At 74.1% G+C, this 57,138-nt stretch carries 49 protein-coding genes (2 of these 49 running past the window's edge); 23 read left to right on the forward strand and 26 right to left on the reverse strand.

Annotated features, from left to right (window positions below; translation table 11 throughout):
• From ACFVU3_RS19755 to ACFVU3_RS19775, 5 genes are all read right to left on the reverse strand, one after another.
• Positions 1 to 80, reverse strand: the 5' end (the start) of a protein-coding gene (locus ACFVU3_RS19755) for a calcium-binding protein (protein WP_390067739.1). It extends 1,915 nt beyond the left edge of the window; only the first 80 of its 1,995 coding nucleotides appear in the window; its start codon is at positions 78 to 80; its stop codon lies beyond the left edge, outside the window.
• A 185-nt stretch (positions 81 to 265) separates the two neighbouring features.
• Positions 266 to 2,404: a hypothetical protein gene (locus ACFVU3_RS19760; RefSeq protein WP_390067740.1), complete on the reverse strand. Its 2,139-nt coding sequence runs from the start codon at positions 2,402 to 2,404 to the stop codon at positions 266 to 268.
• Between the two features lie 144 nt (positions 2,405 to 2,548).
• Positions 2,549 to 3,367 (reverse strand): alpha/beta fold hydrolase, encoded by an 819-nt coding sequence (locus tag ACFVU3_RS19765; protein WP_390067741.1) that lies wholly within the window; start codon positions 3,365 to 3,367, stop codon positions 2,549 to 2,551.
• Positions 3,368 to 3,451: 84 nt separating this feature from the next.
• Positions 3,452 to 3,847, reverse strand: coding sequence for a hypothetical protein (locus ACFVU3_RS19770; RefSeq protein ID WP_390067742.1), 396 nt, complete (start codon positions 3,845 to 3,847; stop codon positions 3,452 to 3,454).
• Positions 3,848 to 3,903: 56 nt separating this feature from the next.
• Positions 3,904 to 4,935: a hypothetical protein gene (locus ACFVU3_RS19775; RefSeq protein WP_390067743.1), complete on the reverse strand. Its 1,032-nt coding sequence runs from the start codon at positions 4,933 to 4,935 to the stop codon at positions 3,904 to 3,906.
• A 134-nt stretch (positions 4,936 to 5,069) separates the two neighbouring features.
• Here ACFVU3_RS19775 and ACFVU3_RS19780 point away from each other — a divergent pair, with 134 nt between their 5' ends.
• From ACFVU3_RS19780 to ACFVU3_RS19790, 3 genes are all read left to right on the forward strand, one after another.
• Positions 5,070 to 5,402, forward strand: coding sequence for a glyoxalase superfamily protein (locus ACFVU3_RS19780; protein WP_390067744.1), 333 nt, complete (start codon positions 5,070 to 5,072; stop codon positions 5,400 to 5,402).
• A gap of 193 nt (positions 5,403 to 5,595) precedes the next feature.
• Positions 5,596 to 6,330: a translation initiation factor IF-2 gene (locus ACFVU3_RS19785; RefSeq protein ID WP_390067745.1), complete on the forward strand. Its 735-nt coding sequence runs from the start codon at positions 5,596 to 5,598 to the stop codon at positions 6,328 to 6,330.
• Positions 6,331 to 6,719: 389 nt separating this feature from the next.
• Positions 6,720 to 7,769 (forward strand): iron-siderophore ABC transporter substrate-binding protein, encoded by a 1,050-nt coding sequence (locus ACFVU3_RS19790; protein WP_390067746.1) that lies wholly within the window; start codon positions 6,720 to 6,722, stop codon positions 7,767 to 7,769.
• 234 nt (positions 7,770 to 8,003) lie between these two features.
• Here ACFVU3_RS19790 and ACFVU3_RS19795 read toward each other — a convergent pair whose 3' ends face one another.
• Together ACFVU3_RS19795 and ACFVU3_RS19800 are read right to left on the reverse strand one after the other, a co-directional pair.
• Positions 8,004 to 10,022 carry an ABC transporter ATP-binding protein gene (locus ACFVU3_RS19795; RefSeq protein ID WP_390067747.1) on the reverse strand — a complete coding sequence of 673 codons (2,019 nt, stop codon included), beginning with the start codon at positions 10,020 to 10,022 and terminating at the stop codon, positions 8,004 to 8,006.
• The gene (locus ACFVU3_RS19800; protein WP_390067748.1) at positions 10,019 to 11,845 is read right to left on the reverse strand and encodes an ABC transporter transmembrane domain-containing protein; all 1,827 of its coding nucleotides are present in this window, start codon (positions 11,843 to 11,845) and stop codon (positions 10,019 to 10,021) included. The genes ACFVU3_RS19795 and ACFVU3_RS19800 overlap by 4 nt, the downstream gene beginning before the upstream one ends.
• A 389-nt stretch (positions 11,846 to 12,234) precedes the next feature.
• Here ACFVU3_RS19800 and ACFVU3_RS19805 point away from each other — a divergent pair, with 389 nt between their 5' ends.
• From ACFVU3_RS19805 to ACFVU3_RS19850, 10 genes are all read left to right on the forward strand, one after another.
• Positions 12,235 to 13,302, forward strand: coding sequence for a FecCD family ABC transporter permease (locus ACFVU3_RS19805; RefSeq protein WP_390067749.1), 1,068 nt, complete (start codon positions 12,235 to 12,237; stop codon positions 13,300 to 13,302).
• Positions 13,299 to 14,420, forward strand: a complete 1,122-nt coding sequence (locus ACFVU3_RS19810) for a FecCD family ABC transporter permease (RefSeq protein ID WP_390067750.1) — start codon at positions 13,299 to 13,301, stop codon at positions 14,418 to 14,420. Before ACFVU3_RS19805 ends, ACFVU3_RS19810 begins: the two co-directional genes overlap by 4 nt.
• Positions 14,417 to 15,343: an ABC transporter ATP-binding protein gene (locus ACFVU3_RS19815; protein WP_390067751.1), complete on the forward strand. Its 927-nt coding sequence runs from the start codon at positions 14,417 to 14,419 to the stop codon at positions 15,341 to 15,343. Before ACFVU3_RS19810 ends, ACFVU3_RS19815 begins: the two co-directional genes overlap by 4 nt.
• 125 nt (positions 15,344 to 15,468) lie before the next feature.
• Complete coding sequence (locus tag ACFVU3_RS19820) at positions 15,469 to 16,416, forward strand: nitrilase-related carbon-nitrogen hydrolase (RefSeq protein WP_390067753.1); 948 nt, start codon at positions 15,469 to 15,471, stop codon at positions 16,414 to 16,416.
• A gap of 142 nt (positions 16,417 to 16,558) precedes the next feature.
• Positions 16,559 to 17,644 carry a hypothetical protein gene (locus tag ACFVU3_RS19825; protein ID WP_390067755.1) on the forward strand — a complete coding sequence of 362 codons (1,086 nt, stop codon included), beginning with the start codon at positions 16,559 to 16,561 and terminating at the stop codon, positions 17,642 to 17,644.
• A gap of 206 nt (positions 17,645 to 17,850) precedes the next feature.
• Complete coding sequence (locus tag ACFVU3_RS19830) at positions 17,851 to 19,248, forward strand: condensation domain-containing protein (RefSeq protein ID WP_390067757.1); 1,398 nt, start codon at positions 17,851 to 17,853, stop codon at positions 19,246 to 19,248.
• A gap of 240 nt (positions 19,249 to 19,488) precedes the next feature.
• Positions 19,489 to 19,614, forward strand: a complete 126-nt coding sequence (locus ACFVU3_RS19835) for a hypothetical protein (protein WP_390067759.1) — start codon at positions 19,489 to 19,491, stop codon at positions 19,612 to 19,614.
• The gene (locus ACFVU3_RS19840) at positions 19,611 to 20,030 is read left to right on the forward strand and encodes a VOC family protein (protein WP_390067761.1); all 420 of its coding nucleotides are present in this window, start codon (positions 19,611 to 19,613) and stop codon (positions 20,028 to 20,030) included. Before ACFVU3_RS19835 ends, ACFVU3_RS19840 begins: the two co-directional genes overlap by 4 nt.
• 109 nt (positions 20,031 to 20,139) lie before the next feature.
• The gene (locus ACFVU3_RS19845) at positions 20,140 to 21,669 is read left to right on the forward strand and encodes an alpha/beta fold hydrolase (protein ID WP_390067762.1); all 1,530 of its coding nucleotides are present in this window, start codon (positions 20,140 to 20,142) and stop codon (positions 21,667 to 21,669) included.
• A gap of 103 nt (positions 21,670 to 21,772) precedes the next feature.
• Complete coding sequence (locus ACFVU3_RS19850) at positions 21,773 to 22,315, forward strand: DUF6368 family protein (protein WP_390067764.1); 543 nt, start codon at positions 21,773 to 21,775, stop codon at positions 22,313 to 22,315.
• Between the two features lie 178 nt (positions 22,316 to 22,493).
• Here ACFVU3_RS19850 and ACFVU3_RS19855 read toward each other — a convergent pair whose 3' ends face one another.
• From ACFVU3_RS19855 to ACFVU3_RS19875, 5 genes are all read right to left on the reverse strand, one after another.
• Positions 22,494 to 23,408: an AAA family ATPase gene (locus ACFVU3_RS19855; RefSeq protein WP_390067766.1), complete on the reverse strand. Its 915-nt coding sequence runs from the start codon at positions 23,406 to 23,408 to the stop codon at positions 22,494 to 22,496.
• A 2-nt stretch (positions 23,409 to 23,410) separates the two neighbouring features.
• The gene (locus ACFVU3_RS19860) at positions 23,411 to 24,628 is read right to left on the reverse strand and encodes a T4 RnlA family RNA ligase (RefSeq protein ID WP_390067767.1); all 1,218 of its coding nucleotides are present in this window, start codon (positions 24,626 to 24,628) and stop codon (positions 23,411 to 23,413) included.
• A 249-nt stretch (positions 24,629 to 24,877) separates the two neighbouring features.
• A complete protein-coding gene (locus ACFVU3_RS19865) occupies positions 24,878 to 25,384 on the reverse strand; it encodes a hypothetical protein (RefSeq protein ID WP_390067769.1) in 507 nt (168 codons plus the stop codon).
• 14 nt (positions 25,385 to 25,398) lie between these two features.
• Positions 25,399 to 26,226: a hypothetical protein gene (locus ACFVU3_RS19870; protein ID WP_390067771.1), complete on the reverse strand. Its 828-nt coding sequence runs from the start codon at positions 26,224 to 26,226 to the stop codon at positions 25,399 to 25,401.
• Positions 26,227 to 26,296: 70 nt separating this feature from the next.
• A complete protein-coding gene (locus ACFVU3_RS19875) occupies positions 26,297 to 26,869 on the reverse strand; it encodes a TetR/AcrR family transcriptional regulator (RefSeq protein ID WP_390067773.1) in 573 nt (190 codons plus the stop codon).
• A gap of 134 nt (positions 26,870 to 27,003) precedes the next feature.
• On the opposite strand from ACFVU3_RS19875, the gene ACFVU3_RS19880 reads away from it, so the two are divergent.
• Positions 27,004 to 27,879 (forward strand): NAD(P)-dependent oxidoreductase, encoded by an 876-nt coding sequence (locus ACFVU3_RS19880; protein WP_390067775.1) that lies wholly within the window; start codon positions 27,004 to 27,006, stop codon positions 27,877 to 27,879.
• 57 nt (positions 27,880 to 27,936) lie between these two features.
• Here ACFVU3_RS19880 and ACFVU3_RS19885 read toward each other — a convergent pair whose 3' ends face one another.
• The 5 genes from ACFVU3_RS19885 to ACFVU3_RS19905 form a co-directional block, all read right to left on the reverse strand.
• Positions 27,937 to 28,596, reverse strand: a complete 660-nt coding sequence (locus ACFVU3_RS19885) for a hypothetical protein (RefSeq protein WP_390067777.1) — start codon at positions 28,594 to 28,596, stop codon at positions 27,937 to 27,939.
• A gap of 217 nt (positions 28,597 to 28,813) precedes the next feature.
• The gene (locus ACFVU3_RS19890) at positions 28,814 to 29,284 is read right to left on the reverse strand and encodes a peptidase inhibitor family I36 protein (protein ID WP_390067779.1); all 471 of its coding nucleotides are present in this window, start codon (positions 29,282 to 29,284) and stop codon (positions 28,814 to 28,816) included.
• A gap of 118 nt (positions 29,285 to 29,402) precedes the next feature.
• The gene (locus ACFVU3_RS19895) at positions 29,403 to 30,344 is read right to left on the reverse strand and encodes a hypothetical protein (protein WP_390067780.1); all 942 of its coding nucleotides are present in this window, start codon (positions 30,342 to 30,344) and stop codon (positions 29,403 to 29,405) included.
• Positions 30,345 to 30,974: 630 nt separating this feature from the next.
• On the reverse strand, positions 30,975 to 31,922 hold the full coding sequence (locus tag ACFVU3_RS19900) for a helix-turn-helix domain-containing protein (protein ID WP_390067782.1): 948 nt from the start codon (positions 31,920 to 31,922) through the stop codon (positions 30,975 to 30,977).
• 207 nt (positions 31,923 to 32,129) lie between these two features.
• Positions 32,130 to 33,053 carry an NADP-dependent oxidoreductase gene (locus tag ACFVU3_RS19905; RefSeq protein ID WP_390067783.1) on the reverse strand — a complete coding sequence of 308 codons (924 nt, stop codon included), beginning with the start codon at positions 33,051 to 33,053 and terminating at the stop codon, positions 32,130 to 32,132.
• Positions 33,054 to 33,179: 126 nt separating this feature from the next.
• Between ACFVU3_RS19905 and ACFVU3_RS19910 the strand changes: the two genes are divergently transcribed.
• Together ACFVU3_RS19910 and ACFVU3_RS19915 are read left to right on the forward strand one after the other, a co-directional pair.
• The gene (locus ACFVU3_RS19910) at positions 33,180 to 34,271 is read left to right on the forward strand and encodes a GlxA family transcriptional regulator (RefSeq protein ID WP_390067785.1); all 1,092 of its coding nucleotides are present in this window, start codon (positions 33,180 to 33,182) and stop codon (positions 34,269 to 34,271) included.
• A gap of 216 nt (positions 34,272 to 34,487) precedes the next feature.
• Positions 34,488 to 35,204: a flavodoxin family protein gene (locus ACFVU3_RS19915; RefSeq protein WP_390067787.1), complete on the forward strand. Its 717-nt coding sequence runs from the start codon at positions 34,488 to 34,490 to the stop codon at positions 35,202 to 35,204.
• Between the two features lie 79 nt (positions 35,205 to 35,283).
• On the opposite strand, the gene ACFVU3_RS19920 is transcribed toward ACFVU3_RS19915, so the two are convergent.
• From ACFVU3_RS19920 to ACFVU3_RS19935, 4 genes are all read right to left on the reverse strand, one after another.
• On the reverse strand, positions 35,284 to 37,569 hold the full coding sequence (locus ACFVU3_RS19920) for a beta-glucosidase (protein ID WP_390067848.1): 2,286 nt from the start codon (positions 37,567 to 37,569) through the stop codon (positions 35,284 to 35,286).
• Between the two features lie 95 nt (positions 37,570 to 37,664).
• On the reverse strand, positions 37,665 to 38,486 hold the full coding sequence (locus tag ACFVU3_RS19925) for a carbohydrate ABC transporter permease (protein WP_390067789.1): 822 nt from the start codon (positions 38,484 to 38,486) through the stop codon (positions 37,665 to 37,667).
• Complete coding sequence (locus ACFVU3_RS19930) at positions 38,483 to 39,430, reverse strand: carbohydrate ABC transporter permease (RefSeq protein ID WP_390067791.1); 948 nt, start codon at positions 39,428 to 39,430, stop codon at positions 38,483 to 38,485. Before ACFVU3_RS19930 ends, ACFVU3_RS19925 begins: the two co-directional genes overlap by 4 nt.
• Before the next feature lie 29 nt (positions 39,431 to 39,459).
• On the reverse strand, positions 39,460 to 40,767 hold the full coding sequence (locus ACFVU3_RS19935; protein ID WP_390067793.1) for an ABC transporter substrate-binding protein: 1,308 nt from the start codon (positions 40,765 to 40,767) through the stop codon (positions 39,460 to 39,462).
• A 151-nt stretch (positions 40,768 to 40,918) separates the two neighbouring features.
• Between ACFVU3_RS19935 and ACFVU3_RS19940 the strand changes: the two genes are divergently transcribed.
• The gene (locus tag ACFVU3_RS19940; protein ID WP_390067795.1) at positions 40,919 to 41,968 is read left to right on the forward strand and encodes a LacI family DNA-binding transcriptional regulator; all 1,050 of its coding nucleotides are present in this window, start codon (positions 40,919 to 40,921) and stop codon (positions 41,966 to 41,968) included.
• A 553-nt stretch (positions 41,969 to 42,521) separates the two neighbouring features.
• Here the strand turns inward: ACFVU3_RS19940 and ACFVU3_RS19945 are convergent.
• Positions 42,522 to 42,884 (reverse strand): ArsR/SmtB family transcription factor, encoded by a 363-nt coding sequence (locus ACFVU3_RS19945; RefSeq protein WP_390067797.1) that lies wholly within the window; start codon positions 42,882 to 42,884, stop codon positions 42,522 to 42,524.
• Positions 42,885 to 43,040: 156 nt separating this feature from the next.
• On the opposite strand from ACFVU3_RS19945, the gene ACFVU3_RS19950 reads away from it, so the two are divergent.
• A complete protein-coding gene (locus ACFVU3_RS19950) occupies positions 43,041 to 44,423 on the forward strand; it encodes an NAD(P)-binding domain-containing protein (protein ID WP_390067798.1) in 1,383 nt (460 codons plus the stop codon).
• Positions 44,411 to 45,598: an MFS transporter gene (locus tag ACFVU3_RS19955; protein ID WP_390067849.1), complete on the forward strand. Its 1,188-nt coding sequence runs from the start codon at positions 44,411 to 44,413 to the stop codon at positions 45,596 to 45,598. Before ACFVU3_RS19950 ends, ACFVU3_RS19955 begins: the two co-directional genes overlap by 13 nt.
• A 48-nt stretch (positions 45,599 to 45,646) precedes the next feature.
• Here ACFVU3_RS19955 and ACFVU3_RS19960 read toward each other — a convergent pair whose 3' ends face one another.
• A complete protein-coding gene (locus ACFVU3_RS19960; protein WP_390067800.1) occupies positions 45,647 to 46,366 on the reverse strand; it encodes a hypothetical protein in 720 nt (239 codons plus the stop codon).
• A gap of 219 nt (positions 46,367 to 46,585) precedes the next feature.
• Between ACFVU3_RS19960 and ACFVU3_RS19965 the strand changes: the two genes are divergently transcribed.
• From ACFVU3_RS19965 to ACFVU3_RS19980, 4 genes are all read left to right on the forward strand, one after another.
• On the forward strand, positions 46,586 to 47,248 hold the full coding sequence (locus ACFVU3_RS19965; protein ID WP_390067802.1) for an ATP-binding cassette domain-containing protein: 663 nt from the start codon (positions 46,586 to 46,588) through the stop codon (positions 47,246 to 47,248).
• Entirely contained in the window at positions 47,241 to 48,893 is a 1,653-nt protein-coding gene (locus ACFVU3_RS19970) for a hypothetical protein (protein ID WP_390067804.1), read from the forward strand. Before ACFVU3_RS19965 ends, ACFVU3_RS19970 begins: the two co-directional genes overlap by 8 nt.
• Positions 48,894 to 49,077: 184 nt before the next feature.
• On the forward strand, positions 49,078 to 50,235 hold the full coding sequence (locus tag ACFVU3_RS19975) for a BTAD domain-containing putative transcriptional regulator (RefSeq protein ID WP_390067806.1): 1,158 nt from the start codon (positions 49,078 to 49,080) through the stop codon (positions 50,233 to 50,235).
• Between the two features lie 199 nt (positions 50,236 to 50,434).
• Complete coding sequence (locus ACFVU3_RS19980) at positions 50,435 to 51,991, forward strand: hypothetical protein (RefSeq protein ID WP_390067808.1); 1,557 nt, start codon at positions 50,435 to 50,437, stop codon at positions 51,989 to 51,991.
• A gap of 166 nt (positions 51,992 to 52,157) precedes the next feature.
• Here ACFVU3_RS19980 and ACFVU3_RS19985 read toward each other — a convergent pair whose 3' ends face one another.
• The 3 genes from ACFVU3_RS19985 to ACFVU3_RS19995 all read right to left on the reverse strand — a co-directional run.
• A complete protein-coding gene (locus tag ACFVU3_RS19985) occupies positions 52,158 to 53,237 on the reverse strand; it encodes an alpha/beta hydrolase (RefSeq protein WP_390067810.1) in 1,080 nt (359 codons plus the stop codon).
• Between the two features lie 67 nt (positions 53,238 to 53,304).
• Entirely contained in the window at positions 53,305 to 55,776 is a 2,472-nt protein-coding gene (locus ACFVU3_RS19990) for a penicillin acylase family protein (RefSeq protein WP_390067812.1), read from the reverse strand.
• A 91-nt stretch (positions 55,777 to 55,867) separates the two neighbouring features.
• A protein-coding gene (locus tag ACFVU3_RS19995; protein WP_390067814.1) for a serine/threonine-protein kinase crosses the window boundary here: on the reverse strand, positions 55,868 to 57,138 show its 3' portion. It continues 154 nt past the right edge of the window; the window shows 1,271 of its 1,425 coding nt (coding positions 155-1,425); its start codon lies off the right edge, out of view — the gene reads right to left on this strand; its stop codon occupies positions 55,868 to 55,870.

A 57,138-nucleotide genomic window follows, 5' to 3' on the forward strand; every position in this document is an offset into this window, starting at 1 on the left:
AGACCGAGCACGAGCGCCAGCGCGGTGGCGCCCACCGCACCCGCGCGTCCGGCCCGGGGCCATGGGGTTCTCAAGGACATGCGTGACCACTCCGTCCGTCGGATCCTGGGGGGCCACAGCTTTCTGCGACGGCGGTGGGCCTCCGGCCACCGACGGGCCGCACTGCGCCTACTGGACGGCGGCGCTCCACCCCCAGGAGTGAGCGGGCGGAGGCCCCTCACGGGCGCCCGGAGCAGGGCCACCGCCCCTCGGAGCCGACGGCGCGTCAGCCCTCGGCGTGACGTCCGATCCACTCCAGGGCGGCGGAGTGCTCGGCCTCGGTCGGAACGGGGCTCAACTGGTCCGGGTGGCGGACGAGATGGTGCTCGCGGGCCGTGCGGACGCCGAGCGCGCGGGCCTCGGGGGACAGGCCGGGGTGCTCGGCGACCTCCAGGGCGCGCTGCCACCAGCCCCGGCTGCGCAGGTCGACGGCGTAGTGCCACAGCGGCTGCGCGGGGTCGGCGACCCCGAGGAGCACCTGCCGCACGTGGTCCTGGCGGACGCCGGGGGCCCCGAGCAGCCGGTCGGCCACCAGCAGCGGATGCTCTCCGTCGAGACGGGCCCGCAGCAGCACCCACGTCATCAGCCGGCCCACGTCGTGGGCGCGCGAGGTCACGCACTCCCACAGGGCGGCGGCCTTGGCCTCGTCGGGGGCGCCCAGGTGGGTGAGGAGCCGCAGCTCGTTCTTCCAGACGGGTCTCGGCCCGTCCCACCACGAGACCAGTTTCTCCGCGGCCGGGTGTCCGAGGTCGAGGGCGAGGCAGGTCAGGGTGACGAGCGGGTGGCGCCATTCGGTGTACGTGGTCCGGTACTTCTTGGCCAGGTCCTTCATCCGGCGCGGCAGCAGCGCGTCGACCTCGGCCGGCCCGGCCAGCCCGTGGGAGTGGAGCAGTTCGAGGCAGAAGCCGAGCCCCTGGAGGCCGGTGCGCGGATCCGCGATCCGCTCCCGCAGCCAGCGCACGTCGCCTTCGGTGAGGGTGCGGTACCGGTGCCACACGCGGCACAGCGAGCCCTCGTAGGCGGTCAGGTCGGGACCGGTCCCGGAGAGGAGCCCGTCGCGGGCGGCCTCGTAGCGGCCCAGGGCGGCCAGCGCCTCGGCGGCGTCGATGACGGGGGCGGTCGTGGAGGCCGTGGAGGTGCCGGCGAGCGCGGGGGGAGTGGACGTCGTGGCGGCCGGCCCGGCGGGTGGGGTGGCCCCGGCCCGGAGGGCCGCCTCGCGTACGTGGTCCACGTGGTCCCGCGCGGTGTCCGCGGCGAGGACGCGCAGGGGGCGCGGCAGCCGTTCGTCGGTGGCGAAGCGGACCGCCAGCAGGCCGGTGTACGACCGGGCGGCCAGGGCGCCCACCCCCGTCTCCCGGCGCCAGTCGGCCGTGACGGCGCCGGCCAGCGCACCGTACAGCCCGCGCAGGGCGCTCTCCGGGGCGTCGTGCGCGTCGAGTTCCGCCGCGAGGGCGACCGCGGCGCGCACCGCGTCGGGCTCGTGGAGCGACCGGTGCAGCGACAGCCAGGCGGACACCGCGCCCCTGTCGCCCGCGAGCGCGAACGCCCGCACGGTCCGCAGGCCACGCTCGGACGGCACCAGGGCCGGTACGCCCGCCGCCGGGGGACCGAGGGCGGCGACGACCTCCCACGCCTCCTCGCGCTCGTGGCGCAGCAGGGCATGGAGCAGCTCCCGCCAACCGGTCCACTTCTGGAGCTGCCCGCCGTACTCCTCCCGCCAGGCCCGCAGGAGCCGATCCGTCTCCTCGGGCGTGAGTCCGTCGCGCCGCTCCAGCGAGACCGCGAACGGCGTGGCGGCCGCGAGGTCCGGAGGCCCGTCGAGCCGCTCGTGGAGCCACGCGGCCTCCACGGGGGACAGCGGCCGGTAGCGGCAGGGGCTCACGCCGCGGTCCACCGGCTCGTCGAGAGCGGCGAGGAACTGCCGTACGCCCGCGCGGTCGGAGGGGTCGGGCAGCCCCGTGTCGTCCCGGCGGGTGATCCGGTCCAGCTGGAAGGCGCCCTGCGGTCCCCCGTCGGCGACGCGGAACCCGGCGGGCCCCTCCCCGAGCCCGGCGGCGACCACGGCGTGGTCCCCGCCCCAGTGCAGCAGCAGCTCGCCCCTCAGCGCGCCGGAGCGGTCGAAGGCCCGCCCGTGGGACTGCCAGTGCCAGTACGCGAAGGAGACGGGGGCGGCGAGACCCCGCTGCGCGACCCACTCGGCGGCGTCCTCGTGACCGTCGGACTGTGTGTACCGCCCGCGCCCCGGGGGCGGAAGCGCGACGAACCCGTCACCGCCGAGCTCCCGCCACCAGGCCGAGATCACGGCGAGGTCCGAGCGCCCCCGCCGCGTACGGCTGCCGGCCGAGGTGCTGCCGGGGTCGTTCACGTGTCGCTCCCTGGGGCGTCCGGATTCCGTGGCGGACGGCGATCGCGTCCACGGATCACCCTGTCACAGCGCACGGACAGCCCCGTCCGGAGGAGACCTGTGATCCGGGGGTGCCGTGCCGCGGGACGGTGGGCGGGGCGGAGGTCAGGGCAGGTGGGACAGGAGGAGTTCGGTGAGGCGTTCCGGCGTGCGGAGCGGCAGGTAGTGGTCGGCGTCGGGGACGGTCTCGCCACGGGCTGCGGGGATGTCGGCGACGAGCCGCTCGGCGATCACCGCGATCTCCGGATGGTCGTGGACGCCGTGGACGACCAGCGTCGGCACCCTGATCTCGCCCAGGTGGGGTTCGGCGTCACGGCCCGTGGAGAGGACGCAGTGCTGTTCGCTCACCACGCGTCGCTCGGCGTTCGCCGCGACCATCGTCCCGATGAGTTCCCCTCCGGGGGCCCGGCGGCCCAGGGCCGCCCAGACCGACAGCTCCAGGTCGGCCAGGGCGGCCGTGTCACGCGCGCGCCGGGCCGCGGCGTACGCCGACAGCTCGGGGCTCTCCGGCCAGTCGTGACCGCTGACCGAGGCGCCGACCAGGGCGAGCGCGGTGACGCGTCCGGGGTGGGCGAGGGTGAAGTCCAGCGCGGTCTCCCCGCCCATGCTGAGGCCGACGAGCGCGGCCCGGTGGAGGCCGAAGTGGTCGAGGACGGCGCGGAGGTCATCGACGTCGCTGAACGGCTCGCGGGGCGCGGTGGAGCGTCCCAGCCCGCGGGCGTCGTACCGGATCACGTCATGGTGGCGGACCAGCTCGGGAAGGACGGCGTCCCACAGCCGGGAGTCCATCCCGGCGCCGTGCAGCAGCACGACCGGGCTGCCCGCGCCGGCGCGCTCGGCCCACAGCAGCCCGCCGCCGGGAGCGATGACGCCGTCTGCGCGAGTCGGGTTCGTGTCGGATCGTTCGCGGGAATCGGTGGTCACACCGTGATCATTTCAGACCGCTTCCCTCGGGGAGCTCGTCGGCCGCGCACCCTGGCGGAACACTCCGCGCGCGCGCGTGCGCGGTCAGGTCCGGCAGGGATGGAGGGACACGGATCCCGCTCCGACAGCGACCTCGACCCAGGTTCCATGGGCCTCGGCAGGGAGCGGTGACGCGAGGTCGAACAGGATCGGCGCGTCGCCCACGTGGAGGTACGCGGCGCCGTCCTCGGTGGGACTCAGGCGCCCGCGCAGCACCACCCGGTCGCCCTCGTCCCGCAACCCCGGCTCGGCGAGCGCGGCCGGTCGCGCGTTGCACCCCCAGCGGAGGTCCTCGTCGACCGTCCATTCGACGACGTGGGTGCCCTCCGCTTCCTCCCGGCCGCCGCCCCACAGCACCGTGGCGACTCCGGCCGGCGTATGCGCCCGGACCACCGTCGCCGGGTGGGGATTCCGCTCGACCATCTCCGTGCGTACCAGCATGGACCCATCATCCACGGTCGCCGGGGCGCGAGGGGTCCCGCGAGAGAGCGGCGGCGCTACTGGAAGCACCACCGGTGCGGGTGCGTGGGCTCGCCGGCACAGACGAAGACATGGAGCTCGCGGGAGCTGCCCGCGATGACGTGTGTGGGAGCGGCGTACCGGTGCGTGGGAAGGTCCCGGTCCTCCACCGGCTTCCAGCTCCCGCTGCCGCCGTCCCACTCCGAGCTGTCGACGGTCAGCAGGAGGCGCATCGGCGTCCCGCAGACGAGGCAGTCCATGGGGTACGGGTCGGTCCTGTGCCAGGAGGCGAAGCCGCCCACGCGCCAGCCGGGCGGGATGGACAGGTCGTACTGGTAGCCGGGCGGAGGCGTCGTCGCCCTACCGTCCGCCGGCCGGCCTGCCTCCTCTTCGAGGGCCTCCTCCCAGGCGTCGATCCGGGCGCGGAGCTCAGCGGGAAGAACGCCGGCGTCCGGGTAGGTGACCACCTGTTCCGGGTGCAGCGCGCAGGGTTCGGGGACGAGGTCGTCGGATCCGACGACCGCAGGCCGGGGCGGCGCGGCCAGCACGTCACCCACCTGCCCCGACCGTCGCCAGCGCAGGTGTATCTCCAGTTCGTTCCGGCCCGGGCCGTGCGCGGGGAAGGGGCACCAGAACACCTGGAGCAGATCGCAGCCGGCCGGCCCCGCGAGGTCGGGCACGTCCCGCCGGTACAGCTGCGCGAGTCCGACCATCGGCAGCGGGTCGGTCTCGGACGCACCGGGGATCACATGGTCCCGGCTCAGCTCCCGCAGCAGGTCCCTTTCCTCGTCCGTCGGCCCGGGACTCCGCTCGCGGGCCCACGAGGCGGCCAGGATCCGGCGCGAGCGGTGGATGTCGGCCGTCCGCCGGCCGCGCCCCCGGCCGTGGGCCTCATCGCACAGCGGCCACGGCTCCTCCGCGGGCCAGAGCATGGGACCGCCCACGGAACTGTCCCCGGGGCCCGGGTCCCCGGGCCGCGGATGGAGCCGGGTCGTCGTCCCCCGGAAGGCGGCCAGCTCCGGGAAGAGCGCCTCGACGTCGAGCGGGCGCGGGGGCGTGGTCCTCGTCATGGGGACGACCTCCGCCCCCGGGCACCGCGTCGGTCCCGCACGGCCGCGGTGTTCGCGGCGAACTTCGTCTGGATCACGCGGAGATTCTGCCAGTGCCGAGGGGTGCCCCCGGCGCGGTCTGCGACGATGGCGTCATGGACGAGGAAGCCATTCCGATTCTCCGCGTCGAGGACGCCGCGGCGGCCGTCGCCTGGTACGGCCGGCTCGGCTTCGCCGAGCAGTGGGTGCACCGTTTCGAGCCGGGGTTTCCGGCGTTCGTCGAAGTCGCCCGGGGCGGGGTCCGGTTGTTCCTGTCCGAGCACACGGGGGACGCCCGGCCGGACACGCTGGTCTACCTGCGGGTACGTGACGTCGGGGCGATCGCCTCCGAGTTCGGTGCGCAGGTGCAGGACATGCCGTGGGCGAGCGAGATCGAACTGCGCGACCCCGACGGCAACCGGCTGCGGATCGGCACGCCGAGGGAGTGACGGCCGGCTGTCGCCCTCGGGCGGCGTGACTGCCTGAAGGGTCCCCAGGCGCGTCAGGACGGCGTGGCTGCCGCAGGAACCCGACGGGCCGCCGGGCCCAAGTGGGCGTCGTACCGTCTGAGTACGATCGCCTACGCCGATCTGAGTACGTGAGCGGTGACCCGCTCCCGCGCGGCGCCGGAAGGGTGGACGCATGCGCCGACTCCTGCTGCTCGCCCCCCTGTTGCTGTGCACCGTCGGCTGCGGGGTGCTGCAGAACTCCGAGGGCGAGGCGACCGACGCCGCGCGCGAGGTGGCGAGGAAGGCGGGCGAGCGGCTCCACAGCCAGCGCCCCCGCACGGCGGAGCAGGTCGGGCGTTCGGCCTCCACCCTCGACGGCGTGGAAGTCCTCGGACTGGCCGGCACCGAGACCCACGAGGGCGATGGCGTCGAGGTCGTCGTCCGTACCTCCGGCACCGCCTACAACGGCTTCTTCGACGTGAAGGAAGTCGTCGTGCGACGCTGTTTCTCGATACGCGTCTCGCCCGCGTCGGAATGGGGCGAGAAGCCCGGCGACGTGGACTGCCCCGACGGCCCCGCGATGACCTTCGCCCCGCCCCCCGCCCCGCCCCGGCTCCCGTACGAGGAACTCCGCTCCCAGCTCCCCCGGGTGCCGAAGGGCGGCCGCGTGGACGAGGCGGAGGTGCGCCGCGTGATCGCCGGCCTGGACATGGACCCGGCGATCCGTACCGAGGTGGAGGAGGCCGGCGGCCGGGTCGGCATCCTCCTGGCGGTGAAGGGCGACGGGTTCGACGCGCAGGACTGCGTGCTCGCCCGCGTGGCCCCGGGCGAGACGGAGGTCTGGGTACCGCCCAGGATCCAGCGGATGCCCGGCGAGGGAGGCTGCTCGGTCGGCTTCGCCCTGAACCCCTTGCCCGCACCGCACTGAACCGCCGCCGGGGAGAGGGCTGAACGCCGGGGGACGTACCGGCGCGGCCGGTTCGAGCGCGACCCCGCACGGAGATCCGCAACAGGGAGGCGGGACAGGGGTGTTCGCGCGCTGGGGATGTGCGTCATGCGCGGTCTGTGGAGTCGACGCGCCTCCGTCGCTCGCGGGGTGAGGGACCGTCGATCGCCTCGTGCACCCCGCTCGACAGCCCGTCATGATCAGGTTAGCCTTCCCTAAGTTGATGTCAGGAGGGGTGAGGCTCCTCTCCGCCGCCGTCCCACACGCCGTCCCACACGCCGTCCCACCCGCCCGTCCCCGTCGGTACCCCGCGTCTGCTCGGCTCGCCGGTTCCCGGGGCGCGCACGGTGAGAACCCTGAAAGGACCACCCGTGTTCACTGGTACGAGTCCCGCGCTGCCGCGGTTCGTCAGACAGCTGCCGCGCGTCGCGGTGGCCGCGGTCGCCGCGCTCGCCCTGTCGGCCTGCGGAGGCGGCTCGGAGAAGACGGAAGCGAAGCCCGGGGCCACGACGGCCGACGGCTCGGCGTCGTCCGCCTTCCCGGTGACGGTGGAGCACAAGTACGGCAGCACGACGATCGACAAGGAGCCGAAGCGGGTCGTCACGCTGGGCCTCTCGGACCAGGACGCGGTCCTGGCGCTCGGGGTCACTCCGGTCGGGGCGGTGGACTGGTTCAAGGAGAAGCCGTACGGCAAGTGGCCGTGGACCAAGGACAAGTGGGGGTCCGCGCAGCCGCAGATCGTGGGGGAGCGCGACGAGTACAACATCGAGAAGATCGCCGCGCTCAAGCCGGACCTCGTCATCGCGCAGTACTCCGGCATGAAGAAGGAGCAGTACGACACGCTCTCCAAGTTCACGAAGGTCGTGGCCCAGCCCAAGGGACTGCCCGACTACGGCGCTTCCTGGCAGGTGATGACCCGGCAGATCGGCGCGTCCCTCGGCAGGACGGCCGAGACCGACGAGCTGATCGCCGGCATCGACGCCCGCTTCAAGGCCGCCCGCGACAAGCACCCCGAGTGGGCGCGGAAGACCCTCGCCGTCGCCGACAGCTTCGAGGCCGGCAAGTACTCGGCGTTCACGAAGACCGACCCCAAGTCGATCTTCTTCCAGGAGCTCGGCTTCAAGCTGAAGCCCGAGATCGACACGCTCGCCAAGCCCGGCTGGAACGTCGCCGAACTCAGCGCCGAGAAGCTCGACGTCCTCGACGTCGACCGGCTCGTGTGGGTCACCTCCAGCACGGACGCCAACACCCGCATCCAGGCCGAGCCGCTCTACAAGAAGCTCAAGGTCCACGGGGAGAAGCGCGACCTGTTCGTGCCGTACCAGGACCCCGACATCGGCGCCGCGTTCTCCTTCAACACGGTTCTGTCGATCCCGTACGCCATCGACGAGATCGAGCCGCTGCTCACGGCCATCAAGTAGCTCCGCACGGACGGTTGGAGGGCCGGTCGCAGGACCGGCCCCCGGCCGCAGCAGGACGACGCCGCCCGCGCAGGACCTCCTCGCGCGGGCGGCGTCGTCGTACCCGGGACGACGGCGGGCCGGGCCGCCCGCCCACCGCACGGTGGCGTCGGTGGCCCGGCCCCGCCCACCTCATGGTGGCGCCGGAGGTCGGGGCCCGCCCACCGCGACGTGGCTTCGGCTTTCAGGCCCCGCTCACCGCACCGTGGCGTCGGACTCCGCGGCCGGACCCTGCGCGGGGCCCGGGACCGTGCTGGTCCCCGCCCGCCCGTCCACGTCCGGCCGGCTGTCCGACCACGCCGCCCACAGCTCCGCGTACCGGCCCCCCGCCGCGACGAGTTCGGCGTGGGTGCCGGTCTCGACGATCCGGCCCCCGTCGAGGACGACGACACGGTCCGCCGCGGCGGCCTGGGGCAGCCGGTGGGCGACCACGATGCCGGTACGGCCTTCCAGGGCGCGCTCGGCCGCGGCCTCCAGGACCCGCGCGCCGGCGCTGCCGGCGTCGGCGGTCGCCTCGTCCAGGATGGCGATCGGCGGATCGGCCAGGACGAGCCGGGCCAGCGCCAGGTGCTGGGCCTGGGCGACCGTCAGCCGGTGGCCGCCCTCGCCCACGACCGTCGCCAGACCGTCGGGGAGCGCCTCCGCCCAGTCCAGGGCTCCCACGGTGTCCAGGGCCGCGCGCAGGTCCTCGTCCGTGGCCTCCGGCCGGGCCAGGCGCAGGTCCGCCGCGAGCGGGCCCGCGAACACGTGCACCTCCTGGCTGATCAGGGTCACGGCGCGCTGGACGCCCTCCGGGCCCAGGTCGCGGACGTCGACCCCGCCGAGCGAGAGCGAACCGCCGCTCGGGGCGTGGATGCCTGCCACGACCTTGGCCAGGGTGGTCTTGCCCGCGCCGCTCGCGCCGACCAGGGCCACCCGCTCCCCGTCCCGTACGTCCAGGTCGATCCCGGTCAGGACGGGCCGCCCGTCGGCGTACGCGTGGTCGAGCCCCCGCACCCGGACGGCGCCGTCGGCCGGGCGCTCCCCTCCCCGCTGCCGCTGCTCGGCGGGCAGGTTCGCGACACCGATCAGCCGCGCGAAGCTCGCGCCCGCGGACTGGGCGTCGTCGATGAGGTAGAGCGCGGCGTTCACCGGGTTGAAGAGGCTGTGGAAGTACAGGGCGGCGGCGGTCGCGGTGCCGATGCTCACCGCGTCGTCCTGGACCAGCAGGAATCCGGTGCCGAGCATGGCGGCGAGGCCGATGAACTCGGCCAGGTTCAGCCGGGAGAAGAACCCGGTCACGAGGTGCTGGCCGCGCAGCGCCAGGTCGCGCGTCGCCGCCGACCGGCCGTCGAGCAGCGCGGCGTGCGGGCCGTTCAGACGGAAGGCCCGGACGGTACGGACCCCGCCGATGCTGTCCAGCAGCTGGTGCTGGAGCGCGCCCGTGGCGACGCGGTGCTCCGCGTACACCGGCGCGGCACGGCGCAGGTACCAGCGGACGGAGAACGCCTGGACGGGCAGCGCGAGGAGGGCAGCGAGCAGGAACCGCCAGTCGAGGACGGCGAGGCCGACGAGGGTGAGGACGATCGTGAGCGCCGAACGGGCGAACTCGGGAAGCGCCTGCCGCACCGACTTGGCGATCACGGAGACGTCGCTGGTGACGCGGGAGACCAGGTCCCCCGAGCCGGCTGCCTCGACGCGTTCGAGGGGCAGGCGGAGGGCCCGTTCGATGAATCGTTCCCGCGTGGTGGCGAGCACCGACTCGCCGACCCGGGCGACCAGGATGCTGCCGACCGCGGCGGCGGCGCCCCGCGCCAGCGCCACGACGACCAGCAGGACCAGCGGGACCGTCAGCGCCTCCGTCCCCCGGCGGGCCGTCACCAGGTCCACGATGTGGCCCAGCAGCGGAGCCGTCAGCAGACCGATGGCGGTGCCGGCGACCAGGACGAGGGCGGCGGCGACGGCCAGGAGCCGGTGGGCGCGCAGGATGGGGCGCAGGGCGGCCAGACACTCGGCACCGTCGGCCGTCGGGAGGAGCGCGCGGTCGGCGGCAAGGGCGCGGTCGGTGGGAGGCGCGCCGTCCGCGGCGGGCGCGAGGTCCGAGGGAAGTGTGCGGTCCGCGGGGAGCGCGCGGTCCGTGGAGTCCGTGCCGGCGCCGCTCATGTCCGTCTCCGTGCCGCTCGTCGCTCGTGGCGCCGCGGCCACGGGTGTGGGGTCCTCGTGCACGGCGCTCATGCCAGCACCGCCGTGCGGTAGTTCTCGTCGGTGGCGAGGAGTTCGCCGTGCGAGCCGCGGGCCGTCACGGTCCCCCCGTCGAGGACGACCACCCGGTCCGTCGTCGCGAGGAGGGCCGGGCTGGTCGTGACCAGGACGGTGGTGCGCCCTCGCCGGATCTCCCGCAGACCGGCCGCGATCCGGGACTCGGTGACCGTGTCCACGGCCGTGGTCGGATCGTGCAGGACCAGGACCGGGCTTTCCGCGGCGAGCGCCCGGGCGAGGGCGACGCGCTGACGCTGGCCGCCGGAGAGGGTCCGGCCGCGTTCGGCGAGCACCGCGCCGGCTCCGCCGGGCAGCATCCGCGCGACCTCGTCCGCCCCGGAAGCGGCGAGGGCCGCGTCGACGGACGCGGTGCCCGCGTGGACGGTCTTCGTGCTCGTACCGGAATTCGTCGTGCCCGGGTGGACGGTGCTCGTGCCGGAGTTCGTGCCCGCGTGGACGGTCTTCGTGCTCGTCGCCGCGTCGCCGTCGGCCGGCAGGTCCGGGGCGTCGGCGCCCGCCCGCACGACCTCCAGGAGGCTTCCCTCGAAGAGGTCGGCGTCGTGGTGGGCGACGAGGACCGAGCGGCGCAGCAGGCCGGGGTCGAGGTCGGTCAGCGGCACGCCGTCGAGTTCGACGCTGCCGTCGGTGGGGTCGGCCTCGCGGGCGAGGGCGAGCAGCAGGTCGTGGGCGGCGGCAGGGTCCCGGGTGACGATCCCGGTGAGGCTGCCGGCCGGGAGGTCGAGGTCGACTCCGCGCAGGGTGCCGAGACGGACGGCGCGCAGCCGGACGTGGCCCGCCCCCGGCGTGGCGGGCGCCTCGTGCCCGCCGGCCACGGCGGCGGGGGAGGCGAGGACCTCCGCGATCCGCCGGGCGGAGGCCCGGGCCTGGGCGAACTCGGCGTTGGCGTAGGAGAGGAGCTGGAAGGGGCCGAGCAGGAACTGCGCGAGACCGACCGCGGCGACCAGGTCGCCGACGCTGATGCTTCCGTCCATCGCGAGGTAGGCGCCCGCGATGCCGATCAGCGCGATGAAGCCCCCGGTCAGACCGAGCAGCGCGCCCTCGTGGCCGGCGCGGCTGCGAGCCGCCCGCAGGGCCGCGGCGAGCGAGTCCTGACTGGTCGTGCGGTAGCGGGCCACCGCCGCCGACTCCGCTCCCATGCCCTTGAGGACCCGGAGTCCGGCGACCAGGTCGGCGGCGACGCCCGAGGCGTGTGCGGCGCTCTCCTGTTCGGCCTCGCTGCGCTGCTCCAGGGGCCGGCTGATGCGATGGCCGAGCCAGAGCAGCGGCGGAATGCCGAGCAGGACGAGGAGACCGAGGGGGACGGAGATCCTCAGCAGGGCGACGGCGCTGACCACGAGCGCGGCGATCGCCGCGCAGCCGTAGGGGAGGACCGTGGCGACCGAGCCGACGCGGCGGGCGTCATGGGTGGCGATGCTGGTCAGCGCGCCCGGCAGCCGGTTCGCGTCCGCCCCGCCCCGCGGGTCGAGGACGCGGGCGCCGAGTTCGAGCCGGAGCAGGTGCGCGGCGTGTTCACCGGCGCCCTCGGCGATCCTGGCGCTGGTCCGGTAGCAGGTGGACAGTGCGAGGAAGAGGACGCCGAGCAGCAGGAGCCAGCGCAGCAGCGACGGCGCGGACCCGGTGGCGACCGCCGAGTCGATGGCGGCGCCGATCACCACGGGGACCAGCGCCTCGCACGCCTGGTGCGTCATGCCGAGCGCGGACGCCGAGACGACCCTTCGGCGCTGACCCCTGATCACCCCGCGCAGGACGAGCTCTCCTGTCGGCCGTTCCTCTGGCATGGGACCCTCCCCTCTGGACGACTCTGAAGTTAGGCAAGGCTATCTTGGGTCGCGCGCGCCCCTGAGGCGGCGGGTCGCCCTGCGTGCCTGGTCGGGCGGCCCCTCGTCCTCGCGTCCACGTGCGTTGACCCGCCCCTCACGTTCGGTTAGCCTCCCCTAAGTTGCAAGCCTCGTGCGCGTCGAGCCGCCACTTCGTCCCGAAGCGCGCGATCCCTGCAGCGCACCGCACCGCATCACACCGCACTGCTCGGCGCCGCTCCGATCCGCCCAGCCCGGCCCGGCCCGGTTCAACTCGGCTCGGCACAGATCCACGCAGGACAGCTCCGCTCCGCACACCTCAGCTCACGAACGATCGCGGTACACGTGCACCGCCGTCAGGGGGACAGTCGTTGCCGGTCGAAACCAGGGCCGTGCCGGAGCAGCCCGCCCGCCCCCTCGCCGCGCCCACGCTCCGCCGCACCTCCACGGCTCTGCGCGGACTGGGACTGCTCGCCGTGCTGGCCGCGCTCGTCCTGGTGAGCCTGCTGAGCATCTGGACGGGCACCCGGGGCATCCCGTTCTCCGCCACGTGGAGCGCGCTCTGGAACCCCGACGGGTCCGAGACCTCGGTCATCATCCACGACTACCGCATCCCCAGGACCCTGCTCGGACTCCTCGTCGGCGCGGCCCTCGGTCTGTCGGGCGCGCTGATGCAGGCGCTCACCCGCAACCCGCTCGCCGAGCCGGGGCTGCTCGGCATCAGTCTGGGCTCCTCCGCGGGCGTCGTCGTCGCCATCGCCTTCCTGGGCGTGGGCTCCGTCCTCGGACACCTGTGGTTCGCCTTCGCCGGCGCCGCCGTCGCCTCGGTCGTCGTCTACCTCCTGGGCTCGGCGGGCCGCCAGGTCGCCACTCCCGACCGGCTCGTCGTCGCCGGAGCGGCGGTGACCGCCGTGCTGTACGCCTTCAACTCGGCGGTCCTGCTGCTGAATCCGCGCGCCTTCGACCAGTTCCGCTTCTGGACCGTGGGCTCCCTCGCCGGCCGCTACCTCGACGTCGTGTACGTGATCCTGCCGTTCGTCGCGGTGGGCCTGCTGATCGCGCTGCTGCTCGGCCCGTCGCTCAACGCCCTCGCGCTGGGCGACCAGATGGGCCGGGCACTCGGCGTCGACGTCCGCAGGACCCGGATCCTCGGTGCCGTCGGCGTCGTCCTGCTGTGCGGCGCCGCGACCGCCGCCGCGGGGCCGATCGCCTTCGTCGGCCTCGTCGTCCCGCACATCGCCCGGTTCGTCGTCGGCCCGGACCAGAGGTGGGTCCTCGCCCATTCGATGCTCCTGGCCCCCGTCCTGCTCGTCGGGGCCGACGTCCTGGGCCGCGTGATGGGTGCGCCGGGCGAGGTCCAGGTGGGCATCGTCACCGCGTTCATCGGCGCTCCCGTGTTCCTCGCGCTGTGCCGTCGCCGAAAGCTGGTCATGCTGTGAACACCGCACGCGCGGAGAAGACCGCTCCCGCCGAGAAGCCGCCGCGCGGGGCGGGCGGCTTCGTCCGCCGGCCGCGCGTCATCACGGGATCCGTGCTGCGGACCGGGGCGGGCGGTCTGTCGGTACGCGTCCGGGGCCGGGCCCTCGCCGTGACGGCGGTGATCCTCGTCGCCCTCTGCGCCGTCGCGCTGGTCAGCCTCGCCACCGGCGACTACGAGCTGACCCTGAGCGAGGTCCTCCGGGCGCTCGCCGGACAGGACACCGGCGGCGCCGACTTCATCGTCAACACGCTGCGCCTGCCCCGCCTGCTGACCGCGCTGGCCGTCGGCGCCGCCCTCGCCGTCAGCGGCGCCCTCCTCACGAGCCTCACCGGCAACGCCCTGGGCAGCCCCGACATCATCGGCTTCACCAACGGCTCGGCCGTCGGCGCGCTCGTCGTCATCATCCTGATGCACGGCAGCATGACCCAGATCGCGACCGGCGCCCTGATCGGCGGCCTCGCCACCGCCGCCGCCGTGCACCTCCTCATGCTCGGCCGGGGACTCCAGGGCTTCCGGCTGGTCGTCATCGGCATCGGCGTGAGCGCCCTGCTGCTCGCCGTCAACTCGTACCTCATCACCCGGGCCACCTTCCAGGAGGCCCTGGAAGCCCAGGCGTGGCTCATCGGAAGTCTGAGCAACCGGGGCTGGACGCACGCGAACGCCATCCTCCTGGCGTGCGCCGTCCTCCTCCCGCCCGCCTTCCTCCTCTCCCGCCGGCTCGCCATGGTGGAGATGGGCGACCTCACCGCGACCGCCCTCGGCGTCGACGTCACCCGCACCCGCGCCGTACTCCTCCTCGTCAGCGTCGCCCTGGCCGCCTTCGCCACGGCCGTGACCGGCCCCATCTGGTTCATCGCCCTGGCGGCCCCCCAGCTCGCCCGGCGCCTGACCCGCACCGCCGGCCCCGCCCTGCTGCCCGCCGCGCTCACCGGCGCGCTGCTCCTGGCCGGCAGCGACCTCGCCGCCCAGCGGCTGTTCGCCCCGGCGCTCCTCCCGGTCGGCACGGCGACCGGCACCATCGGCGGGCTGTACCTGATCTGGCTGTTGATCACCGAGTCGCGAAAGAGCCGCGCATGAACGGACCGCACCCCACGACGCCCCGCCCGCGCACCGAGGACCCGCCGCCGCACCCGCCCGCCGAGGGCCCGAAGTCCCGTCTGCGCGCCGAGGACCTGACGCTCTCCTACGACGGGCGGACGGTCGCCACCCACCTCGGCGTCGCCATCCCCGACGACTCGTTCACCGTGATCATCGGGCCGAACGCCTGCGGCAAGTCCACGCTCCTCAAGGCGCTCGCCCGGATGCTGAAGCCCCGTCACGGGCAGGTCTACCTGGACGGCGCGGCCATCGCCTCGTACCGCTCCCGCGAGGTCGCCCGCCGGGTCGGACTCCTGCCGCAGACGTCCACCGCCCCGGGCGGCATCACGGTCGGCGACCTCGTGGCCCGCGGCCGCTACCCGCACCAGGGGATGCTCAAGCAGTGGTCCGCCGAGGACGAGGCGGCCGTCGTGGAGGCCATGCGCAGGACCGGCGTCCTCGACCTCGCCGACCGGCCCGTCGACGACCTCTCGGGCGGCCAGCGGCAGCGCGTCTGGCTCTCCATGGTGCTCGCCCAGCAGACCGGCCTGCTGCTCCTCGACGAGCCCACCACCTTCCTCGACATCGCCCACCAGGTCGACGTGCTCGACCTCTGCGCCGAACTGCACGCGCGCGAGGGGCACACGGTCGTGGCCGTGCTGCACGACCTCAACCAGGCGTGCCGCTACGCCACCCACCTCGTCGTGATGCGCCCCGGCGGCACGATCGCGGCCGAGGGCGCCCCGGCCGACGTCATGACCGCCGAACTGGTCGAGGACGTGTTCGGTCTGCCCTGCCGCATCATCGACGACCCCGAGACCGGCACCCCCCTCATGGTGCCCGCCGCCCCCCGGCACCTCGCCCCCGGCGCCACCACCCCGCCCGAGCCCGCCGCCGAGCCGGCCGACGCCCGGCCCCGCTGAGGGCGGCGCGGCGGGCGGCTCCCCGCGCCTCCGGTGCACCGGACGAAGAACGCGCGGGCGGACGGCACCGGTGGCGTCCCGGCCTGGTATTGCCGAACGGCACGCGAGGTTCCTAGCGTCGGACCATGACCACGACTCCCGCCGCACCCCGCCGTACCGTCACCGTCGCCGTCGTCCAGGCGGCCGCCCCGCTCTTCGACACCCCGGCCGCGGTGGCCCGGGCCGAAGAACTCCTCCGCGAGGCCGCCGCACGGGGAGCGGCGATGGTCGTGCTTCCGGAGGCGTTCCTCGGCGGCTACCCCAAGGGGCTGGACTTCGGCATCACGGTCGGCAGCCGCACCCCCGAAGGCCGTGACCTCTTCCGCCGCTACCACGCCGCCGCCATCGAGGTCCCCGGCCCGGAGACCGAGACCCTGGCCGCCGTCACCCGGGAACTCGGCTGCCACGCCGTGATCGGCGCGGTCGAACGCCACGGCGGCACCCTGTACTGCGTCGCGCTCTTCTTCGGCCCCGACGGCTACCTGGGCCTGCACCGCAAGCTCATGCCCACCGCCGCCGAGCGCTATCTGTGGGGCCAGGGCGACGGCTCCACCCTGCCCGTCGTCGACACCGGCACCGCCCGGCTCGGCGCGGCCATCTGCTGGGAGAACTACATGCCGCTGCTGCGCACCGCGATGTACGCCAAGGGCGTGGACCTGTGGTGCGCGCCGACCGTCGACGACCGCGACGCCTGGCAGGCCACCATGCGGCACATCGCCCTGGAGGGCCGCTGCTTCGTCCTCAGCGCCTGCCAGTACCTGCGCCGCGACGCCCTCCCCGACGACCTCCACCCCGTCCAGGGCGACGAGCCCGGCACCGTACTCATCGGCGGCGGCTCCGTCATCGTCTCCCCGCTCGGCGAGGTCCTCGCCGGCCCGCTGCGCGACGGCGAGGGCGTCCTGACCGCCGAACTCGACCTCGACGACCTCGCCCGCGCCCGCTTCGACCTCGACACCATCGGCCACTACGCCCGCCCCGACATCTTCACCCTCCACGTCGACGAGACCCCCCGCACCACCGTCACCGGCGCCTGACCGCGGACGGCGGACGGCCGGGCGAGGGGGAGACCGGGCGGGACCGCGGGCCCGGGACCGCTTCACCGGCGCCGGCCGGCGCTGTGCGATCATGCGGAGGCCCTGGGGAGGGGCCGGAAACACGGGGCAAGGGGGTCCGGGCATGAGTGGTGAGCGGGACGGTTCGTCGGTACCCGACGAGATGTGGGAGGAGTTCCTGCGGACGTCGGCCGACGGAGCGGGGGACGCGCCGAAGGAGCCGTCCGCGCGCGCCCGTGAGGCCGCGGCCAGGCTGCGGACGGAACCCGCCGGGCCGGCACCCTGGCGCGCCCCCACGTCCCCCGCCGTGCGCCCCCGGAGCCGGAAGGGCTGGTACGTGGCGGGCTTCGCGGCCGCGGTGGCCCTGCTGTTCGTGGCCGTGGACCCGGGCGGCCTCGTCGGCTGGTCCGGCGACGGGGACCACCCCACGGCCCCGCTCGCGCAGGAGACCGCGCGGCCGGAGCAGGCCCCGCCCGCCGACGAGGACGGGCGCGCCACGCTCGCCGAGCCGTTCCGCGGATCCCCGGCGGCGCGCTGGGCGAGCGGCACGGCCGGCATCACCGTGCCCGCGGCCGAGGCCACCGGCTGGATGACGCGGCAGGAGGTCGGACGCGCCCTCGCGCGCACCCGTGACTTCCTCGCCGCGTCGAACCTGGACCCCGGGGTGCTGCGCGGCGGACGTCCGGCGAAGGCGACCGCCCTGATGAACCCGCACCAGAAGGACGTGACGGCCTTCGTCGCCACGGCGCTGAGCACCCCCGGCGAGGAGCACGACCCGCTGATGCTCTTCAGCCGCTTCGACCCGGCCCAGGCCCGGCTGGTCGGCGACGAGGTCAGGACCAGGGGTCGCCTCTCCTACCGCGAGGGGAAGCGCGGAGCGGTCGAGGTGACCGCCGACGTCACCTACGTGTACCCGGTCGCCCCGGCCGGCGGCGGCGACGAGGTCGTGCGCGTCGTCGTGCGGCGCGAGACCGTCGTGAGCTGGGACGACCCGTCCGAGGTCACCACCGAGAAGGGCACCTTCACCCTCCTCTCGTACAAGCTCGACATGACCAACGGCGGCTGCGGCGCACCCACCGGCCACTTCCGCCCGGAGTTCGGCGGCGGAGCGCCGGCCGCCGCCGCGGACGGCCCCGCGGTCGATCCGTACGACCGCACGGCTCCCCTCGGCGAGGGCCGCGACGGCTGCGGCACCGCGACGCGTTCGTAGCCGGGGCGGGCTCCCGCGCTCCGGGAAGCCGCCCCGAGACCGGCCCTCGCCGGCCGGACAGCACCCCTCCACCGGCACGCTGACTCTCCGTTCGACCCGACACCCGTTTGGTTGCAATGAGTGAGAGGGGCGTGTCCCGGCCGTGCCCGCCGCCCTTGCTTGAAGGGGCTCCGCACCCGGAGCCCACCTCCAACAAGGGAGCACGTGTGCGCATCACCGACATCCAGCGAGCCGACCTCCGGCCGGGACGGCTCGTCGAGTGGACGCTGAGCCCGGCCACCGTAGCGGCCGCGGCGGCGCGGTCGGAGGACGCGCGGCCGCCGGCGTACATCCAGGAGACCCACCTCCGCAGGGCCCGCACCGTGCGGGGCGAGGGGCTGGTCGTGCCGACCTGGATCGGGGTCGGGTTCGACCTGGCCGGGCCGGTCGACGTCGACGTGCTCCAGGAGGCGCTGCTGACGTGGACTCGGCGGCACGAGACGCTGCGCAGCGGCTTCCGGTGGGCCGGGGCCTCGGGCGACGAGCTGCACCGGTTCACGCTCGACGCCGGGGACATGGCGCTGCACCGGGAGGAGATCGGCGACTTCCCCGACGCGGACCACCTCGCCCAGCGTCTCCAGGACCGCTTCGACGAGGTCGCGGACGCGCTCGTGTGGCCGAACCTGATCTACACGGCGGTCCTGCGGGACGACTCGGCGAGCGTGTACCTGGCCTTCGACCACAGCAACGTCGATGCCTACTCCCTCTTCCGCATCCCCGCCGACCTGCGGGAGCTGTACGAGGCCGGACCGGCCGCGGAGGAGATCGAGGAACCCGCCCCGGTGGCGAGCTACGTCGACTTCTGCGAGCGGGAACGGGCGGACGCCGACCTCGTCGACGGCGGTCACGACAGCGTGGCCCGCTGGCGGGAGTTCATCCGGCGCTGCGGCGGCCGGCTGCCGGGCTTCCCGGTGGAGCTGGGGCTCACGCCCGACAGCCCTCCCGCCCGGCAGCTCATGCTGTGCGAGCCGCTGGCGGACGCGGCCGAGGCCGCGGCGTTCGAGGCGTACTGCCGGCCGTACGGCGGCAGCATGGCCGGCGTACTGGCGGCGACCGCGCTGATCGTGCACGAGCTGAGCGGAGAGGACGTCTACCGGACGGTCGTGCCCTTCCACACCCGCGGGAACTCGCGGTGGGCGGATTCGGTGGGCTGGTACGTGGGCGGTGCCCCGATCGAGGTGCCGGTGGGCCGCAGCCCCGACTTCGCCGACGTGCTGCGGGAGGTGCGCGGTGAACTCCTCGCCCACCGGTCGCTGGCCCGGCTCCCGCTGAGCCGCGTGCTGGCCCTGCTCGACGACACGCAGCGCCCCAGCTCGCCGGACCTCTGCTCGCTCGTCTCCTTCGTCGACACCCGGTTCTTCCCGGGGGCCGAGAAGTGGCAGGAGCAGCGGGCGCGCGGACTGATGCGCGTGTCGTACAGCGATCACGTCTACGTCTGGGTCAACCGGCTGCACGAGGGGCTGTGGCTGGCGACCCGTCACCCCGACACGGAGGCGGCCGCCAAGGCGATGCGGATCTATGCCGAGCGGCTGCGGAGTTACATCACCGGCGTCACGGCGGGGTGAGCGCCTTCCGGAAGCGATCGGACGACATCCCGGCGAGCGTCCGCACGCTGATCGCTCTTCGGCGGCGGTGACCAGGGGAGTCGCGAAGGACCTGGCCGGCGACGGCCCTGGCCGACGTGCGATGCTCACGGCGTGGAGATCGACAGCGGGCGGGCGGGCGAAGGGCGCGCCTCCCGGGCGATCGATGGAAGGTCACCGAACAGGCCGATGTCCGTGGCATCCGGCCGGGAAGGCACACCCGTGCACAGCCGAGTCCCCGCCGACGGCACCACCCCGTCCGCCGCCCCGCCCGAAGGGAGCGTCCGTGCCGGAGCCCGCCCCGAGCGACGCACCGCCGGCGCGCACGACGAGGCGGTGTCCGCGTGAACCGGCCCGCGCACGGCACGCTGCACCACGTCGAACTCTGGGTGCCGGACCTCGGCCGCGCGGTCGCCTCGCTCGGCTGGCTGCTGGAGGAACTGGGGTACGCGCCCCACCAGCACTGGGACGCGGGCCGCAGCTGGCGGCTCGGGCCCACCTATCTGGTCGTCGAACGGTCCCCGGCCCTCACCGCCGGACGGCACGACCGCCACCGCCCGGGACTGAACCACCTGGCCTTCCACGTCGAGGACGCCGCCGCAGTCGACCGGCTGACCGCGGACGCGGCGGACCACGGCTGGCACCTGCTCTTCCCCGAACGGCACCCCCACGCCGGCGGAGAACAGCACTACGCCGCCTACCTGGAGAACGACGACGGCTTCGAGGTCGAACTGGTGGCGAACCCGTCCCCCGGACAGACGTGACCTCCGGGACGACCCCCGGAAAGCCGCGTCCGACATCGGGGTGCGACCCCACCCCGATTCGGGGAACTCCCTGAGGATTCCGGCCCGTCCGCCGTCCTACGGTGCGGTCATGTCACCTTCCCGGTACATCACCGCATGTGTCGCGGCGGCGGCTTTCGCCGTCACCGCCACCACCGCCACCGCGTCCGCCTCCGGCGTCCCGGTCCCGCCGGGCCGCTTCCAGAGCGGGCCCGTCGACTGGCACGCCTGCGCGCTCGGCGCCGACGACGAGCTCGGGCGGGCGCTCGACGCCCGCGGCATCGAGTGCGCCGACATCACCGTGCCGCTCGACCACGCCGACCCCGGCGGCCGCACCCTCACCGTCGCCATCTCCCGGCTGAAGGCCACCGACACGGAGCACCGCGTCGGCGCGCTCCTGCTGAACGACGGCGGACCGGCCGGGCCCAGCCTCCACATGCCGCTCACCAAGGCGGCGGCGATGGGAGACGTCGCCGGCCGCTTCGACCTGATCGGCATGGACCCGCGCTTCGTCGGCCGCAGCACCCCGCTGGACTGCGGCTGGGACCTGGGCTCGTCCCTCGTCCGTTCCGCGGGCTCCGACCGGGCGGCGTACCGCCAGGAGGTCGCCGTGGCGCGCGAACTCGCCGAGCGGTGCGACCGCGCGCACGGTGACGTGCTGCCGTACGTCACCACCCGCAACACCGCCCGCGACATGGACGTCGTCCGCGCCGCCCTCGGCGAGGAGACCCTCTCCTACCTCGGCTACTCCTACGGCAGCTACCTGGGCGAGGTCTACACCCAGCTCTTCCCCGGCCGTACCGACCGTATGGTGCTCGACGGCGTCAACTCCCCCGACCACTACAGCCAGAACCTGTTGCGCGGCGCCGAGGCCGCCAACGAGGAAGCCCTGCGCGCCTGGGCGTCCTGGGCGGCCGCACGGCACACCACCTACGGGCTGGGCGCCACCCGCGCCGCGGTCCTGGCGACGGTGGAGCACATCCTGGACGCCGCCGCGGAGCGGCCGCTGCGGATCGGGGAGGCGTACCTGCTGGACGAGCACGTGCTGCCCGCCGTCTTCGTCGGCGGACTCGGCAGCGACCTCGACGAGCGGCGCGCCGCGCTCGCCGGGACCGTACGGCTCCTGGCACGTGCCGCGGACCGGGAACGGGTCGAGCCGTCTCCGGCCCTCGCCGGACAGCTGGAGTTCCTGCTGACCGGGGCGGGCTCGGCCGCCTCCAGCCAGATGACCGCGATCGTCTGCGGCGACGTGGCCGAGCGGCGCGGCGTCGGCGGCTACTGGCGCGCCGTCGAGAAGTCCCGCGCGCGGTACCCCCTCATCGGGCCGCTCGCCGGCAACATCACCCCCTGCGAGTTCTGGGACCGCCCCGCCGAGGCGCCCACCGTGCTCGACAACGACGTCCCGGCCCTGCTCGTCAACGCCACCGGGGACCCCCGCACCCTCCACACCGGCGCCCAGGCCCTGCGCGAGCAGTGGCGCAGTGCGCGGCTGCTCACCGTCGAAGGCGCGCGCCAGCACGGCCTGTACGGCGAGTACGGCAACGCCTGCGTCGACGGCCACGTCAACGCCTACCTCCGTACGGGACGGCTCCCCGCGCACGACCCGGCCTGCCAGGCGTAGCCGCCGGCACCGGACCCCGGCGGGGCGGGAAGAAGCACCCGGACCGCCGGGACGCACGGAAAACGGGGGAGGAGGACGGCCCGGGCCGGTTAGGATCCGGCACATGGCCGGACCCGCACTGGTGATCGAACTGGCGGAGGCCGTGCCGCTCGCGGCGGTGCGGCGGCTCCGCGATGCCCTGGCGCGTTCCTCGGCGCGGTTCGAGGAGCTGAGGAGCGGCGGTTACGACCTGAACGTGCACGCGGCGAGCATCGGCATCCAGGACGCCGGGGACGTCGACGGCCGGCGGCCCTTCCTGGTCAGCCTCATGGGGCCCGGCTTCGGCGACGAGGCGATCTTCGACGCCGAGCACGCCGACGAGGGGGACCAGAAGGCCGTCCTCGGTTTCACCCCGACCCACGCGGTGGGCGTCGTCGCCGGCTGCGGCACTCCGCTCGACCACGTCGCCACGGCCCTGCTGACCGCCGCCGTCATGGACGTGATCGGCGGAGTCGTGAACGCCGAACTGAGCGAGGACCAGGTGCCGATCGTGGCCGGCCTTCCCGGCCTCGTCGCGACCGTGACCGATCCATGGCCCGCCGCCTACGGGACGGCCGAGTTCCTCAGGGCGTGGGCCCGGCAGCCCGGCTTCCGACTGGTCAAGTGACCGGCGACCGGGCCCGGATCCGCGCACGGGCGGCCGCGGGAGGGCGGCCCGCGGAGACGGCGGCCGACGGGCCGGCGGCTCGCTGCCCGGCTGCCGGCAGCGCCCTCCCCGCCACGGGTGCGGCGGCGATCGGCATCGTCACCGCCGCTCCCTCCCCGCCACCGCCGTCCGCGCGGGGTCAGAAGTTGCCGTAGTTGACCTGCCAGGTCGGCAGGCCCATCCGGCGCCACACCGCGACCACCCGGTCCCGGTCGTCGAGCGAGACACGGACCGCGTAGCGGGGCCGGACGTGGGCGTCGAACAGTTCGGCCTTGACGATGTCGTCGGAGCGGCCGTCGTCGGACGCCCGCATCCACAGCTCGTCGTACGGCACCTCGTACCGCTCCAGCCACGCCTCGGTCAGGGCGCGGTGGTCCTCGCTGCGGCCGGAGAGGAGCACGACGCGGTCCTGGTGGGAGCCGCGGAAGGCGCGCAGGGCGTCACGTACCGAGACGTTGAGGACGTCGAGGTCGCAGCGGGTGAAGTCGTACGGTCCGCGGTCGCCGCGCAGCGCGAGGGTGCCGTCGATGTCGCAGAGGACGGCCGACGGCAGCGCCGGGTCGGGGACGTACGGGGTGACGGCCGGCCGGTCGTTGAGCCAGTCGGCGGTGAGCCGCCAGCCGCCCCGGGTGGCCTTGGCGTGCTTCTCGGCGAGGACGCGGATGATCTCCTCGCCGACCGGCCGCTCGCGCGCCGCGTCGCGCCGGACGCACTCGTCGGTGGGCACGGCGGTGAAGTCGTGCACGACGAAGGTGGCCTCGCGGCCCGTGAGGGCCGCCTTCAGCCTGCGCGGGATGTGCGGGGTGAGGTGGGTGTTGTCGACGACGACGTCGAAGCCGTCGTCGACGGCGGCCCGCAGGGCGACGTCCTGGATGTCCAGCACGGTCTGCTCGTGGGCGCGCGAGCGGCGGTCGCCGCTCGGCAGGTCGAGCATGGTGCGCAGGTCGTCGAGGTTGACGCGGCGCATCCTGCCCTCGGAACGCTCCTGCAGCGCACGGGCGGCGGTCGTCTTGCCGGAGGCCGGCAGTCCGGTCATCACGTGGACCACGGGCACGGTCAGTTCTCCTCGTCGGTGGTGAAGGGGTCGGAGGTCTCCGGGCGCAGGCTACGCCACACGAAGAGGTCGACGGGACGCCCGTCGAGCCGCAGGAACATGGCCGAGCGCAGGCCCGGGTCGGACAGCTCCTTGACGGCGCGGGCGAACGCGCCCCGGTCGCCGGCGAGCGGCGCGAGCCGCCCGTACGCCTCGTCGACGGCGCGCAGCCTCGCGGCGAACGCCTCTTCGAGCCCCGCGACGACGGACCGGACCCAGGCGTCGAACTCGTCCGGCACCTGCTCCAGGAGCGCGTCCAGCGGACGCCCGCCCTGCGAGCGGACGCCGCCCAGCTCGGAGACGGACAGCCCGAGACCCTGGGCGAGGCGCTTGACGGAGGTGCCGGCGAAGCGCTGGATGCCGTGCCCGCGCCAGATGTCGCGCTCGGTGACCCCGGTGAGGACCTTGTGGAGACGTACGTACTCGGCGAGCTTGGCCTTGGCGCGCACCCCGGACGCGAAGCGCAGCACGAAGCCCTCGGCGTCGGTGCCGGTGGCGGCGGCGCCGTCGGGCAGCGTGTTCGTCTCGGCCAGCTTGACGAGCGCGTCGAGCGGCATCGGCGGGTGCACGGTGACGACCGATCCGATGCCGTCCCACGCCGGCGCGGCCTCCGCGAGGCCGACCTCCGTGCCGTCGGGGCGGAACGCGGCGAGCAGGACGAGGTCCCGCCGGTCGCCGTAGTCCACGACGATGCGGTTCCGCGGGTAGACGATCTCCATCAGGTACGTCACGCCCGGCACCAGCCGCGCGGTGTCGGCGGCGTCGAGCCGCCGCTGCGCCCAGGTCGCCTGGGCGCTGATGAAGGAGCCCTTGGAGGCGACCCGCCAGCGGCCCTCGTAGTGGAAGACCACGCCGAGGCTGCCGTCGACCTTCTCGTACACCTCGAACGGCTCGTCGGGCAGCGCGGGCGCGTAGGGCCGGCCGGACTCGTGCTCGGAGACGTTGAAGAACTTCGGCAGCGGCAGGGCGACGATCCGGCCGGTGCGGTCGTCGGCGACGAGGCCGCGGCAGCGGACGGTGACGCTGTTCCAGATGCCTTCGTACTGACAGCTGCGCGTGTACGTGTAGATGGACAGCGGCAGCTCGGGGTGCGACTTGCGGGTCACATGCCCGGCTTCGACCGCCGCCGCCAGCTCCTGGAGCGGCATCAGCGCGTCGAGAGTCAGGTACGCCTGGCTCATGGGTTCCCTCCCGGTTTCAAGGAGGCCCATTCTTCCGTGCGGACAACCCCTCCGACCAGCGAATTAGCGCGCCTGTGCGGGCGGGACGCCCCGTCAGGAGCGCGGACGCCCCGTCAGGGTCACGGGAGTCCCGCTCACCCAGGTCGGCGTGTCCACCCTCGACCCGGCCCGGCTCATCCACGGCTTCTGGGCCACGCTGTACGAGGCCGTCGACGGGACCCTGTGAGCGGCCTTCCTCGGGCGGCCCGTTCACAGGGCCGGGAACGGCGGGGTGTCGTCCATCGCCCGCAGCAAGGTCCGCGCGGGCGTCGCCTCCTCCGGCCGTACGGAGCAGGCGACGCCCTCGATGACGGACCGGCCCGCGTGCACGGCCGCCCTCGCCGAAGCCTCCCAGCCGGTCCGCCTCCGGAAGCGCGCGTCGTGTCCGGAGCCCCGTGCCGCGGCCACGGCGGCGGAGTGCCACTGTTCGGTCCGGCAGATGCGCTCCAGCAGACCCAGCAACTCGGCCTTGCACGCCACGTGCGGGGACCCGACCAGTTCGAGCAGGAACGGCACCGCGGGCGCGGTCGCCTCGCCGACGACGAACCCCAGGGCGCAGAGCGCGTCGCCCAGGTCGTCGACGGCGGCGCGCGCCGTCTCCTCGTCGCCGTAGGCGATCCGGGACAGCAGCGGAGGCACGCCCCCGGCCGCCGCCCCCGTCGCGTCGCGCAGTTCTCCCCACCGCACCGCGGAGACGCTCCTCAACGGACTTCCCACACCCTGCTCCCTCTTCAGCTCGTCGTGCGATCCCGACGGCGCTCCGCGCGACGGCCGCCCTCCGGAGCCTCGCGGCGGACAGCTGCCCGCCTCCGTCCCGGGAGACCGAGCGCCTCGGCCCAGACGTCGCCGCCGTCGGCCCAGGTCCACCACCACCGGCGCAGGGACGCGGTCGCGTGACGCAGGCCGTCATGCGGATCCTCGCCCCAGGCCGGTACCCAGCCGTCCGCGTCGTGGAGCAGGACGGGATGGCCGACCGCGAGCAGCGAGACGTACCACCGCATCGTGCAGCCGCCCGACGCCAGGTACAGCCAGGACCCCGGCAGCCCCGCCGTGCGGTCGTGCCCGTGCACGCGGACCGCACACGGCCAGTCGAACAGGTCGCCCGGCGCGCGCCGGCCGCCGGTGAGCGAGGCCAGGCCGCCGTCGGGTCCGAACCCGCCGTCGCCGACCTCGGTGTAGATCCTCCGGAGGAGTTCCGGCAGCGGTCGTCCGATGGCGTCCTCCGCGGCCTCGACCTCGGCCGGCGTGGCCGGCGGGAACAGCGGTCCGCGCGGCGCGCCGGCGAAGTAGGCCGCCACTTCCCCGGCGTGGGACGCCAGCGAGAGCGTTCCGTCGTCGCTGGAACCGACGGACCCGCTCCGCAGGCGCTCCCGTCGCTCCGGGCCGGCGTGCTCCTCGATCCACGAGCCGGGGACCCGTGCCGTGTCGAACCGCCGCCCCGGGTCCCACGCGCGCGTCCGCAGCTTGTCGATCAGCGCGTCGTCACTCCTGCCGGCACCGGTCCGATCGGGAGGTGCGGGGCGGAGAGGCTCGGAACCGCCGTGCGCGGGAGACGTCATGCGCCGGGATCCTACTGAAGGCGCGGGCAACCGTTCGAGCCGCGATCCGGCAGGATTCGAAAGGGACGGCCTAGACCTCGTACGAGCGGACGAGGCGGGCGAGCTGGCGCCCCGCGACGTGGAGCGGTTCCTCGCTGCGGTTGACCTGGGCGGTGACCTCGGCGCCCTCCAGGGTGGAGATGACGGTGAGCGCCAGCTCCCCGGCGTCGGCGGAGGAGAACCCGCAGCGGAGCAGCTTGTCGGAGACCAGCTGCTCCCAGCTGCGCAGCGCGTCCGCGCACGCCTGCTGGATCTCCGAGTCGGTGCCGAGCGTCTCCAGGGCCGCCGCCGTGACGGGGCAGCCGTCGGTCCAGCCCGACGCGCGGAGCTCCTCGGCGAGCTGCGTGGCGCAGGCCACCACCGCCTGCGCCGGGTCGTCCTCGCTGTCCAGCGCCTGCCGCAGCAGCGTCGCGAACTCCCCGGTGCTGTGCTTGATCGCGGCGACGGCGACGGCTTCCTTGCCGGCCGGGAAGAAGTGGTAGACGGAGCCGAGGGTGGCCTGGGCCTCCTGGGCGATCTGCTTGATTCCCGTACCGACGTAGCCCTGCCGCTGCAGGAGGCGTGAGGCGGCGACGACGATCCGGTCGCGTGTGCTGGTCTGCATGCGGTCACCGTACCGGTCCACTGTGTAGAGCGCTCGTTCTAGAGCTGTGGTACGTTCTCATCGCGCACTAAATAGAGCGCTCGTTTTAGTGGGGGTTCCCGGTGAATCCCTCAGCGGAGAATGGAGACCTCGTCATGAACGACACCCGGAAGTCGGTCACCGTCATCGGCCTCGGCCCCATGGGACAGGCCATGGCCGGCGCCTTCCTCGACAGCGGCTACGACGTCACCGTCTGGAACCGCACCCCGTCGCGCGCCGACGACCTGGTCGCACGTGGCGCGGTGCTCGCGCCGAGTACGGAGAAGGCCCTCGCCGCCAACGAACTCGTGATCCTCAGCCTCACCGACTACGACGCCGTCTACGCCACGCTCGGGCCGGCCGAGGCCGCGCTGCCCGGCCGGGTCCTGGTCAACCTCAGCTCGGACACGCCGGAGAAGGCCCGGGCCGCGGCCCGGTGGGCGGCCGAGCGGGGCGCCGTCCAGCTGACCGGCGGCGTCACCGTGCCGCCCTCCGGGATCGGGCAGGCCGAGTCCTCGACCTTCTACAGCGGCCCGCGCGAGGTCTTCGACCGGCACCGGCCCGCGCTGGAGGTCATCACGGGGCGGACCGACCACCGCGGCGAGGACCCCGGGCTCGCCGCGCTCATGTACCAGATCGGCATGGTCATGTTCTGGACCTCGATGCTGAGCTACTGGCACGCCGTCGCCCTCGCCGACGCCAACGGCCTGAAGGCGGCGGACGTCCTGCCGCACGCCGTGGAGACGGCGAACTCGCTGCCGGGGTTCTTCTCCTTCTACGCCGAGCGCGTCGACGAAGGGCGGCACATCGGCGACGTGGACCGTCTCGCCATGGGCATGGCCAGCGTCGAGCACGTCCTGCACACCCACGCGGACGCGGGGGTCGACACCACGCTCCCGGCCGCCGTCGTCGCACTCTTCCGCCGCGGCATGGACGCCGGCCACGCCGCCGACAGCTTCTCCTCCCTGGTGGAGCTGATGAAGAAGCGCTGATCGTGCCGGCGGGACGTCCCCCCGCGCGCGGACGCCCCGCCGGCACGCTCCGAGGAGCTACGCGACGCGGGAGACGGCCGAGGCCGCGGCGTCGTACTCCGCGACGGCCCACGGCAGCATCACGCAGGCCAGCAGGAACCCCGGGTCGTACCGGTGCGGCTCCCACGTCTCCACCGGGAACCGGAAGCCCTCGTACACGTCCGCGTGCCGCTCCTCGAACCGGCCGACGGCTTCGAGGAGACCCTTCTCCGTCGACAGATCCGTGCCCGCGCGGGCGCCGAAGAAGAACTCCTCCGCCTCCTCGGCCAGCCCTTCGTGCCGCTCGGCGCCGGCGGTGACGGCCGCGCGCACATACGCGGCCGCGCGCGCGGCGCAGTACCGCAGGGCGGCTCCGGGCCCGCCGGACACGAGCCGCTCCGCCCAGCGCGCCGGGTCGACGCGGCCGGCCTCTCCGCCGGGCAGGCGGAAGCCCTCGAGGCCGTCCCCGGGGCGGCCGAACGACCAGACGCCGAGGTCGCCGCGGAGGACGAGCACGTCCGGCCAGGTCACGACCTCGCACCACCGCCACGACGCCCGGGGGAAGTCGAACCTCACGTGCCGGTACGGGCCGTCGTTCCTCAGGACGGTCGTCGTCGCCCCGCCCCCCTCCTCGGCGAACCTCGCGCGTGCCGCGGCCACGTCCCGCCGCAGTTCCTCGCCCGGATCCATCGCGCTCACCTGTGTGCTCCTCTCGTCCGCCCCCAGCACCGCCAGGGCACCGACGGGACAACGAGACGACGCGCGGCAAGGGTGCGGCGGGGGCGGTACGTTGGCGCGATCCGGCCCCGGAACACGGCCGCCTCCGGGCCCGGGCCGGCCCGGGCCGCGCGGCACGCACGACGGGCGCCGGCCCGGCGGGGGAGTCCCGTCGGGCCGGCGGTCGGTGGGGCGGGTGTCAGCAGGCGGAGACCCAGAGGTGCGAGCCCACGCGGTCGTTCACGAGCTCGCCCTGGCCGTGGCCGGGGCTGAAGAACTTCAGGCCGGACGCGCCGAGGTCGGGAATGAAGTGCCCCTGGTGGAGGCAGACCCACGAGCCGTTCCAGTCGGTGTCACGGTAGAGCTTCACGTCCTCGGCGACGCCGGGGTAGCCGTTGTTCCAGACGTCCGAGACCTTGTCGCGGCAGCCGGCCCAGTTGGCGTTCGAGCGGTCCCACCGGCAGTGGAAGCCGCCCGCGTGGGGGTGCTCCCAGGCGTAGAGGAAGCCGTCCGGCCCGGGGGCCGCCGCCGGTGCGACGGCCGCCGGTGCCGACACGGCCGAGGGCACGACGGCCTCGGACGCGGTGCCGCGGGCGTCGGCCACCGGGGCGGTCAGCAGGGTGAGGGCTCCGACGGTGAAGGCCGTCGTGAGGGCACGGGTGATGCGCATGATGTGTCTCCTACTCGGTGGGTCGATCGGTGAGGGGTGATGACCGGGCCGCCCGTCGAGGAGCGGCCGGCGGACCGCCGCGTGCCGGAGCACGGGGCGGAGCTGTGGGGCCCGCGGGTCAGGTGTGCGGGCCGGCGCCGAGGATCCGGCGGGCGCGGGGCAGCGCGGCGGCCCTCAGCCGGTCCCGTGCCTCGACGTCCGTGCGGTACTCCTCCGCGAGGAGCCCGCCGTGGTGGGCGTCGAGCCGCCGGGCCGTGCGGGACAGCGCCGACTCCTCGGCGCACCGCACCTCCGTCAGGGCGAGCCGGACCGCGCGGTCCCTGGGGAGGGGCCGTGCGGGAGAGAGAGCGGCGGCACGGGCGGCCGCGGGCGCGGCGAACGCGTGCCCGGCACGCGCCATGCACCGCTGCCAGCCTCCGAGGCTCGCTCGAAAGGCGGTGTCGGCCACGACCCTGCCGCGGAGCACCTGTTCCAGGACATCCAGACGGGCCGAGGACCGGAACCACGCGCCGATGTCGCCGTACAGCCCCCGCTGGGCCTCCGCGACACAACCGCGGTCGCTCCGGCGCAGGGTTCCGCCGCCCGGGAGCCGCACGGTCAGCCCGTCCGGGGACGGGCCGTTCGCGGCGACCAGCGCCTCGGCCCGGCGGTCCGCGGGCAGCGCGGCGAAGTACGCCCGGTTCGGATCGCTCTTCGCGTGAGCCTCCCGCTGCCGGCGCAGATCGGCGCCGTAACCGTGCCGACGGGCCCAGGCCGCGTCGTCGACGACGTAGGGGAAGAGCTCGGACTCCGTGTCACCCGCGAACGGGACCACGCGGTACGTGAACCCGAGCCGGCCCATGCAGTCGCGCAGCAGCCGCTGCTCGGCGTCGTGCAGGAGCCGGTCGTCCGCGGGGGACGCCACCGCGCCGATGGGGCGCAGCGGGGGCGGAGGTTCACCCGCCGGCGGAACGTCAGGGCCCGAGAGGACGGAGGCGGAGAACACGAGCGTGGCGCACACGGCCACGACCACGACGCCGGCGGCGAGGAGCGAACGGCGGGCACGGCTGGATCGGGGCATGGGGGATCTCCTGCGGTGGGGGAGGGAGGAGCGGGCAGCGTCGGTGACGGTCCGGTGGAGCGGATGCGTCGCGGCGCGGGGCTTCCGTGGATGCGCACCGAGCCAGGGCACAGGGGCGCATCGGAGGAGGGGGTGACGCCCGGCCGGAACGCTGCCGTCGAGCGGTGCGGCGGCCGGACAACCGCAGTCTGTGCCGGGCGGCGAGCGGCCCGCAAGCGTGTCCCGGGGGTATCGGCGAAGTCGGGATCCCCACCCCTCTGACCTGCGGGGACGTCCCTGTCCCGGGACGCGGGAGGACGCGGGACGGGACGGCGGGAGAGGGGGAGGCGGATCTCGCCGCCGGGGAGGACGCAAGGCGCCGGGAGGACGACGGGCACGCTCCAGACGCCGAACTCAGGGCATGCGCAGCCTGCCCGGCCGGTGCCGGACGGGGGACGGATCCCAGGCAGGGCAGGGCAGGGCACGGCAGGGAGGGGAGGGGAGGAGAGGGGGCGGGCGGTCGAGTTCGCGCCGGTCCCGGCCGGGCGCCGGTGTCACCGGCCGCCCGGAGGGGAGCCTCGCTGGGCGGCGGCTCGCCCCACCCTCCCGTCAGGGCGAAGCACGCAACCGCTCACCCGGAACGGTCCGTCCTCAGGCCCACTTCTGCCGTACGGTCCGGTCGCACGACAGCATCCGCAGGCCCTCGGGGCTGTCGTCGAGGCACCTTCGGGTCGCGGTGCTGCGGACCTCGAAGGCCGCGTCGCTGTCGGCGCTGACGTTCCAGCGCTGCGAGGCGGCCTGGCCGCAGGGCACCGTGCGCAGGCCGTCGACGCCGTGGTCCAGGCACTCGCCCGTCGCGTGGTTCCGGATCTGCGCGTCGCCGCCCGGCGTGGTGCGGACGGTCCAGCGCTGGTACGGCATGCCGTTGCACGCGTAGGAACGGGTGCCCTTGTCGAGGCTGTCGTCGAGGCAGGCTCCCGTCGCACGGCTCACGAAGATCCTGTCGTCCTCCTTCGCGGCGGACGCGCCGTGCGCGGCGGGCGGTGCGTCGCCGGGCGGCGGGGCGTCAGGCCGCAGGACCAGCACGCTCCCGGCGCCGAGCGCCAGCCCGAGCACGGCCCCGGCCAGGGCCCAGGCGGTGCGCCCGCCCCGGAGGGCGAGCCGGCGCCCGGGGACCGATCCGGCCCCGGCGCCCGTCGCGGCCGGATCGGTCCCGGTACCGGCATCGGCCTCGGCCTCGGTGGCGCAGTCCACGTCGCCCGGCGTGCCGGCATCGGCAGCCGGGCGCGGCTCCTCCGTGTCCCGCTGACCGCTTCTGCCCGCCTGTCCCGCCTGCGCGGGCCTGCGCTGGGCCCGATCGGCCGCATCCCACAGGTGGCGGAAGTCGGCCGGGTCGCCGTCGAGCGCCCGGCAGAGCTCGTACACCGTGGACCACGGAGGAACGGTGCTGCCGCAGAAGTACCGGGACAGGGACGAGTCGCTGATGCGCACGCTCTCCTCGAGGGCGCGGAGTGTCCGTCCGGAACGCCGCTGGAGGTCGCGCAGCGCACTGCCCAGGGCCCGCGCCGGCTCCACTTCGTCAGGCCGGTCCGCAGCCATGATGGGGTCCTTCTGTCCAGGGCCGCGCACGAGGATGCGATCAACCGGCCGCACAGGCGGGGAACATGCTGTTTCAGCAGTTCAGACCGTAGGAGGCGGCTGATCTTGGTGGCAACCGGATCCACTCTCCTGGGGGATCCCGACGGTGCCGGCCGACGCGCGCCCGAATCCGGGCCGAGCCGCGCGGATCCCCTTCCCCGCCGGTCCTCAGTCCACCGTCAGGACGATCTTGCCGGTCGTCCGGCCCCGCTCCCCGAGTTCGTGCGCCTTCGCGGCCTCGGAGAGGGGCAGGACGGTGTCGACGACCGGACGGAGGGCGCCGGACTCCACCAGGGCGGCGATTTCACGGAGACCGAGGTGGTCGGGCTCCACCAGGACCCACGAGGCGTGGAGGCCGGCGGGGGCGACGGGGACGTCGTCGGGGCCAGGAAGGGTGATGAGCCGGCCTCCGGGGCGCAGCACCTTCAGGGAACGCTCGGCCGTCTCGCCGCCGAGGGCGTCGAGGACGACGTCGACGTCGGAGACGGCCTCCTCGAAGGGCGTCTCGCGGTAGTCCACGACCTCGTCCGCGCCGAGCTCCTTCAGGAGCGCGTGCTTGGCGGCGCCGGCCGTGCCGATCACGTGGGCGCCGCGCGCCTTGGCGATCTGGACGGCGAGGTGGCCCACGCCGCCGGCCGCCGCGTGCACCAGCACGCGCTCGCCCGGACGTACTCCCGCCGCGTCGACCAGGGCCTGCCAGGCGGTGAGCCCGGCCAGCGGCAGAGCCGCCGCCTCGACGTGGGTCAGGGACGCCGGCTTCGGCGCGAGGTGGCGGGCCGGCGCCACGACGTACTGGGCGTACCCGCCGGCCTGCCGGGGGAACAGCGGCATCCCGAAGACCTCGTCGCCCGGGCGCAGGACCCCGACGCCGGGACCCACGGCCTCGACGGTGCCGGAGACGTCCCACCCGACGGCAGGCAGCGCGCCCCACTCGATGAGGGCGCCGCTCGCGCGGGTCTTCCAGTCCACCGGGTTCACGCCGGCCGCGTGGACCCGCACCAGCACCTCGTTCAGGCCCGGCTCCGGGCGCTCCACCTCGCGCTCGACGAGCACCTCCGGCCCGCCCCACCGCTCCACGACCACCGCACGCATGTCGTCTCCCTCGTTCCTTCGTGATCCGGTCCCGCCGGAACCTCTCCGGCGGCGACCCGTCCACGATCCCGCCCGCCGCCCCCTTCCGGTGTTGGCCCTCTGGCCACTATGTGACAGGATTTGGCCATGGACGACGAGACGACCCCGGGGGCGGCGGATCAGACCCGGGGGACGACCGATCCGACTCCGGAGACCGGGGATCCCGCCCCGGGAGCGACGGATCCGCGTCCCCACCGCGTCGCGGTCCTCGCACTGCCCGGCGTGCCGCCCTTCGAGCTCGGCATCCCCTCGCGCGTCTTCGGCAGCGTCCAGGACGCCGAGGGCCGCCCCCTGTACGAGGTCACCGTCTGCACCGCCGACGGCGCGCCCGTGCTCAGCGACGCCGGGTTCGTCGTGCAGCCGGCGGCGGGCCCCGAGGCGCTCGCCGCCGCGGACACCGTCGTCCTCCCCCCGACCCACGCCATGCCGGAGCTCGGGCGCGGCGGCCCGCTGCCGTCCGACGTCGCCGCCGCCATCGCCGGGATCCGCTCCGGCACCCGCCTGGTGTCCATCTGCTCCGGGTCGTACGTCCTCGCCGCCGCGGGGCTGCTCGACGGGCGTCCCGCCACCACGCACTGGAACCTGGCCCTGGAGTTCCGGCGGGCGTACCCGGAGGTCAAGCTCGACGAGGAGGTGCTCTTCGTCGACGACGGAGACGTCCTCACCTCGGCCGGGGTGGCGGCGGGGGTCGACCTCTGTCTGCACATCATCCGCCGCGATCACGGCGCGGCGGCCGCCAACCGGGCGGCCCGGATGTGCGTCGTGCCGCCGTGGCGGGACGGCGGGCAGGCCCAGTTCATCGACCGGCCCGTGCCCGAGCCGACCCTCGCCAGCACGACCGCGACGCGCGCCTGGGCCCTCGAACACCTCGGGGAGCAGCTCACCCTCGCCCGCCTCGCCGAGCACGCGCGGATGAGCCTGCGCTCGTTCACCCGCAGGTTCCGCGACGAGGTCGGCATGACGCCCGTGCAGTGGCTCACGGCGCAGCGCCTGGAACTGGCCAAGCAGCTCCTGGAGACGACCGACCTCCCGGTCGACCTCGTGGCGCACCGGGCCGGCATCGGTTCGGGGAACTCCCTGCGCGCGCACATGCGGACGGCCTTCGGCGTCTCGCCCGCCGCTTATCGGCGCGCGTTCGGGGCCTCCGACCCCGTGGCGGTTCCGGAGCGGACCGGCTAGGACGCGGTCACGCGTACGCCTCCCACCAGCGGTTCGGGGTGGGACCCAGGTGTGCGGCGCCCGGCCTGGGATCGCGTGCGGGCGGACTGCCCCGGCCTGCGGACCGTCAGGCCACCGGCCCAGCTCCGCGAGCGCCCGGGGCGAGGACCTGGTGGGCTGGAGGGAGATCTCCGGTGCCTTCGGACTGGGACCCCGGAGCGTAGGGAGGAGAATTCCGTGCCGGACCCAACGACGTCGTACGCCGATCTGCGCGCCCTGGTGATCAACTGCACCCTGAAACGATCCCCTGAGCGCAGCCACACACAGGGGCTGATCGACATCAGCACCGGAATCATGGAGCGCCAGGGCGTGCGGGTCGAGGTGCTCAGGGCGGTGGACATCGACATCGCGACCGGTGTCTGGCCGGACATGACGGAGCACGGGTGGGAGACGGACGAGTGGCCGGTGATCTACTCGCAGGTGATGGCCGCCGACATCCTGACCCTGGCGGGGCCGGTGTGGCTCGGGGACAACTCCTCGGTCATGAAGAAGGTGATCGAGCGTCTGTACGCCTGCTCGTCGATCCTCAACGAGCACGGCCAGTACGCCTACTACGGTCGCGTGGGCGGCTGCCTGATCACCGGCAACGAGGACGGTGCCAAGCACTGCGCGATGAACGTCCTCTACAGCCTCCAGCACCTCGGATACGTCCTTCCGCCGCAGGCCGACGCGGGCTGGGTCGGCCCGGCCGGCCCCGGCCCGTCGTACCTCGACCCCGGCTCCGGCGGCCCGGAGAACGACTTCACGAACCGCAACACGACCTTCATGACCTGGAACCAGCTCCACCTGGCGAGGATGCTCAAGGACGCCGGCGGCATCCCCGCCCACGGAAACCAGCGCTCCGAGTGGGACGCCGGCTGCCGGTTCGACTTCGAGAACCCCGAACACCGTTGAACGCGGGCCGGAACGTCGGAGGTCCGGTGGAAGCCGGCTCCGGATGAGGATCAGGCGGCCGACCGACGTCCGGTCACGGTCAGGCGCGCGGGGCCGTCTCGAAGACGGCGTGCAGCCGGCGGCGGTGGTCCACCTGGCGGACCGGGCCGGTCAGGGTCACCCGGGCGGTCAGACGCGGTTCCGTGCTGGAGGCGCTGAGCCGCAGTTCCAGGGCGCCGGGCTCCACGACGCGCGTCCCCGACCTGCCGGTGAAGGACGCGAGGTCCGCAGGGACGACCGCGTGGACCCGCCTCCGTTCGCCGGCGGCCAGGTCGAGACGTACGTACCCGATGAGTCTCCGCACGGGCTGGACCACCGAGGCCACCGGGTCGTGCAGGTACAGCTGGACGAGCTCGGTGCCGTCCCGGGGGCCGGTGTTCGTGACGGTGAGGGCGAGGCGTACGGCGCCGTCCGTGGGGACCTCGGTGGCCTCGACGGCCAGGTCGCTCCACTCGAAGGTGGTGTACGTGAGGCCGTGTCCGAAGCCGAAGGCCGGTGTGGGGTCGACGCTGGAGACCTCGCTCGTGTGGCCCAGACGGGAGGCCAGGTAGGTGGACGGCTGGGCGCCGGGGTGGCGGGGCACGCTGACGGGCAGCCGGCCGCCCGGGGCGGTCCGGCCGCTGAGGACGGCGGCGATGGCGGCCGTTCCGGCCTCGCCCGGGAAGAACGTCTGGAGGACGGCGGCGGACTCGTCGGCGGCGCGGCCGAGCGCGTAGGGCCGGCCCGCCAGCAGGGTCGTCACGACCGGGGTCCCCGTGTCGAGGAGGGCGTCGAGCAGCTGTTGCTGCGCCCCGGGGAGGCGCAGGGACTCCGCGTCGCAGCCCTCGCCGCTGGTGCCCCGCCCGAAGAGTCCGGCGCGGTCACCGAGCGCGGCCACGACGACGTCGGCGCGGCGGGCGAGGGTGAGCGCCTCGGCGAAGCCTCCGGTCGTGGCGTCGTCGACGCCGGTTCCGTGCGCCACGAGCACCTCGGCGGCCGGGAACTCGGCCGTGAGGGTCTCGCGCAGGGTGGGCAGGTCGATGCCGAGGGGGGTGCCGGGGTGCTGTCCGCCGACGTGGACGGGGAAGGAGTAGCAGCCCAGGACCGCCGTGGGGGCATCGGCGTTGGGGCCGATCAGGGCGATCCGGCGCGGTGTCCGCGGGTCCAGCGGCAGGGTGCCGTTGTTGCGCAGCAGGACGATCGCGCGTTCGGCGACGCGGCCCGCCAGCTCGCGGTGGGCGGCCGGGTCCAGGTCGACCGTGCCCCGCAGGGCGTCCGGGGCGGCCGTGGTGCCGGCGTCGCGCAGGGCCGGGGGGACCGGGCTCCAGTCGGGGTCGAGGAGTCCGAGGCGGGCCTTCTGCAGCAGGACCCGCCGGACCGCGCGGTTCACGAGCTCCTCCGGCACCCGGCCCTGGCGGACCGCGTCGAGGAGGGGGGCGCCGAAGGTCTTCACGGTGGGCAGTTCCACGTCGACGCCGGCGGCGAGGGCCGTCCCTGCGGCTTCGCCGAGCGTGCCGGCGACGCCGTGCAGGGTCTTCAGGAACGCGATGCCGAAGTAGTCCGCCACGACGGTGCCGGTGAAACCCCAGGTGTCCCGGAGGAGCCCGGTGAGCAGCCGGTCGTCGGCGGCCGAGGGAATGCCGTCGGTGTCGGTGTAGGCGTGCATCACGGACCGGACGCCGCTCTCCCGGACCGCCATCTCGAACGGAGGCAGGATGACGTCGGCCAGCTCCCGGGCGCCCATGCCGACGGGGGCGAGGTTGCGGCCGGCCCGGGAGGCGGAGTATCCGGCGAAGTGTTTGAGGGTGGCGACGACGCCGGCGGACTCGAGTCCCTGGACGTAGGCGGTGGCGATCGTTCCGACGAGGTAGGGATCCTCGCCGATGGTCTCCTCGACGCGTCCCCAGCGGGCGTCGCGGACGACGTCGAGGACGGGGGCGAGGCCCTGGTGCACCCCGACCGCGCGCAGGTCGCGCCCGATGGCCGCGGCCATCTCCCGGACGAGCGCGGGGTCGAAGGTCGCTCCCCAGGACAGCGGGACGGGGTACGCGGTGGCGCCCCAGGCGGCGAAGCCGGCGAGGCACTCCTCGTGGGCGACGGCCGGGATGCCGAAGCGGTTCGCTGCGGCGATCCGCGCCTGTGTCCGCATGAGGGAGAGGGCGCCGAGCGCGGGGTCGACGGGGACGGTCCCGAAGGGGCGGGTGAGCTGGCCGAGGCCGTGCGGCAGCAGCTCGTCGAGGTCGACCGGCTCCTCCATGTCGTGCTGGTGCGGTGCGACCTCGGCGCCCTCGTCGGAGGCCCCGACCCACACGCCGTGGAGCTGGGCGGTCTTCTCCTGGAGGGTCATGGCGCGGATCAGCGCGTCGACGCGGGCTTCCGCGCCGAGCGCGGGGTCGCGCCAGGCTTCGTACGGGACAGGGGGCGTGGCAGACACGGTGTCGGTCACTTTCCTCCGACTCCCATCAGGCCCTGGACCAGGGCGCGACGGGCGAACAGATAGACGAGCAGGATGGGGAGCATGGACAGCACGACGGCCGCGAGGAGGCCGGGGATGTCGACCCCGTGCTCCGTCTGGAAGTCGTAGAGGCCCATGGTGATGACCTTGTTCTCCGCGGACTGGGTGAGCACGAGGGGAAAGAGGAAGCCGTTCCACGCCTGGAGCGCGGAGAACACGACGACGGTGGAGAGACCGCCCTTCGACAGGGGCAGCACCAGCGTGAGGAAGATCCTCCGGGGGGTGGCCCCGTCGACGGTCATCGCCTCGTACAGCTCGGGCGTGATGTCCCGCATGACGCCGGTGAGGATCAGGACGCAGACGGGCATGGCGAAGGCGGCGGTCGGCAGGATGACGCCGAGGAGGTTGTCGTAGAGGCCGGCCTCGTCGATCAGGTAGAACACCGGGACGATCACGGCCTGCGACGGGACGGCCAGGCCGAGCAGGAAGAGCCGGAAGACCCGGCCGGTGGCCCTGCCGTCGCTCCGGACGACGGCGTACGCGAGGGGCGGCACGAGGAGCAGGACGATCCCTACGACGCAGGCCGTGACGACGACCGTGTTGAGGAAGTACTGCGCGAAGCCGTCGTTCAGGTCGGTGACGTAGTTGTCGAGGGTGAGGCGCTCGGGGAGCGCGAGGGGGCCGTTCGCCGCGTAGTCGGCGCGGGACTGGAAGGTGGCGACCAGCATCACGTACAGCGGCAGGCCCACCACGAACAGCCAGACCAGCGAGCCGAGACCGGCGAGGTAGTTGGGGCGGTCCTTCCTCATAGGCCCTCCATGGTGCTGCGCATCCTGTCGTAGCCGGTCACGCGCACCATGACCAGGGAGACGAGGGTGGCGACGAGGACGAGGAGCAGCGCGATCGCGGAGGCCCCGCCGAAGTCGAAGCTCTTGAAGGCCCTCTGGTACATGTAGTAGGCGCTGTTCGTGGTGTCGGTGCCGGGTCCGCCCTGGGTGAGGATCAGGACCGTGTCGAAGGTCGTGAGTCCGCCGACCACCATCAGGACCGTCGACGTCACGATGGTGTTGCGCAGCTGGGGCAGGGTGATGTGGAAGAACTGGCGGACCGTGCCGGCGCCGTCGATCCGGGCGGCCTGGTAGAGGACGTCGGGGACGGCCCGCGCGGCACCCTGGTAGAGCAGGGTGTGCAGCGGGGTGAACTGCCAGGTGCTGACGAGCACGAGGACGCCGAGGGCGCCGGCCTGGGTGCCGAAGAGGTTGCCGTCGCCGAAGAGCCACGTCGCCTGTGAGGGGACCCCGAAGTTGGGGTCGAGCACGGCGCGCCACAGGACGGAGACGGCGGTGATGGAGAGCAGGAGCGGGACGAAGTAGACGGCGGACAGGACGGCCCGGTTGCGCTGGTGGCCGGCGGCCCAGACGCCGAGCAGGAGGCTGATCGGCGTCTGGACGGCGACGCCGAGGACCGTGAGGAGCAGGCTCAGCCAGAGGCTCTGCACCATGACGGGGTCGTCGAGCAGCCGGCTCCAGTTGTCCAGGCCGGCGAACTCCGGGGAGCCGAGGCCGTTCCAGCGGGTGAAGGAGAGGACGGCGACCAGGAGGAGCGGGACGAGGGCGAACAGGCCGAAGAAGAGGGCGGCGGGCGCCGCCCAGGCGAGACCCGGGCGGCCCGCGCCGGTCGCGGGGCGGCCGGGCCGCCCGCGCCGGAGCGTGGCGCCGGTGCCGTCCGCGGCGGGGACTGTGGCTGTGGTCATGTCAGGCGTTCCGGAGGTCGGGCCGCGGGTCAGGCCGCGGGCAGGCTCTGCATGGCGGCGATGAAGGCGTCGGCGTCGATCCGGCCGTTGAAGAACTGCTGGACGGCCTGGTGGATGCCGGTGGTGGCCGCCGGGGGGTACGCCTGGTCCCAGGAGAGCTGGAAGTGGGGGGCCTTCTTCACCAGGTCGTACTGGTACGTCGAGTAGGCCGGGCTGACGGAGCCGTCCAGGAAGGCGGGCGTGTTGGTGGTCGTGGGCAGGTTGCCGATGCTCAGCTGGCCCTTGACGAACTCGTCCGAGTACATGAGTTTCAGGAACTCGGCCACGGCCTCGGGGTGTTCGGTGTTCTTCAGGACCGAGTAGAAGTTGTTGGTGTTGCCGGCGAGGTTGCCCGGCTCGCCCTTGCCGCCTTCGACGGCCGGGAAGGTGCCGTAGCCGAGGTCGTTCTCCACGAAGTCCGGGTAGGCGTCCTGGAGGGTGGAGTACTCCCAGGAGCCCATGAGTTCGAAGGCGGCCTTGCCGGTGGCGAGGAGCGCGGGGGAGCCGCCGTCGGTGAACTTGACCGAGTCGTAGTTGGTGCCGAAGGCCCCGGCGTCGATCAGCTCCCTGAGCATGCCGAGGGCCCGCTTGCTGTCGGCGCTCGCCCAGACGTTCTTGTCCCCGGCCACCGCCTTCGCGAAGTGCCCGGGCCCGGCCACCCGGTCGTAGAGGTACTGGAACCACATCTGCGTGGGCCATCTGTCGCCGCCGCCGAGCGCGACGGGCGTGACGCCCTTGGCCTTGAGGGCCTTCACGGCGTCCAGGAGCTCGTCCCAGGTGCGCGGCGCGGTGACGCCGGCGTCCGCCATGACCTTCTCGTTGCGGAACAGCAGGACGGGCTGGGTGCCGCGCATGGGTATCCCGTACGGCTTCCCGTCGACCACCGCGGTCTCGAACACCGACGGCAGGAAGTTCGCCTTGAGGCCGGGGTCCTCGGCGATGAGCCCGTCGAGCGGCATGAGGAGGCCCGCGTCGACGAAGGGCTTGATGCTGCCGCCGCCCCAGTTGAAGAAGACGTCGGGGGCCTGCTTGCCGCTGATGATCGTCTGCAGCTTGGACTGGTAGTCCGCGCCCGGGATGGTGTCGAGGACCGCCTTGACCTTCGAGGTCTTGTTGAAGGTGTCGACGAGCTGCTTCTCCACCTTGTTGGTGGCGTCGCCGTACACCAGGACGTGGATCGTGCCCGAACCGTCTCCCGCGGAATCCCCCGAGCCGCCGCAGGCCGCCAGGGAGAGGGTCAGGGCCAGTGACGCCCCGCCGACGACAGCGGTTCTGAAGAGCCGTGCGTGCCGCTTCATCGCCCCACCTTTCGAAAGAGTTTCGATCGAAGTGTCGAAACTTCATGTGGCGGGACGCTAGGGTTGGCGCGGCGAACGGGTCAACCCTCCGGCGGCTCGTTATCAAAGCGTGACAAGAGGGGGCGGGAGAGTGGTGATCTATGCTGCTCGGATGCGAGACGGCGACGACAACAGACGCGTGACGCTGGCGGAAGTGGCAGAACAGGCCGGCGTCTCGCTTTCGACAGTTTCGAAAGTCCTCAACGGCCGGCAGGACGTGTCACCCACCACACGCGAGAAGGTCGAGCGGCTCCTCGAAGCGCACGCCTACCGGCGGACCACCCGCGCGGCCCGGGAGGCGCCCCTCGTCGAACTCGTCTTCCACGAGCTCGACAGCGTGTGGGCGATGGAGCTGATCCGCGGTGTGGAGAACCTCGCCAAGGCCCACGGCGCGAGCGTGGTCCTCACCGAGAGCGGCACCCGGCACGCCCCGGCGCCCGACTGGATCGAGGGGGTGCTGCAGCGCCGGCCGATCGGCGTCGTCCTCGTGTTCTCCTCCCTCCCCGACGCCGTCAAGCGGCAGCTCGACGCGCGCTCGATCCCCTTCGTCATCGTCGACCCCGCGGGCGACCCCGAACCCGACGTCCCGTCCGTCGGCTCCGCGAACTGGTCCGGCGGCGTCGCCGCCACCCGCCACCTCGTCGACCTCGGCCACCGCCGGATCGGCATCGTCACCGGCCCCGAGGACATGCTCTGCTCCCTGGCCCGGCTCGACGGCTACCGGTCCGCCCTGAACATGGCCGGGCTGGACCGCGACGACTCCCTCGTGCGCTTCGGCGACTTCCACGTCGAAGGCGGCTACACACGGGCGATGGAGCTGCTGCGGGCGCCGGACCGGCCCACGGCCGTCTTCGCCGGAAGCGACCTCCAGGCGCTCGGCGTGATGGAGGCCGCCCGGGTGTGCGGGCTGCGCGTGCCCGAGGACCTGTCCGTCGTCGGGTACGACGACGTGATGATCGCCCGATGGTCGAGCCCCCCGCTCACCACGGTCCACCAGCCGCTGCGCGAGATGGGCGAGGAGGCCGTGCAGATGCTGCTGCGTCTGCGCGCCGGAGAGCCCTCCGTGACGCGGATGGAGCTCGCGACCAGCCTGGTCGTCCGCAAGAGCACCGCTCCGCCGCCGACGACGACGGTGGAGGCGTCACTCCCGCCCACGACGTGACCGGTGCGGGCCGCCTCCGCCTCGGGCGCCATGGTTCCGTGCCTGTCGTCCTCGGCACGCCGACCACGGGCGGGTTCGCCCCACTCGATGTCCGGTATCCGCCGGCGCCGCGGCGGCCCGGTGGCCGAGGATCCGCCCATGATCGCTGCGTCGCGGGGAATCCGCATCCGCCACCGGGGGCACGAACCGCAGGTCCACCCCACCGCCTGCGTCGCCCCGACGGCCGCACTCGTCGGTGATGTCCGCGTCGGGCCGAGGGCGCGGGTGATGTACGGGGCGGTGCTCGACGCCGAAGGCTCCCGGATCGAGATCGGGGAAGCGGCGGTGGTCTGCGAGAACGCGGTGCTGCGCGCGTCGGCCGCCGCCGGCGACCAGCCGGTGCTCGTCGGTGACCACGTCTTCGTGGGACCGCATGCCACCCTGCTGGGCTGCCAGGTCGGCCGGTGTGCCTACGTGGCGACCGCGGCGACGGTCCTCCAGGCCGCGCTGCTGGGGGCGGGCTCGGTGGTCGCCGTCGGCGCTCTCGTCCGTCCGGGCCGGCCGCCGTGCCGGGTCAGACCGCGGCGGCCTTCGTCAGCAGCGCTCCCATCGCCGCCAGGACCGCCGGCTCGACGCGGTAGTAGACCCAGGTGCCCCGCCGCTCGGAGGAGAGCAGCCCGGCCTCCTTCAGCTTCTTCAGGTGGTGGGAGACCGTGGGCTGGGAGACGCCGACGTCGGAGATGTCGCAGACGCACGCCTCGCCCCCCTCGTGCGACGCCACCGCCGAGAACAGCCGCAGCCGGACCGGATCGCCCAGGGCCTTGAACATGGCGGCGGTCCGTTCGGCCTCCTCGGCGGTCAGCGGACGCTCCGTGAGCGGCGGGCAGCACGGCTCGGTGGTCGGCTCCAGGAGCGGCAGCGCCTTCGCATTCGACATATGTCTATGTTGACACACGTCTAAGCAGGAGGCCATGGAGCCGCGGTGCGCCGGAGGCGTTGATTAGATGAATCTCTATGTTGACGCTCATCGATATCGAGTGCCATGCTGAAGGCGCAGGAGATCGACGGACGTCGAAACACAAGGGGACTCGCCATGGACGCCACCACCGCCGCCACCGAGCAGCTGCCCGTCGTGGTCATCGGGGCCGGCCCGGCCGGCCTGGCCGCCGCCGCCCACCTCGTCGACCGCGGCCTGGAGCCGCTGGTCCTGGAGGCCGGCACCCGAGCGGGCGCCGCGGTGCGCGAGTGGTCGCACGTCCGGCTGTTCTCCACCTGGGGCGAGGTCACCGACCCGGTGGCCGAGAAGCTGCTCGCCCCCACCGGCTGGACGAAGCCGGACGCGGACACGTACCCGACCGGCGGCGACTGGGCCGAGCGGTACCTCCAGCCGCTCGCCGGCGTCCTCGGCGACAGGGTCCGCCTCGGCGCCCGGGTCACCGGCGTCTCCCGGTCGGGCCGGGACCGGATCGTGGACGCCGACCGTGCCGCCCAGCCGTTCGTCGTCCACGTCACCTACGCCGACGGACGCGAGGAGCGGCTGTTCGCCCGAGCGGTGATCGACGCCTCCGGCACCTGGTCCACCCCGAGCCCGGCCGGCGCCTCCGGCCTTCCGGCCCTCGGTGAGAAGACCGCCGCCGACCGCGTCACCTACCGTGTCCCCGACCTCAAGGACCCCGCCACCAGGGCCCGGTACGCGGGCAGGCGAACGGCCGTGATCGGCTCCGGCGCCTCCGCGTTCACCGCCCTCGCCCTGCTGGCCGACCTCGCCAAGGCAGAGGACGGCGAGGGGACCGAGGCGGTGTGGATCCTGCGCCGGGGCATCTCCGGCTCCACCTTCGGCGGCGGCACCGCCGACCAGCTCCCCGCCCGCGGCGCCCTCGGCCTCGCCGCCAAGGCCGCCGTCGACGAAGGACACGCGGACGCCGTCACCGGCTTCCGCACCGAGGCCATCGAACGCGGCACCGACGGCCGCCTGGTCCTGGTCGCCGAGGACGGACGCCGGCTCGACCCGGTCGACGAGGTCGTCGTCCTCACCGGCTTCCGCCCCGACCTGACCTTCCTGGACGAGCTCCGCCTCGGCCTCGACGAGCGCCTCCAGGCCCCCGTCGAGCTCGCGCCGCTGATCGACCCGAACCAGCACTCCTGCGGCACCGTCTACCCGCACGGCGTCAACGAGCTGTCGCACCCGGAGGAGGGTGTCTACCTTGTCGGCATGAAGTCCTACGGACGCGCGCCGACGTTCCTCGCCCTCACCGGCTACGAGCAGGTCCGCTCCGTCGCCGCCGCCCTCGCCGACGACCACGAGTCCGCCGCGCGCGTCGAACTCGTCCTCCCCGAGACCGGGGTCTGCGGCGGCGCCGGCCTCTTCGACCAGCCCCAGGCCGACCCGGAGACCGACGGCGGCGGCTGCTGCGCCCCCGCCCCCGCCCTGATCCAGCTCGGCACCCCGGCTCCGGCGCCCTCCTGCGGCTCGTGACCGACCTGAACACCCGCGCCGTGCTGCCCGCGCTCTGCGCCACGCAGATCACCGGCTGGGGCGTCGTCTACTACGCCTTCCCCGTCCTCAACCCCGAGATCACCGCCTCCACCGGCTGGTCCACCACCGCGACGATGGCCGCGTTCTCGCTCGCGCTGGTCGTCTCGGGCGTCGCCGGGATCCGCGTCGGCCGGATCATCGACCGGCGCGGGCCCCGCACGGTCATGACCGCCGGTTCCGCCGTGGGCGCGGCGAGCCTGGTGGTCGTCGGCCTGGCGCCGAACCTGCCGGTGTTCTTCGCGGGCTGGGCCCTGGCCGGATTCTCCATGGCCGCCACGTTCTACCAGCCCGCCTTCGCCGCCCTCACCCGCTGGTTCGCCCCCGACCACGTCCGCGCCCTCACGGTCGTCACCCTCGCCGGCGGCCTCGCCTCCACCGTCTTCGCGCCCCTCACCGCGGCCCTCGCCGCCCAGCACACCTGGCGCACCACCTACCTCGTCCTCGCCGTCGTCCTCGCCGTGATCACGGTCCCGGCTCACGCCCTCGCTCTGCGCGCACCCTGGCCGCCGGCCCCGCCGGCCGCGGCGCACGCGGACGAGACGCCCCGGACCATCGTGCGCGGCCGCCCGTTCCTGCTGCTCGGACTGGCCTTCACGCTCTCGGCGTTCGCGATGTACGCCGTCGTCTTCACGCTCGTCCCGCTCCTGCTCGAACGCGGCTACACCACCGGCCAGGCCGCGTGGGCCCTCGGCATCGGCGGCGCCGGCCAGACCCTGGGCCGTACCCTCTACGCCTCCCTCGCCCGCCACACCGGCACCACCACCCGCACCGTTGTCCTCATCGCCCTCGGCGCCCTGACCACCGCCGCCCTGGCGGCCGTCCCCGGCCCGTACGGCCTGCTGATCGCGGTGTCGCTCGTCGCCGGGGTGGTCCGCGGCAACCTCACCCTCCTCCAGGCCACCGCCGTCACCGAACGCTGGGGCGCCACCCACTACGGACGGCTCTCGGGCATCCTCGGCGCACCCGCCATGACCGCCTCCGCCCTCGCCCCCTTCGCCGCCGCCCTCCTCGCCCCGCCCCTCGGCGGTATCCCCGAGCTCTTCGGGGTCCTCGCCGCGCTCGGGGCCGCCGCGGCCGTCGTCGCCCTCGGCACCACGGTCGACACCCGCACCTGACCGGCCGGCTCGGACCGCGGGTCCGGATTCCGGCGCGGCCTTCCTGCGTCACCGTGGGCACCCGCCACGGCGCCGCGTGCTCCACACCTCGTGGTACCGCGCGGTGAGCGTCCACGCGAACAGGGTCCCGGGGCGCTCTCGCAGCGCGGAGAGGGTGAGGCCGGCGGGTTCGGACACGCTGGTGCGGAGGATCGCCCTGGGGGCGGGGTACGGCTCCGGAACCTTCGCCCCGGCGTCGTCACCGGGGGCGTCCCACGCCAGGAGCTCCCCTCCGGTACGGGAACCGACCCACGGCGGGGAGGCGTGCCGCCGCTCGTGGGTCCCGGCCTCCCAGGACTCCAGTGCGCCGCGGATCGAGCCCCCGGACCACACGGTGGGGGTCTCCATGGACCGGAGGTCCCGGAGGACGTGGGGCACGGGACGGTCGACCACGAAGTACAGATGGAGCCGCATCGTGCAGGACATGGCGGGCTGCTCCGGCGCGTTCCCGTCGAAGAGGTTCCTGCCGCCGCCCCGGGAGCAGGTGTCCACCATGGTGGTACGCGGCGGCGGCCCCCATGAGGAGAGGGCGCCGATCTCGTCGGCCCGTGCCCGCAGGTCACGTCCGGCCCGCTCCCTCATCCGCCGGACCTCTTCCGAGGCGGCGACCCTCCTGAGCCGGCCCCGCCGGGGGCGGCCACCCCGGGAACAGGCGGTGAGCCCCACGAGAGCGAACGAGAGGAGGAGGGACGCGGCTTCGGCGGGCCGCCGGCGCGGGGCTGAGGTCATCGTCCGAGGCTCCCGTGGGTCGGCGCGCGGCTCCGCGGATCGTTTCCGGGGCGATTCCCAGCGTCACCTACGATGGGGACCCATGTCTAGGACGAGGGCTGGGTTCGGCGACGGGTCAACCGGTGCGGCACGGGGGGCTGTTGCGAGGGAGCACGACAGACTGCCTCCCTCGTCGGGCCAGGAGAACCCGCCGTCCTCGCCCGGCCCGGGCACGGCGTCGTGAGCGCTCTGCTGGAACTGGCCGACGTGCGGCACGGCTACGGCGGACGGGCCGTCCTGAACGGGGTGAGTCTGACCGTCGGCGAGGGGGAGTGCGTCGTCCTGCTCGGCGAGAACGGCTCGGGGAAGTCCACGCTGCTGCGGCTCGCCGCCGGGCAGGAGCTTCCGGAGTCCGGCCGTGTCACCCTGCGCGGCAGGCCCGTGTCCGAGGACGACTGGACGGTACGGGCCACGGTCGCCACGGTCCTGGACAGCGGCGTCGGCTATCCGGACCTCAGCGTCCGTGAGCACCTGATGCTCGTCGCCCTCGCACACGGACGGGGCGACGGGGCACCGGACGCCGTGGACCAGGTGCTGGCCGAGCACCACCTGACCGGGCGGGCCGACGCGCTCCCACATCAACTGTCCTCCGGGCAGACGCAGTTGATGGCGCTGGCACAGGCATTCGTGCGGCCCGCCGAGCTGCTCCTGCTCGACGAGCCGGAGCAGCGACTCGACGCGGACGCGCGGGCCAGGCTGGCCGGACGGCTGCGGTCCGCGAAGGAGCGCGGGACGGCGGTGCTCCTGGTCACCCACAACAGGGAGCTGGCCGACGCCGTGGCCGACGCCGCGTACACCGTCTCCGGCGACGGGCTGCTGATCGGGAAGACGTCCGGTGGCTGAGCCGACGGGACGGCGGGTGCGCGTCGCGGAGGAGGCCGACGCCGTCCTGCCCACCGAGGCGGTCCTGGCCAGGCTCCGGACGGCCCGGGCCAACCTGCGCGAGAAGCGGCGCCGGAGCCTCGCCTACACCCTGTACTGCACGGCACTGCTGCTCGGTATCTGGGTCGTCCCCCTGCTCGTCGGCGCGGGACGGGCCGGTGCGGACGGCCGGCTGCGGGGGCCCGCGGCCGAGGGCGTGCTGTCGGCGCTGCCCGCGCTCCTGCCCGCCGTCCTGGCCACCGTGGTGCTGCTGATGGCCGAGCGGGCCCTGTGGCAGGGGCCCGTGCGCGTGGAACGGGCGGCGTTGTCCTGGCTCGTCCCCCAGCCCGTGCTGCGGCGGGCCCTGCTGCTGCCCCGCTTCCTCGTGGCGTCGGTGACGACCACGGCGATCGCGACCGCCGCCGGAGCCGTGGCCGGCTTCCTGCTCCACGCGCTCGGAGCGGGCTCCTGGTGGGCCGCCACCGCCGCGGGAGCGGCGGCGGGCGGCGCGGCCGGCTTCGCCGGGACCGCCGTGGCCGCCGTGGTCCAGCGGCACAGCGACACCGGGCCACGGCGCAGGGCCGTGGCCAGGCGGACGGCGTGGGCGGTGGTGACATTCCTCTGGCTGCTCGCCGCCGCCTCACCGGCGGGCGGCGCATGGATCGCGGAGCCGGTCGCGCTCTGGTCGGGCCCGTGGGGCTGGGCGGCGCTCCCGCTGGTGGCGGTGGCGGACGGAGCCCCCGCGCCGGCCGGATGGGCCGGGGCCGCGCTGTCGGCCCTGACGACGGCCGTCGCCTGGCGGGCGGGCGCCGACGCGGCCGTACGGATCCCGGCCCGCGTGCTGCGCACCCAGGCGGGCACCGCGCTGCGGGTGCGGGCATCCCTCTACTCCCTGGATCTGCGGCAGGCACGGGCGGCCGTGCGCGCCACGCGCGCACGCACCTCGCGCGCCGCCGCGCGCCTGCCGTTCCCGCGGCGGAGGTGGCTGCTCGTCCCGTGGCGGGACGCGACCGCGCTGCTGCGCGCACCGGGGCGGCCGGTGTGGGCGGCGCTCTGGGCCGCCGCGGCCGTGGCTCTGCTGTGCCCGGACGACGTGCCGACCGCCGTCCGGCTCATGGTGCTGCCGGCCGGGTACCTGGCCGCTGCGCAGCTGGCGGAGGCGGCCCGGCTGGAGACGGACGACGTCCGGCGCTCGGCGCAACTGCCCTGGCCCGCCCGGGCGCTGGCGCTGTGGCACGGGATCGTGCCGGCGGCCGGGCTGCTGGCGCTGTTCGCCCTGGGCGCGGCGGTGGCCGCCGGGGCCGGTGCGTGGTCGGACCGGCTGCTGGTGCTGCCGGTGCTCGTGCCCGCGCTGGTCGGCGCCGCGCTCGTGAGCGCCTTCCGGGGTGTCGTACCGGCGCATCTGATGATCGGCTCGATGACGCCGCTGGGCGACACCGGACCCCTCGCGGCGCTGCTGTGGCAGACCCGGGGACCGCTGGTCGCGCTGGGATGTCTGTCGGTCGTGGACGGTCCGGCGCGCGGGGCCGGACCGGACGCCGTGGGTCTGCTGTGGCCGCTGGTCCTCGGGGCGGGCATGGTCTGGTGGGCGGGGGCGACGGCACGCGGGACCATGCGCGGCCGGTGAACCCGTCGGTGAGCCCGGCGGGGTGGCGGTGGGTGGGGCGGCGGGCGTGCGGAATCGGGGGCGGGACGTGGCCGCCCGGAGCACGTGTCACTCCGGATCGTTCCGGATGCCCCGCCCGCCGTCCCCCGCCCTACCGTGTCGGCGGAACCGCCGGAGCGAGCGGTCAGGAGCCGGGGGAGCAGCCTTGCCGACGACCACCACCGGCCGACCGGCCGTCACCGGCCGGCCGACGGCCACCATCGGGCGGCCTTCCACCACCGGCCGGCCCACCCCGTCCGCACTCGGGCACCTGGAGCGCGGGGTCCTCTCGGCGGTCGGCTGCGGGCTGCGGGACGACGAGATCGCCGACGCCCTCGGACTCCCCGAGGAGCGCGTGGCCGAGCACCTCGCGCGGGTCCTCGTGAAGCTCGGCCTGCGCGACCGGGCCGCCGCGATCGTCCACGCCTTCGACGCGGGGCTGGTCTCGCCCGGACTCGGCCCTCGCGCACGCCCGTCGGACCCTGCGGCCCCACGGGAGTGCGCCGGTGCGGTACGCGGACCGGAGATACGGATGTCCGTGCTCGGGCCGCTGCGGGCATGGAGGGACGGAAGGCCGCTGAACCTCGGGCCTCCGCGTCAGCAGGCGGTCCTGGCCGCGCTCGCGCTGGACGCGGGAAGGACGCTGAGCCGGCAGGAACTGCTGGACGGGGTCTGGGGGATGGAGCCCCCGGCCGCGAACGTGGTGCCGGTGTACGTCTACCGCCTGCGCAGGACCCTGCGGTCGGACGCCTCCGGCGACGGCCCGGACGCGGTCATCCGGCACGACCGGATACGCGGCTACCGCCTGGTGCCGGGCGCGGTCGACGTGGACGTCACCCGTCTGGAACGGCTGGTGGCCGACATGGGGGCGGCGGGCCGGGAGGGTGACCGGGCCGAGGCGGTCCGCCTCTGTTCCCGGGCGCTCGGACTGTTCCGCGGCGAGCCCCTGGACGGCCTGCCCGGGCCGCTCGCCGAGCTGGAGCGGATGCGGCTCGGCGAGCGCAGGATCGGGCTCGCGCAGCGGAAGGCGGAGTGGCAGCTGGAGCTGGGCCGGTGCGCGGACGCCGTGGCCGAGCTGTCCGCCCTGTCCGCCGAGCATCCGTGGAACGAGCCGGTGGCGGCGACGCTCATGCGCGCGCTGTACCGGACCGGCCGCCAGGCCGAGGCACTGGCGGCGTTCGACCGCACCCGCCGCCGTCTCGCCGACGATCTGGGGGTGGCGCCGAGCATGCTGCTGCGGCGGACCCGCCGGATGATCCTGTGCGGGGACGAGACCGGCCTGGGCCGGCCGGCGGACCCGGACATGTCGACGCCGTTCGCGTGACACCGCGGGGTGCCGCGCCCCGGAGACGCCCCGGAGACGGCCGCCCCGGAGACGACCCGGCGGCCTGGAGACGCCCCGGAGACGGCCGTCCCGGAGACGGCCCGGCTGCCTGGAGACGGCCCGGGCGGCGGCCCGGCGATTCCATCCGTATTTCATCGCTCCCTCCTACTGTCGGCCGCCGACGACCTGGGAGGTCCGAGTGAGAGAGTCACGATCCTGGTGGGGGAGATTCCTCCTGCCCCTGATAGCCGGCACGCTGCTGCTGGCCGCGACCGCGCCGCCCGCCGCGGCGGACGCCGCCGCTGCCGTGTCGTCCGAGCGCGGCGGCCCGATCACGCGGAGCGAGGTGATCCAGCGCGCCCAGTACTGGGTCGACCAGCGGCCGCCGTACAGCCAGGGGGCCCACGCTCCCGGCCCCGGAGGCGACTTCGACTACCGCACCGACTGCTCCGGGTTCGTCGCCATGGCCTGGCACCTCGACGCGAATCCGAACACGCAGGGCCTGCCGAACTTCTCGCACGAGATCGCACGGAGCGAGCTGCGGGCCGGAGACATCCTCAACTCGTTCTACCACCACGTGATCGTCTTCCACGAGTGGGTGGACGACCGGGGCGGCTTCTCGTACTACAGCTTCGGCGGCGGTGCCAGCGGCGTCGAACCGCCGGGGCACTTCTACGGGAACATCGGCAGCGCCTCGATCGACGGCCACCCGAACGGCGACTACCAGGCCCTCCGGTACGACCGCATCGTCGACGATTCCGAGGTGCGCAGGCCGCACCCGAACGCCTCGGGGCGGGTCGTGTCCGCGCGGTCCGCGGACGGACGCCTGGAGACCTTCGCGGCCGGCGCCGACGGCGTGTACCACTCCTGGCAGACCGGGGTGAACGGCGGCTGGTCGCCGTGGCAGTTCAAGGGCGGCCCGCGCAACGCCCAGTTGGCGCTGGCGGCCAACGCGGACGGCAGGCTGGAGCTGTTCGCGCTGTCGGACGGCACCTTCGACCACATGTGGCAGACGGGGCCCAGCGCGGGGTGGTCCGGCTGGGCGAACTTCGGGACCGGCGGGTACCGGCTGGCCGCGGGGAACAACGCCGACGGCCGCATCGAGGTGTTCGCGTCCAACGCCGACGGCGTGTTCCACCGCTGGCAGACCGCGCCCGGCGGCGGGTGGTCGGCCTGGGAGGGTGTCGGGGGCGGCCCGGCCCTCTCCCGGCTCGCCATGGAGGCCGCGCCCGACGGGCGCCTCGAGGTGTTCGCCCTGTCGGACTCGACGTTCGGCCACCTGTACCAGACCTCCGTCAACGGCGGCTGGTCCGGCTGGGAGAACTTCGGCGGGGGCGGGCACGACGTCGCCGTCAGCCACAACCAGGACGGCCGGCTCGAAGTGTTCGCGTCCAACGCCGACGGCGTCTTCCACAAGTGGCAGACCGGTCCGGCCTCGTGGTCGCAGTGGACGGGCACCGGAGGGATCCGGGACGCCGAGCTGACCACCGCGCGGACGGCCGACGGCCGCGTCGAGGTGTTCGCGATCAACGCCACCACGGCGAGCCACTCCTGGCAGACGGGTCCGAACGCGCCGTACTCGGCCTGGGAGACCTTCGGCGGCGGGGGCACCGAGATCGGCGCCGGCACCAACGCCGACGGCCGTATCGAGGTGTTCGGCACCAGCCACGCAGGCGTCTATCACCGCTGGCAGACCGGCTTCGCCGACTGGTCGGAATGGGCCTGGCTGAACGGCCCCGGTCCCGCGATGCCCTGACCCGCCCCGCGAGCCCGTCCGGCGGGTCGGCGCCGCACGGGTCCTCGGGGCACCGTCCGGGACGGCACCGCCGTCCCGGACGGACCGCACCGCCGTCCCGCTCACCGCAGCGGCGGCGGGCGGGACGGCGGCTGGCGGGGCGACGGCTGGCGTCAGGGCCGCACGGTCAGGACGCGAAGGCCCTCTCCAGCCTCGGGACCAGGTCCAGCAGGTCCTGCGCCCAGCAGCCGGCGCTGTGGCTGCCGTCGCACGCGGAGCCCCAGCCGGAGCCGTCGCCGTAGTTGACGTAGTAATAGGGCATGCCGAGCGCGTCCAGGCGTGCCTTGACGTTCTTGGACGCGCCCGAGACCCAGAACTCCATGTTCAGGGGAGAGCCGCCGCCGTCACCCGTGTAGATGGAGATCCCGATGCCCTTGAGCTTCTCCATGTGCTGGGACGGGTCGACCTGGTTCCACCGCCAGTCGACGTTGAACACCGGGTAGGGCGAGCCGAACAGGGCGTCGCTGTCCACGCCGGGCTTGTACGGGGAGTTGTTCGGGTCGCAGGTGCCGGACGACGAGGCGCACATCGCGCCCATCGCGTCGGTGACGGAGGCGACGACGGCCATGCGCAGGTCCATGGAGTTGGCCGAGAGGTCGATGTCGCCGGACAGGGACGCGGTCTGGCTGAACAGGTCGGGGCGGGCCTGGGCGTAGTGGAAGGCCCCGAAGCCGCCCATGGAGATGCCGGCGATCGCCCGGGACTTCTTGGCGGCGATGGTCCGCAGGTTCGCGTCGATGAACGGGATCACCTGGTTCAGGTGGAAGTTCTCCCAGTTCTGGGCGCCGAGCACGGTGTTCTGGTTGAGCCAGTTGGCGTACCAGCTGCGCGCGCCGCCGTCCGGGACGACGGTGATCATCTGGTCCGACATCGACAGCCCCGGGTAGGTCTGGTTGACAGGGTCGTCGGGGGAGCCGTGGAGGAAGTACAGGACCGGATAGCGCCTGTCCGGGTCGTCGTAGTACCCGCGCGGGAGAATGATCTTGATGTGCTGCTCGCCCGACACCTGGGGCGTGGTGACCGTCAGGTAGAAGTCGTGGGCGGTCCCCACGGCCGTGCCGACCTGGGTCAGGCCGAAGCCGTCCGGAAGGCGCGGCGGGGTGGTGCCGTCGTCGGCCCGGGCCGAGCCGACCGGCGCGACGACGACGGCCGCGGCGGCGACCAGCCACGCCACCACCGTTCTCCACCAGAGCGATGTCCTTGTCACGGTGTGGTTCCCTTCGTGAGTCTCGTGAGTGATGTCGTACGGGTGCGGCCGGATGCCCGGCCCGTGCTCAGTCCAGGACCACGACCCGCAACTCCGGCGAGGCCGCGATCTGTTCCTCGGTGAACCGCTCGGTCACCCACCCGCCGGCCGAGAACAACTTCGTCTGGTCGGCGTAGTGGGGCGAGTTCGGGTCCGCCGACTGGGAGTAGGCCAGGACGGAGTAGGTCTCCGGGGGCCCTTCGGCGGTGAACCGCACCTGCTGGACGAAGCTGGACCCGAAGACGATGTCGAGCTTTCCGTCGACCTGGCCCGGTTCGATCACGTTCAGCACGCCCAGGGCGCCGAACGAGCCGTGGACCGGGATCTGTTCGCCGCCTCGGGTGATCCGCTGCACGTCCGAGAGTGCCGCGTTCAGCGGTACGCCGGCCTTGCGCAGCGCGAGGACGGCCCGCGCGAGGGAGTCGCGGACGGCGGAGCTGCCGCCGTCGAGCGAATTGGGCGTGTGGACCGGGTTCTTGGGGTCGAAGGGGACCCGCCACGGCAGCTTGTCGACCCGCTGGGACCCCTGGAGGAAGTGCCAGTAGTGCGCGAACAGCCAGGACCCCCGGCTGTCCGCCGTGAAGTCGTGGCTCTTCCAGCCGGCCAGGACCGGGCACGCCTCCCGGATGTCGACGAGGTTGCCGTCCACCAGGACGAGCCCGAAGGCGACGCCCTGGCACGCCGCCACCGTCGTGGTGAGGGTGAGGTCGGCCGCCCTGCTGTTGTCGGCGAAGAGCAGCTTCCCCATGCTCTCCGGCGTGAAGCCCCGGCCGGGCAGGCCGTCGGTCCCGTCGATCCGCTTCTGCGCGGTCAGGATCAGCTCCTGGGTGCGCAGCGACCGGGGCGCCGCCATGTCACCCATCACCCGGGGGAAGGACAGCGGCTGCTCCGGATGGGCCAGCCAGGGGCTGTCGTTGGCGTTGCCGACGAAGTCGGAGCGGATCAGCCGAGGCTGCTTCGCCGGGTCGAGAAGGCCCGGCGCCGCCGCGTTGGGGTCGTCCGGCCAGTCGCAGGCGCTGCGCTTGCCGTCGAGGATGGAGACCGGCGGCACGTTCGACAGGGCGAGTGTCTGGTGGAAGAGCAGCTTGCCGGTCTCGGTGAGGCAGGACTGCGCGTGCGCGTCGGTGATGTTCGGGACGGCCTGGATGTCCGCGTAGAGCGCGTTCCCCTTGCGGTCGGTGGCGACCGTGTTGAAGAAGGGGACGCCCTGGGTGGTCTCCAGGACCTTCACCACGTCGTGGACGTCCTTCGCCCGGTCGAGGCCGAACCAGGTGTTCAGGGCGCGCAGGTTGCCCATGTTCACGTCGCGCACCGCGTGCGCGCTGACCACCCACGGCAGCGAGATGCCGAGGATCGACGTGGTGACCGGGCCGTAGCGGGTGGACCACAGCGTCCGGCCGACCGTGCCGATCGTGCCGTCCGGGTTGCGGACGTCGACGGAGACCCGCTGCGAGGTCATCCGCTCCCAGGCGCCGTCGACCAGGTACATGGTCGGGTTCAGAGGGTCCACCTGCACGTCGAAGAGCCCGAACGGCGCGACCGTGGCGACGGTGTGGCTCCAGGCGACGTCCTCGTTGTGCCCGATGTTCACCGCGGGAAGACCGAGCAGGCTCGCCCCGGAGACATCGACCTGCCCCGGGATCGTCAGATGGCTCTGCCACATCCGGTTCTTGCCGTGCCACGGGAAGTGCGGGTTGGCGAGGAGCATGCCGGTGCCGCCGGAGACGCCCTGCGCGCCGACCGCGAGCGCGTTGCTGCCCATGCTCTGCCGCCGGCTGGCCGCCAGCGCCTCGCCGATCTTGTGGGCGGTCCTCTTCGCGGTCGCCGCGCGCGCCTCGGGTGACGGCGACGGCGCCTTGGCGGCCGAGGCCCCCGGGGGCGCGGCGGTGACCTGGCCGTCGAGCAGCACGTCGGCGCTGCCCATGATGATCTCGGCGTGCGCGTGCCGGTAGACGTCCAGCTCGGTGATCGGGCGCACCCAGGCCGCGCCGCGGCAGGCGGGATCGGAGAGGTTGGCCACGCCGGTCTCCGCCAGGTACCTGTTGTACCCCTGGACATAGCCGCGGATGGCCTGCTTGACCTCCGGCTCCGGCCCGTCGGGCGCGGGCTGCGCCAGCAGCCGCTCGACCACGCCGTCGTCCTTGATCCGCTGGAAGTACAGATCGCTGTGGAGGTTGGTGGTGGTGTTCTGGTTCTGCCCGGGACTCGCCCTGCCGTCGGGCCCCAGGTGGCGGGACCTCTCGGCGTTGACCATCAGATACGTGTCGGCGAGCGTGCAGATGTTGTCCTTCGCCGCCGCGTATCCGTAGCCCGTTCCCAGCCCCTCCCAGTCGGAGGCGATGATGTGCGGGATGCCGTACTCGGTGTAGCGGATCGTCGGCTTCTCCGGGCCCGTCTCCGCCGCGCCGGCCGGTGACCCGCCCACCGCCGTCGTGCCGATCACCGCCACCGCGGCCATGACCGCCACCGGCAGCCTCGCTCTGCGCCTTCTCCACGCCATCGATGCCCCTCCCTGGGGTTTCGCGCCTGCGTCCGGACGCGGTCACGCTAGGGAGGGGCGATGAAATCCCGATGATGCGGGCGGAAGGGGGTCAGCGGGCGGCGGTGAGCGGACAGTCGGGCAGGGCCGGGCGGTCCTTCGTACGGACGGCGGGGAGCCAGGCGCCGGGCGGTACGGAGCCGCGGGGGAGACGGACGCGGAACCAGCGCGTGGACCGCAGGTCCTCCTCGTCGACGATGGGCTGGGCGTCGGGCACCTGGCAGTCGGCGGTGAGCACGTCGCCGTGCCAGACCCGGGTCCGTACGACGTTCTCGGCGGTGTACGGCCGGTGGGGATCGATCGCCAGGCCCAGGCTGCACTGCGGGTCCCGGTCGGCCCGCTCCTGACAGCCCCGCTCGGCGTTGAAGACCCGGATCGCGTCGGACGGCGCGGCGAGGCCGTGCCCCACGGTGTCGGAGCACAGGGCCGCGCCGCCTCCGCAGAGCGCGGCGGCCAGGACGGCCGCGCGGGCCCTGCCGCGGACCCGGCGGCCCGGCGGCGCGGGGACGCCGGGCCGGGCGGCGATCCGGGCCAGCAGGCTCTCGGCCGTGTGCGGGGCGCGGGCCGCGTGGCTGGGGGAGAGGCAGTCGGCGACGAGCTCGCGCCAGAACGGCGGGACGGCGGCGTCCAGGCGCAGCGGGGCGCGGCCCGCCCCGTACTCCTGGACGGCGGCGCCCCGGGCGAGGGGCGTGGCTCCGGGGAACGGCGGGACGCCGGAGGCGAAGATCTCGTGGACGACCACGCCGAGCGCCCAGATGTCGGCGCTCGTCCGGACCTGCACCCCGTACTCCCCCAGGGGAGCCCGCCAGCGCTCCGGCGGGAGGTAGTCGAGCGTGCCCAGCGGAGGCGCGTAGCCGTGGGTGCCGGTCAGTTCGGTGGCGAGACCGAAGTCCGACAGCTTCACGGAGCCGTCCTCGCCCAGCAGGACGTTCTCCGGCTTGAGGTCGGCGTGGACCCAGCCCGAGCGGTGGAGGTGGACGAGCCCCTCGCAGATGCCCTCGGCGATGCGCCCGCGGTGGTGCTCGGGAACGCCCGCGTCGAGGAGCTCGCGCAGACTGCCCGCCGCCCGCTCCATGACCAGCACGATCGCGCCGTCCACCGAGGGGTGCTCCGGTGCGGCGAGCACGAAGGAGTCCAGGAGGCCGATCAGCCGGGGGTGTCCGGCTCTGCGGCCCAGCTCGACCTCGCGGTGCGCCGACTCCACGATCCTGCGCACCTGGAGGGGCGCGAGCCCCGCGGTCGGCATGATCTTGAGAGCGACCCCGCCGGGCTCCGGTGCCCCGGCCCCGGAGCCGGGACGGGGACGTCCGGAGGCGCGGCGGT

This window comes from Streptomyces sp. NPDC058052, from assembly GCF_042885515.1.
In the GTDB taxonomy this organism is placed as follows: domain Bacteria; phylum Actinomycetota; class Actinomycetes; order Streptomycetales; family Streptomycetaceae; genus Streptomyces.

Bases quoted from the DNA above. Each gene is read 5' to 3' on its own strand.
- ACFVU3_RS19890 (WP_390067779.1), bottom strand. From the start codon at position 29,284: ATGCGCATCACCCGTGCCCTCACGACGGCCTTCACCGTCGGAGCCCTC.
- ACFVU3_RS19875 (WP_390067773.1), bottom strand. From the start codon at position 26,869: ATGCAGACCAGCACACGCGACCGGATCGTCGTCGCCGCCTCACGCCTC.
- ACFVU3_RS19815 (WP_390067751.1), top strand. From the start codon at position 14,417: ATGAACGGACCGCACCCCACGACGCCCCGCCCGCGCACCGAGGACCCG.
- ACFVU3_RS19910 (WP_390067785.1), top strand. From the start codon at position 33,180: ATGGACGACGAGACGACCCCGGGGGCGGCGGATCAGACCCGGGGGACG.
- ACFVU3_RS19960 (WP_390067800.1), bottom strand. From the start codon at position 46,366: ATGACCTCAGCCCCGCGCCGGCGGCCCGCCGAAGCCGCGTCCCTCCTC.
- ACFVU3_RS19825 (WP_390067755.1), top strand. From the start codon at position 16,559: ATGAGTGGTGAGCGGGACGGTTCGTCGGTACCCGACGAGATGTGGGAG.
- ACFVU3_RS19800 (WP_390067748.1), bottom strand. From the start codon at position 11,845: ATGCCAGAGGAACGGCCGACAGGAGAGCTCGTCCTGCGCGGGGTGATC.
- ACFVU3_RS19935 (WP_390067793.1), bottom strand. From the start codon at position 40,767: ATGAAGCGGCACGCACGGCTCTTCAGAACCGCTGTCGTCGGCGGGGCG.
- ACFVU3_RS19905 (WP_390067783.1), bottom strand. From the start codon at position 33,053: ATGCGTGCGGTGGTCGTGGAGCGGTGGGGCGGGCCGGAGGTGCTCGTC.
- ACFVU3_RS19795 (WP_390067747.1), bottom strand. From the start codon at position 10,022: ATGAGCGCCGTGCACGAGGACCCCACACCCGTGGCCGCGGCGCCACGA.
- ACFVU3_RS19845 (WP_390067762.1), top strand. From the start codon at position 20,140: ATGTCACCTTCCCGGTACATCACCGCATGTGTCGCGGCGGCGGCTTTC.
- ACFVU3_RS19775 (WP_390067743.1), bottom strand. From the start codon at position 4,935: ATGACGAGGACCACGCCCCCGCGCCCGCTCGACGTCGAGGCGCTCTTC.
- ACFVU3_RS19850 (WP_390067764.1), top strand. From the start codon at position 21,773: ATGGCCGGACCCGCACTGGTGATCGAACTGGCGGAGGCCGTGCCGCTC.
- ACFVU3_RS19870 (WP_390067771.1), bottom strand. From the start codon at position 26,226: ATGACGTCTCCCGCGCACGGCGGTTCCGAGCCTCTCCGCCCCGCACCT.
- ACFVU3_RS19900 (WP_390067782.1), bottom strand. From the start codon at position 31,922: ATGGCTGCGGACCGGCCTGACGAAGTGGAGCCGGCGCGGGCCCTGGGC.
- ACFVU3_RS19925 (WP_390067789.1), bottom strand. From the start codon at position 38,486: ATGAGGAAGGACCGCCCCAACTACCTCGCCGGTCTCGGCTCGCTGGTC.
- ACFVU3_RS19990 (WP_390067812.1), bottom strand. From the start codon at position 55,776: ATGGCGTGGAGAAGGCGCAGAGCGAGGCTGCCGGTGGCGGTCATGGCC.
- ACFVU3_RS19780 (WP_390067744.1), top strand. From the start codon at position 5,070: ATGGACGAGGAAGCCATTCCGATTCTCCGCGTCGAGGACGCCGCGGCG.
- ACFVU3_RS19930 (WP_390067791.1), bottom strand. From the start codon at position 39,430: ATGACCACAGCCACAGTCCCCGCCGCGGACGGCACCGGCGCCACGCTC.
- ACFVU3_RS19785 (WP_390067745.1), top strand. From the start codon at position 5,596: ATGCGCCGACTCCTGCTGCTCGCCCCCCTGTTGCTGTGCACCGTCGGC.
- ACFVU3_RS19945 (WP_390067797.1), bottom strand. From the start codon at position 42,884: ATGTCGAATGCGAAGGCGCTGCCGCTCCTGGAGCCGACCACCGAGCCG.
- ACFVU3_RS19770 (WP_390067742.1), bottom strand. From the start codon at position 3,847: ATGCTGGTACGCACGGAGATGGTCGAGCGGAATCCCCACCCGGCGACG.
- ACFVU3_RS19950 (WP_390067798.1), top strand. From the start codon at position 43,041: ATGGACGCCACCACCGCCGCCACCGAGCAGCTGCCCGTCGTGGTCATC.
- ACFVU3_RS19880 (WP_390067775.1), top strand. From the start codon at position 27,004: ATGAACGACACCCGGAAGTCGGTCACCGTCATCGGCCTCGGCCCCATG.
- ACFVU3_RS19920 (WP_390067848.1), bottom strand. From the start codon at position 37,569: ATGACCCTCCAGGAGAAGACCGCCCAGCTCCACGGCGTGTGGGTCGGG.
- ACFVU3_RS19820 (WP_390067753.1), top strand. From the start codon at position 15,469: ATGACCACGACTCCCGCCGCACCCCGCCGTACCGTCACCGTCGCCGTC.
- ACFVU3_RS19860 (WP_390067767.1), bottom strand. From the start codon at position 24,628: ATGAGCCAGGCGTACCTGACTCTCGACGCGCTGATGCCGCTCCAGGAG.
- ACFVU3_RS19895 (WP_390067780.1), bottom strand. From the start codon at position 30,344: ATGCCCCGATCCAGCCGTGCCCGCCGTTCGCTCCTCGCCGCCGGCGTC.
- ACFVU3_RS19940 (WP_390067795.1), top strand. From the start codon at position 40,919: ATGCGAGACGGCGACGACAACAGACGCGTGACGCTGGCGGAAGTGGCA.